We start from the raw sequence: 45748 nt of genomic DNA on the forward strand, positions 1-45748 counted from the left end.
GATCAACCTCCTCCGCGGGGAGCGCTCGGCGACGATGTTCTTCGCGCGGCCGGTGGCGACCGACTCGCTGCCGGACCGCCACGGGCGCCTGTTCGAGGACGACGCGGGGACGACCCGGAACGGCCTCGACCTGGACGCGCTCCGGATGTATCTGCGCTGGCGGGGGGAGACGCTCGCGGACCTGCGCGAGGATCCGGATCGGCTCCGCGACCCCGACGGCGTCGGCGAGACGAACGACCCGACCGACGGCGGGACCCACGTCGGCCCGCGGACGGACGGGGGGACGACGATCGGAGCCGAGGGCGAATCGGTCGCGGCCGACCCGTGGGCCGCCGAGCGCTTCCTCGACGAGATCGACCACGGCGCGTACGGCACCGACCCCGAGACGCTCCGCGGCGGGCTGGCGGTCGTCGCCCGGAAGGACCGCGTGCTGGTGTCGCCGGGGATGCCGTTCGTCGTGCCGATGGCGATCGGGCTGATCGTCTCGCTGACCTTCGGCGACGCGCTGTTCGCGGTGCTCGGCGCGGTCGGGCTGGTATAACCCGCGCCGACGAACGTCTCCGCGAGTTACGCGTCTCGACGCGGTTCCGGACGGTACGGACAGGGCGGCGATCGATGGCGGGGACGGGTGGCGCAGTTCGTCGGCGATGAGAGGTGTTTAAACAACCGGGAGCGACGAGTGTCGCTTATAAACAAGCCCGCCTGTGTTCGAGCTCCGCGCGCGCCGACCCTCAGCTCCCGGCGCGGAGGTCGCCGACCGTGAGCACTCGCGTTCCCACGGGCCGTTTCACGAACTCGCCGACCTCCCGGCCGAGCAGCTCGCTGACACCGCGCTGGGCGGCGACGTCGAGGAGGCGCTGGTCGATCAGCCCGTCGACGACGACCGTGTGCGGGGCGGTCTCGGCGCCTTCGACCGCGTCGAACGCCTCGCCCGCGTCGACCTCCGCGAGGACGCCGCGGTCGTCACTGAGTAGTCGAGCGCGGTCGCTGCCGGCGTCGACGACCTCCTGGACGTGCTCTTCGATCGACCGCGGCTCGTCGTCGACGGGGGCGTCGTCCGCCCCCGCCTCCGCGCTCTCGGTCCCCGTCGCGTCGTCCGGATCCGCGTCATCCGGTCCCGCATCGTCCGGCTCCGCGTCGTCCGACTCCGATTCTGCGGGCCCCGCATCTTCCGACTCCGATTCTGCGGGCCCCGCATCTTCCGGCTCCGCATCCGCGGGCTCCGCGTCATCGAGGTCGGGGTCGAGGGCGCCTTCCGCGGCCGGTTCGGCGCCGGTCGCGCCCTCGCTCTCGGCGCTCCCGTCGGTCTCTTCCCCGTCGATCGCCGCGGCCGCCGGCGCGTCCTCGACCGCCTCCACGAGGCCGCGGTCCGGTGCGCCTCGGGCTCCGCCGGCCACGACGCCGGCATCGGCGGCACCGCCGTCGCCGCCGTCGCTGGCGTCGCCCGCCCGTCCGGTCTCGGTTCCGCTCTCGCCGCCGCCTTCGTCGGGATCGGATGTCTCGCCGCTGAGACCGGCGCCGTCGCCGTCGATGGGAGCGTCTCCCAAGTCGTCCGCGGCCGCCTCGCGGAGGTTCGGCTCGTCGGCGAGGCTGCTGTACGGCACCTTGCCGCGGAGCGCCTCGAAGACGGCGTTGCGGTCGAGGTCCTCGACCGACTCGCCGGGCGGGGCGAACGCGACGTAGTCGACGTCGCCGACCTGCGCGAGCTCGCGGAGGATCAGCTCGCCGCCGCGGTCGCCGTCGAGGAACGCGGTGACGGTCCGCTCGTCGGTGAGATCGGCGACAGCGTCGGGGACGTTCGTCCCCTCAACGGCGACCGCGTTCTTGATTCCGCACTCGAGCAGCGTCAGTACGTCCGCGCGTCCCTCGACCACGATGACGGCGTCGGAGTCGCCGACGCGGGGCCCGGCGGGGAGCCCCTCGTAGTCGACGATCCCCTCGACGCGCGCGGCCTCGCGGACCTCTTCGAGGATGTCGTCGCTCCTGAGGCTGGTCTCCTCGAAGCCGCCGGCGATCAGCTCCTTGGCGCGCTCGACGACCTCGCGGCGCTTCGCCGCCCGCACGTCCTCGATGCTCGTCACCTCGACCGAAGCGTGGCAGGGGCCGATGCGGTCGATCGTCTCCAACGCGGCGGCGAGGATCGCGGTCTCGACCTTGTCGAGGCTCGACGCGACCGTGACCTCGCCGAACGACTGGCCGTTCTCGGACTCGACGGCGACGTCGATCCGGCCGACCCGCGAGGACTCCTGGAGGTCTCGCAGGTCCAACTCGTCGCCGAGGAGCCCCTCGGTCTGGCCGAACACCGCGCCGACGACGTCGCTCCGTTCGACGACGCCGTCGGCCGCGATAGTGGCGTGGATGAGGTATTTTTCGGTGTCTTTCATGATGGGTGAATGGTGATGATCGGCGGCGTTGGCCGCCCGTGTGTGGTTGTGTCCGTCGGCGAAAATAGTTATCGCACGCGCCTGCGGCGCTGGCCATTGAAGAAAAATTTTCTTCGACAACCGATACCGAATCAGACCGATAATATTTAGTCATCGAATTCTAACGTTGTTCCACATGAGTCGATTGCGGAGAGATCTCGTGTGGATTCCGACGTTCGCGGTCCTCGTCGCCTTCGCGGTGCCGTGGCCGCTCTGGGGAGTCGACCGAGTCGTCGCCGGGCTGCCGGTGTGGATCTGGTGGCACGTGGCGTGGCTCGGGCTGTGTACCGTCCTGTTCTCGCTGTTCGTCCGGAGCGGCGCGTGGGAACGGGGAATGGGTCGCGGCCGGGAGTCCGGCCCCGGGTCGGCGCTCGGGGGTGACCGACGGTGACGACCGGGCTGTCGCTCGGGGTCGTCGTCGGCTACCTCCTGTTCGCGCTCGCGGTCGGACTCGTGGCTTACCGCGTCTCCGAGGCCACCGCGGAGGACTACTACCTCGCGAACCGCTCGATCGGGACTGTCGTGCTGCTGTTCACCACGTTCGCCACCCTGCTCTCGGCGTTCACCTTCTTCGGCGGCCCAAACCTCGCGTTCGCCGCCGGTCCCGAGTGGCTGATAGTCATGGGGACGCTCGACGGGGTCCTGTTCGCGGTGCTGTGGTACGCTATCGGGTACAAACAGTGGCTGATCGGCGACCGGCACGGGTACGTCACGCTCGGGGAGATGCTGGGCGACCGGTTCGGCTCCGTGGGCCTGCGCGCGCTCGTCGCCGGTGTGAGCCTCCTCTGGCTGTTCCCGTACGTCATGCTCCAGCAGATGGGCGCCGGCGAGGCGCTGGTCGGGCTCACCGACGGCGTCGTCCCCTACTGGGGCGGCGCGGCGCTGGTCACCGCCTTCATGATCCTCTACGTCGTCCTCGCCGGGATGCGAGGCGTCGCCTGGACAGACACCGTGCAGGGGCTGTTCATGCTCTCCGTCGTCTGGATCGCCGCCGCGTGGGTGGTCTCGGCGGTCGGCGGCGTCGACGCGGCCACCGGCGCGATGCTCGACGCGCGCCCGGACTTCGGGAGCTTCGGCGGCGGGACCTACACGCCCGGCTTCATCATTTCGACAGCGATCACCATCGCGTTCGGCGTGACGATGTTCCCGCAGATCAACCAGCGGTTCTTCGTCGCGAAGTCGGGCGAGACGCTGAAGCGGTCGTTCGTTCTGTGGCCGGTCCTCGTCCTCCTCCTCTTCCTCCCCGCGTTCATGCTCGGCGCCTGGGCGGCCGGGATGCCCGTCGAGGTGCCCGACGGCGCCAACGTGCTCCCCGTCGTCTTGAACGAGTACACGCCGGCGTGGTTCGCGGCGCTCGTGATCGCGGGGGCGATGGCCGCGATGATGTCCTCCTCGGACTCGATGCTGCTCTCCGGGTCGTCGTACTTCACCCGCGACGTGTACCGCCCCGTGGTCAACGCCGACGCCTCCGAGCGCCGCGAGGCGTGGATCGCCCGGATCGGCGTCGCCGTCTTCGCCCTGCTCGCGTTCGTCGCGAGCCTCTTCCGCCCCGGGACGCTGATCGAGGTCGGCGACACGGCCTTCTCCGGGTTCGCGCTGCTCGCGCTCCCCGTGATCTGCGCGCTCTACTGGGACCGGACCACGCGGTCCGGCATGATCGCCGGCGTGCTCGTCCCGCAGGTCGCGTACCTCGCGGTGGTGCTGTCGGCGGTCGTCGGCGCCGTGCCGACCCTACCCCGCACCGTCGCCGGCGGCTGGGACGTGGCGCTCGGGCTGATGGTGCTGTCGGCGCTGCTCACCGTGGGCGTCTCGCTCGTCACCGCGCCGACCGCCGACAGCGACGCCTCGCGGTTCGCGGTCACCGGCGACTGAGCGGGTCGTCACCGGTCAGCTCCGCGTGAAAATCGAGTGGCGATCCCGGGTCAGTCGTCGAGCTCTTCGGTGACCGAGTCCGGCGGCGCCTCCATGTCGCCGGGGGCCGCGTCGCGTCCGCGCTCGCTCCCGCCCGGCCCCTCCGGCAGCGTGTCGAACTCGGGGTCGAACAGCTGGAGCGCGGTGCGGATCGTCTCCCAGTCGTCTTCGCCGGCCGCGTCGCGTAGGGACCGAGTCGGAGCGGCGAGCAGCTGACCGACCAACGCGTCCGCTAAGTCCTCGACGGTCTCGCGCTGCTCGTCCGTCAGCTCTCCCTGCGCTTCGAGCTTCGAGACGGCCCGGTCGACCTCTCGGGCCTTCACACGGTCGGCGCCGGCGTACATCGCCGAGATGGCGTCGTCGGCGCGCTTGCGCTTGTACGCCTCCAGGATGCGGTCGAGCTCCTCGTCGATGATCGCCTCGACGTCCCGCGCCTCCGCCTCGCGGCTCTCACGGGTCCGGCGAGTCACGTCCTCCAAGGCGTCGATGTCGTACAGCGTGACGCCGTCGTGCTCGGCGAGTTCGGGGTCCACGTCTCGCGGCTGCGCGATGTCGATGCAGACGAGCCGGTCGGCGCCCGTCACGTGTTCCGACCGGATCACCGGGTCCGGGCTGCCGGTCGCCGCGATCACGAGGTCGGCGTCCGGGACCACCGTCGCGAGGTCCGCGAGGGGGACCGCCGCCGCGGGCGTGTCGACCTCTCCCGCGACGAACGCCGCGTTCGGCACCGTCCGGTTCGCCACGACGATCTCCGAGATCGCGGTGTCGTCGAGCGACCGGGCCGCGAGCGTCCCCATCTCGCCGGCGCCGACGACGACGGCCGAGCCGTCGGTGAGGTCGATCTCGCTGGCCGCCAGCCGCACCGCGGCCGAGCCGAGCGAGACGACGCCCTCGTTGATCGACGTCTCGTTGCGCGCGCGCTCGCCGACGTGGAGCGCCTTCGTCACCGCGTCCTTCAGCACGGGACCGATGCCGCCCGCGGACTTCGACTCCTCGTACGCCTCGCGGAGCTGGCCGATGATCTGGTCTTCGCCGATCACGAGCGATTCGAGTCCGGAGGCGACCCGCATCAGGTGTTTCAAGCTCTCCTCGTGGTCGAGTCTGCGGACCGCGCCGCCGCGGACCTCGGGCGCGAACGACTCCAGCGCGACCGACCCGTCGACGGTCCGGTCGGTGACGACGTACGCCTCAGAGCGGTTACAGGTCTGGAGCGCGAACGCCTCTTCGACCCCGTCGCGCGCGAGCAGGTCCGAGACGGTGGCGCGGACGCCGTCGCCCCCCGCAGCCTCGATCTCGTCGACCGTCGCGCGGGAGTGGGCGACGCTCACGCCCGAGATAGCGCCCGTCTCTTTCATCTGGTGAGTACCTCCTCGATCACGGAATCCGCCTCTTTCCGACCGTAAGAATCCCCCTTTTGTAAACCCTTCCAAACCCCCTCGGATCGCACGACGCGCCGGATCGCCTCCCGACGCGCCTCGGGCGCGACGCCGCGGTCTTTGAGCTCCGCTCGCAGGGTTCCCGACAGCTCGGCCATCGCGCCGGCGCCGTCGATCTCCGCCTCGATCCGCTCGCGCAGCGCCTTCGCGAGCGCCGGGCTCGCGCCCCCGGTCGAGAGCGCCACCCGGACGGGGTCGTCCTCGACCGTCGCCGGGACGACGACGCTCCGCGCGCCTCGGGCGCCAGACCGGTCCGCGGTCGACACGTCAGTCCGGTTGACGAGCGCGCCGGCGTCGAGCGCGGCCGCCTCGGCGGCCGCGTTGAGGGCCGCGTCGTCCGTGGCGGCGACGACGAGCGCGGGCTCGACCCGGTCGATCCAGTCGCGGACCGCGTCGGCGTCCGGCGCGGCACGGACCAGTTCCACCGATTCGGGGGCCGCCTCGGCGAGGTCGGTCAGCTGGTCGTCGAACGCGGGGCTCGCGACGACGACCCGCGCCTCGTCGGCGAACCGCGACGCCTTCCGCGACCCGACTGCGCCGCCGCCGAACACGAGCACTGTCTCGCCGGTGAAGTCGTGGTAGAGGGGGATCACGGGCGCCTCCGCGCCGCCGGTCCCGTGCCGCGCGCCCCCCGTGTGGTCGAGCTCTGCCGGGTCACGCCGTGTTGCTGTCCGCGCGGTCGGCGATGCGGATTCCCGTCTTCTTCAGGATCCGGGTCGAGAACAGCGTGTCCCAGTCGCTCTCGCCGACCTCCCAGTACTCGTCCATCAGCTCCTTCACCTCGGCGATCCGGCGCTCGCTCTCGACCTCCGTCCGCCCGTGGGTCATCGCGAAGAAGTTGTACTCCCAGACGCCCTCGTGGCGGGGCCGCTCGTAGCAGTGGGTGACGAAGTCGAGCCCCGCGACCGCCGGCCCGACCTCGTCGAGGACCGCTTCGGGCACGTCCCAGACGGTCATCCCGTTCTCCGTGTACCCGAGCGCGTAGTGGTTCGGAATCACGCCGACGCGGCGCACCTTCCCCTCCGCGTCGAAGCGCTTTATCGTCTCGATCACCCAGCCCGTGTCCGCACCGATCGCGGCCGCCACGTCGGCGTACGGCGTCTCCGTGATCGGAAGCCCGCCCTGTATCTCGACGACGAGGTCGCGCTCGTCGGGGGTGAGCGTCGACCGGTCGCTGGGCGAGACCGCGGGCCCCAGATCGGAGAGGTCGACCTCCCCGTCGGGAACCGGACCGTCGACGAGGAACTTCGCGCCGACGTGGAACTCCCGGACCTTCGGGAGGTTGTACGTCTCCTGCCCGGTCGCCGCCTCGATCTCAGCGAGCACCTCGTCGACCCGGTCGCTCCCGTCCTTGTCGGGGTCCGGGTGGTCCGCGACGCTCACCACGAACCACATGTTGAGGTGCGGGTGCTCGCGCTCGTAGTTGTGCGCCACCGCGGTGAACTCGTTGACCGTCTCCGCGATCTCGTCGTATCGGTCCTCGGGCGCGTGCATCGCGACGAGCGACGCCGCTCCGCCGATCTCCTCGGCGTTGACGAGCGCCCCGAACCGGGAGAGCGTCCCGGCCTCGTCGAGTTCGCGCACCCGCTCGCACAGCTCTGACCCGGTCACGTCGACCCCGTGCTCGCGGAGCGCGGCCGCGGCCGGTTCGAAGGGGCGCTCAGCCACCGGGAATCCGCCTTGGAAGGCGTTGATGATCCCGCGGTCGAGCGCCGTTAGATCCGCGTCGACCTCTTGCATACGTCGGGATCGGGCCCGCGCGAGAATAAGCGATCCGACCGGTGTACAGCTGTCTGACACGACAGGTGCGAAGCTGTCTGACACGACCGGGGCTGCGGTACCGGTCGCGTCGACCCGTCGCGGTCAGCCGTCGAGATCGCGGGCGATGTCCGACAGCGACGATCGGGGGCCGCGCGTCGCCTCGTACACCGTCCGATCGCCCGGGACCCGGAGCCCGTACAGCTCGCCGGGAACGACGACGTCGAGGACCACCGCGTCCCCCGGTTCGCGGTCGTTCTCGTCGAGCCACTCGGCGAGGCGGTTCTCGCCGTCGCCCGGCTCGCGCGCGAGCCGTCGGTTGTCGAACGCGCCGCGGATCACGCGCCCCTTGCCGTCGCTTCGCACGGGCGCGTGGTACTCGTCGCGGTCGATCGCGATTCGGATCACGTCGCCCGCGGCCATCGACAGCGACTCGCAGCTCCCGGACTCGACGCGGCGTTCCAGTTCGTCGTCGTTCGGGAGCCGGACGCAGGGGCGGCGAGTGCCGCCGCTCCGGGCGAGCGAGACGCGAACCGAGGCGACACCCTCGTCGTCGGAGGGGACGCGGGGCATCGAAAGGGGGGCTTACTCCTCGTCGCCGCCGTCCTCGCCGAGCGCGGCGGCGACGTCGTCGCCGTCGACGACCGAGGCGTTGATCTGGGCCACGTCGTCGTCGATCTCGCGGCCGCGGACGGTGATGCGCTTGCGCTCGCCCTCGCGGGACGGCTCGAAGCCGACGCCGCCCTCCAAGAGCAGCTCCTTCAGGCGGGTGCCGGAGACGTCCTCGCGCATCGGTCGGCCGGTCTCGTCGGAGCCGCCGGTGATCTCGATCGTGTGCTCGGAGAGCCCGACGGCGTCGCCGCCGATCTCGTCGCCGATCTCGCGACCGAGGAACCGGTTGGCGTCCTGTCCGTCGACCTCTCGCTGGAACGTCTCGCCGGTGTCGGGGTCGGCGATGACGACTTTGAATTCGGCCATGGGCGAACCGAGACCCCCGCGAATAAAAAGCACGTCGAAAGCGCGATCGACCGGGGATCCGCGAACGGACCGCGTCGCAGACGACGCTCGCCGGTCAGCCGTCCCGATCGACCCGATCGATCCGCGGATCGCCGTCGCCCCACGGCCCGTCGACGAACGCGTCCTCCAGCGCCCGAGCGAGCGGTTTCGGGGCTTCAGGGCCGCCCGCAGCCGCGACGCTACCGACCGCGGTCGAGTCGAACGGAACCCCGAGCGCGTCGTACACCGCCGCGGTGGCGTCGGCGATCTCGCGTGCGTCCGCCGGCGTGACGACCAGACAGCCCGCCACGAGCGCGGCGTCCCCGCGGACGCGCTGTGCGATCCCCGCGACTTTCCCGCCGCCGGTAACGCGAACCGAGTGGTCGCCCGGGCAGAACGACCCGGGCGGCTCCCCGCGCGACACGTCGGCGCCGAGGCCGCGCAGGGCTTCGAGGAGCGTCTCCGTCGCCCGCCCGTACCGGTCGGCTATCGACCCGCGCCCTCGCCCGTCGCCGAGCGGGAGGGCGTGGGCGAACGCGAGCGCGTCACCGGGATACGCGACGGCCCGGCCCCCCACGTCGCGCTCGATCGGCTCGAACCCGCGATCGGCGGCGAGCCGCTTCGCTCGCTCGAAGCCCGGCTCGCGGGCGTCGCGACGGCCGAAGGCGACCTGGCGGGGCGGCGTCCACACCCGGAGCCCCGGCGTCCCGTCGCCCGCGTCGGCGAGCAGCCTCGCGGTGTGCTCGCGGTCCGCCGCGGGACGAGCGCTCCGACCTCTGAGCACGCGCATACCGGCGAGACGGAGCGGGCGGACAAGCCCTTTGCGGCGGCCGTCCGACGCGCGTCGTCGCCGCGAACGGCGGCCGACGACCGCGTGACACAAAGGTTTTGACGGCCCTCTGACTGTGTCAGGTAACGATGAGCGACCTCGGCGCGTTGCCCGTGCAGGCGTACCTCGCGGCCTGCTTGCTCGCCGGGGTCATCGGCATCTGGCTCGGATACGTCGCGTGGACCGACCGCGACGAACCGGGCGGTACCGAGGTCGCGCTCTACCTCTTCTGTGGCGGCGGCATTTCCCTGCTGTACGCCGTCAGGGTCGCCAGCGCGAGCGAGCTGGCGATGGTCGTCGCGCTCAACCTCTCGACGCCGCTCCTCGCCGCGGTCCCCGGCGTCTGGATGGCGTTCGTCCTCGCCTTCTCCGGACACGACCGCTGGCGCACGGAGAACCGGACCGTCGCGCTCGCGACGCCCGCCTTCGTCTGGGTGTTGACCGCGTGGTCGAGCGGGACCCACGGGCTCTCCCGCCGCGCGCTGACGGCGGTCGTCGAGGGCCCGTTCGCGCTGCTCTCGTTCGGGCTCGGGGTCGCGGACGCGGCGTTCGTGCTGTACGCCTACGGGCTGTGTATCGCCGGCGTCCTGGTCGTCGTCGACCTGTACCGCCGGACCGGGAACCGCTATCGGCTCCAGACGTTCGTGATCCTGCTCGGGACCCTGTTCCCGTTTCTGGGGGGGATCGTCACCGTCGTCGACGTGGGGAGCTACGCGAACCTCGCGTGGTTCCCGACCGGGCTCGTGGTCCACGGGGTCTTCCTGTACGGGACCGTCTTCTGGCTCGGAACGCTCGACGCGGCCGTCGTCGCCCGCGACACGGCCGTCGAGGTGATGCAGGACCCCGTCATCGTCGCCGGTTCCGACGGCCGGATCCGGGACCTCAACCCCGCGGCGGAGGAGCTGCTCTCGCCGGACGCGGTCGGCTCCTCGCTGTCGGACGTGTTCCCCCGCCTCGAGGTGGGCGTGGAACACCCGATATCGATCGGCGGGCGCCAGTTCGACATTCAAGAGGATCCGATCACGGACCCCCGCGGGACCGACCGGGGACACGTGTTCCTCCTCCGCGACGTGACGGAGCGGGAGCGCCGACAGACCGAACTGGAGCGCCGCGAGGCCGAGTTGGAGCGGCAGAACGAGCGGTTGGAGGACTTCGCCGGCGTCGTCTCTCACGACCTCCGGAACCCGCTGGCCGCGGCGACCGCGGCGGTGGAACTCGCGCGCCACGGCGGGGACAACGAGGACGCGCTCGACCGCGCCGCGAACGCCCACGAGCGGATGGACGACCTGATCGAGGGGCTGCTGTCGCTGGCGACGGCCGGGAAGTCGGTCGACGAGGTCGACCGCCTCTCGCTCGACGGGACCGCCAGACGCGTCTGGTCGCGGCTCGAAACCGCGGAGGCGACGCTGTCGGTCGACGGGCCGGACCCGCCCGCGCTCGCCGACAGAGACCGGCTCGAACAGCTCCTCTCGAACCTGTTCCGGAACGCGATCGAACACGCCGGGGAGGACGTGGCGGTGCGCGTCGAGATCGAGCGCCGCGAGGACGGGATCGCGCTCGCGGTCGCCGACGACGGCCCCGGCGTGCCGCCGGACCAGCGCTCGGCGGTGACCGAGCGCGGCGTCTCCCTCGGCGGCGGGACGGGCCTCGGGCTCGCCATCGTCGGCGACATCGCCGAGGCGCACGGGTGGGCACTCGCCGTCGAGGAGTCGGCGGCCGGCGGCGCGCGCTTCGTCATCTCGGGGATCGAGCCGGCTGACGACCCGTCCGGCGCGTGATCGGTCGCCCGGACACCGACCGCGATAGCCGGCTCCGACGGCCACTTGCCCGTCGAGCCCCACGTGACGATCCGATGGCCGTCACGCTCCCGTCCGCCGTAGTCGACCGGTACCGACGGTTCTCGCGGTTCAACTCGCCGTACCCGGCCCACGACGACGGCCGCGCGATCGACCTCTACCCGGACGGTGAGACGGGGGTCTCGCCGGTCGCCGGCGTCGTCCGCGAGACGCGGAGCGTCGGCTGTCCGGACCGGTCGTACGCGGCCGACGAGGACCACCTGATCGTCGTCGAGCTCGACGACGACTGGTGCCGGCGCGCGGGCGCAGCGCCCGGCACGGTCGCGCGGATCCTTCACGTGGTCCCGGCGGTGTCGGCGGGGGACCGCGTCGCGGTCGGCGACGCGCTCGGCCCACTGACGCGCTCCGGCTTCTTCGGTCGGTGGGTCGATAACCACGTCCATCTCGGCTTCAGACCGCCGGACGCGAACGCGCACCGGGCGAGCGGGTCGCTCCCGGTCGACGTCGACGTACAGGTGGAGCCGGTACGGTGGGACGGGGCCGGCGCGGTCGTCGAGCGCGGCCCGACGCACGTCGTCCTCGACGGGCCGTCGCACCCGGACCCCGGTCGCCGGTTCGCGGCGCTCGCGAGCGACGAGGCGACCCCCCTCGACGGCGGGCTAGCGCACTACGCGGGCGGCGGCGCGTTCGGCGGGGTCGTGGAGGGGACGGCGGTGTCGCTGTGGGGGACCCGCGTGGGGGTCGCGGGGGGGCGGGGGATCGCCTGGGAGCCGGTCGACGTGCTCGCGAACGGCGAGCGCGTGGTGGGGCTGTCGCTGTTCGCGGCGCGGGACGGCGGTCTCGGGGCGAAGGTCGTCTGCCCGGACAGTCGGTTCGAACTCGGCGAGACCGTCTCGCTCGCGCTCGCACCGAGCGACGACCCGATCCGGCTCGGCGTCGGCTGAGACCGGGGGGACCAGCGGCCGGCGGGAGGAGCGGCGAACGAGCGGCGCGGGACCGCCGAGACGGCGTCGAGCGGGTGTTCTCGTTGCGCTCGCCCTCGCCGTCCTCAACATCGCAGCCGTTGTTGCGAGTTCCGAGGGCTACAAACGGGGGGACGCCGACGGTGGAGTATGGACCGGAGCGAGGTCGAGGCGATGGAGCCGCTGCCGAGGGCGGCGGTCGAACTCGTCGAGCGGCGGATCGAGGAGGAGCACGGCTACCTGTCGTGGCTGAACACGTCTGTCGACGTCGTCGAGCGCGGCCGAGTCGCGCTCTCGATCCCGTTCGACGACAAGCTGACGAACAGCGACGGGGGCAGCATCCACGGGGGCGTGGCGGCGACGCTGGCCGACACCGCTGGCGGAATCGTTCAGCGCACCGCCTTCGAGGACCCGTTCTCGGGCGACGTCGCGACCGTGAACCTCAACGCGAACTACCTCCGGCCGGCGACCGGCGACCTCCGCGCGGAGGCGACCGTCGTCAGGTCCGGCGGCTCGATCGGCGTCAGCGACATGACGGTCACCAGCACCACGAACGGCGACACCGCCGAGGTCGTCGTCGGTCAGGGGTCGTTCCGGCTGTTTCGCGAGTAGCCCGGGAGGTCGGCGAGGAGGTCGGGTTTCCCGTCGTCGCCCGCGGCGCCGCCGAGGTCGTCCAGCGCGTCCGCGAGCTCCGCGACCGCGTCGCGTTCGACGCGGTCGGGCGCTGCGCGGACGGAGACCGGCTGGTCGCCGAGCGAGACGAATCCGCACCCGAGCCGCTCCGCCGTCTCCCGGAGCCCGAGCCCGGCGTCGGCGTCGCCCGCGAGCACCGTTCTGACCGGGCTCTCGAACGCGCGGACCGTCAGCTCGTACCCGTCGATCCGGTCGGTGAGCGCGCGGCGCGACTCGTCGCGCTCGGCAGCGAGGTCGGCGAGCGCGTCGTCGAGGCTCCGGCGGAGTCCCGAGTCGGTCGGCCGGTTGACGAGCCGCAGGTCGCCGTCGACGAGGTCGGCGAGCCCCGTCACGCCGTCGGGGTTGCCCTCGGGGACGACCAGCCCCCACTCTCGGGTCCACCCGCCGAGGTCGACGGCGTCGACGTCTCGGCCCGTCGGCCCCGCAACGACGGCCACGTCCGGCACCCCGTCACGGAGCCGGCGAAGCCCTTCGCGGGAGCCCACCGGGAGGTATCGGGGTGAGTCGAGCCGGTCGAGCAGGCGGTTGAGCGCGGGGTCGTCCTCGCCGACGCCGAGGAGAGTCGGGGGGCGCACGTCCGGTGAGAACAGCTGGACCGCGACGCGCTCGCCCCGGTCGAGGTACTCGGTGTCCGGGTCGACCGCGACGACGCCGTCGGCCTCGACGAGGCTCGTCGTCGCACCGGACCCCTTGTCGACCGGGTAGACGAGCGGGCGGTCGCCGTCGTCGAGGTCGAGTAATCCGACCGGCATCAGCCGCATCCGGCCCTCGCCGTAGCGCTCTCCCGCGGCCATCCGCCCCTCGACGGTCGCGGTCGCGGGCTCGGGCTGGCCGGCCGCCCCGCGGATCGCGGGCGCGACGAACGTCCGGAAGATCGTGAGCGCGGAGACGGGGTAGCCCGGGAGGCCGACGTAGGCGGACTCGCCGGCGCGATCGCCCGACTCCTCGCTTCCGCCGCGGTCGAGGCGGCCGACGAGCATCGGCTTGCCGGGCTTGACGGCGACGCCGTGGAGCAGGAGGTCGCCCCGCTCCTCGATCACGCGGTAGATCACGTCGACCGCGCTCGCCGAGGTCGACCCCGAGGAGAGCACGAGGTCGCACTCGTCGGCCGCGCGCCGGAGCAGCCGCTCCATCTCGTCGTAGTCGTCGCCGGCGTGCGGGTAGAGGACGGGCTCGCCGCCAGCCTCCTCGACGCCGGCCGCGATCGTCGTCGAGTTCACGTCGTAGATCTCGCCGCGCGAGGGGTCGAGCGTCTCGCCGGGGCGGACCAGCTCGTCGCCGGTCGAGACGATCCCGACACGCGGCTTTCCCGCGACCGGCACCTCGTCGACGCCGAGCGCCGAGAGCAGGCCGATCTCGCGGGGCGTCAGTCGCGTTCCGGGACCGAGCGCGCGGGCTCCGGCGGCGATGTCCGCGCCGGCGCTCATCACGTGGTCGCCGGGCGCGACGGCGGTCCGGACCGCGATCCGGTCGGGGGCGTCGCCCTCGGCGTCCGGATCTCCGTCATCCGCCCCCCCGCCGACCTCGTCCGTCCGCTCGACCATCACCACGGCGTCGGTGCCGTCCGGCATCACGGCTCCCGTGGAGATCTCGGCGCAGGTCCCGGGCTCGACGGTCACGTCCGGCGCCGCGCCCGCGTGGACCGCTCCGACGAGGTCGAGTTCGGCCGGGTCGACCTCGTCGGCGCCGAAGGTGTCGCGGGCGCGGACCGCGTACCCGTCCATCGAGGCGCGGTCGAACCCCGGCACGTCGATGGCGGCGTCGACCCGCTCCGCGAGGACGCGACCGCGGGCGTCTTCGAGCGGGACCGTCTCCGGCGCCGGCGAGAGGTCGAGCGAGTCGATCGCCGCGCGCGCGGCCTCGGGCGTCGCGAGGTCCCGGAACTCCTTTCGGTCGCTCATGAGCTCGCCTCCCACAGCTCCACGTCGACGACCTCGCCCGCGTCGAGCCCCTCTCGCGGCTCGGGGACGACGACCCAGCCGTCGGCGAGCGCGACGCTCGACAGGATGCCGGAGCCGCTGGCGCGGGTCGGCGTGGCGGTGGGGGGATCCGTCTCCTCGTCGCCGTTGCTCGCCCCGCCGGCGCCTTCGCCGGGCTCCTCCGAGAGCGACACCCGCGCGAACGTCCGCGTCCCGGGCTCGCTCGGCACCTTCCGGGCGAGCCTCGCGCGCCGCGTCGGGAACGGGTCCGCGGTCGTCCCGCCGACGCGCTTCTGGACGGGCCGAAGGAACTGCGCGGCGTTGACGATGCAGGCGACCGGGTAGCCGGGCAGCGAGACGATCGGGGTTCCGTCGGCCGCGCCGAGGCAGACCGGGTGCCCCGGCTTCAGGGCGACGCCGTGGACGAGCACCTCGCCGAGCCCGTCGACGACCTCGGGGATCAGATCGCGTTCGCCGACCGAGGACCCGCCCGTGGTGACGACGGCGTCGGCGTCGAGGTCGCCCTCGATCGCGGCCGCGAGCGCGTCCTCGTCGTCGGTGACCACGTCGCGGTAGCGCGCCTCGCCGCCCCACCGCTCGACCAGCCGCGAGACGGTCAGGCCGTTGGTCTCGATCACCTCGCCGGGGTCGGGGTCGGACTGCACCAGCTCCTCGCCGGTCGGGATCACGGCGACGGTCGGGCGCTCGTAGACGGGGACGGCGTCGAGCCCGACCGACTTCAGGAGGCCGAGGTCGGAGGGGCGGAGGACGTGCCCGGGCTCGAAGAGCCGCTGTCCGTCCGCCACGTCCTCGCCCGCCTCGCCGACGTTCTCTCCCGCCGCGACCGCGTCGAACGACTCGACCTCGCCGGCCCGTCCGCTCTCGCCGCCGACCGTCTCCACCTGTTCGATCATCACGACCGCGTCGGCCCCGTCCGGGACCGCGCTTCCGGTGTGGACCCGCGCGGCCTCGCCGGGCGCGATCGAATCCGCCTCGGTGCCGACGGCGCGGAGCACCGCCGGGGACCGGTCCGACGCGCCGAAGGTGTCCTCGGCGCGGACCGCGTACCCGTCCATCGCCGCGCGGTCGTAGCTCGGGACCGGCGCCGGCGCGTCGATCGGCTCGGCGACGACCCGCCCGTCGGCGTCGGCGAGCGGGACCGACTCGGTCCGCCCGTGGGGCTCGGCGGCGTCGAACAGCGTCGCCAGCGCGTCCGCGACGCGGGTCCGTCGCTTGAAGCCGGCCTCGCGTCTGTCGTGGCTCATGGTCCGTCGTTTCGCGCCCGCGGGCAAAAACCCGTCTCCGAGACGGGGCGGTCAGGTCACCCACGAGAGGACGCGCGCGGCGCGGTGGGCGCCCTGCGAGACGGCGACTCGGGCGGTCGAGACCGCCTCCGCGACCCCTCGGCTCGCGGCGGTCGCGCTCCGCACCGCGCCGGTCCGCGCGTAGTACGCCGACTTGCGGCCGGCCGCGCCGACGTAGTGTTTCGCCGCCATCCGGATCGGCGCGCGGCGGCCGTCCACCCGCGTCGTCCCGTTCCGGATGGCGTCGAGGACGTCGTCGGCCGTGACCGCGGCGACCGACTCGCGGCCCTCGATCTCGACCTCGGTGAACGCGCGCCCGACGTAGTTCAGGCGGTGGGCGTCGCTCGCGGCGACCCCCGGATAGCCGTGTTTGGCCGCGAACCGCCGCGCGCGGCGGTTCCGGTAGCCGGTGAACAGCCACGCGTTGAACACCTCGATCGCGTCGACCTCGGGGGTATCGGCGACTTCGGCAGCCTCGGTGGTCACGTCGGCGTCGGCGCCCGTTGCGGTCGCGTCGACCTCCTCGTCACCCGAATCCGGAACGGGGATGTTCCGCTCGCGGACGCCGTGGCGCGACCGCTGGAAGGGGTGGGGGACGATCGCGACGCCGCCGTGGTCGCGGATCCACGTGACCGTCTCGTCGTAGGGGCGCCGGCGCGGCGGCATGCGCTCGACGCCGACCGCGAGCAGGTGGCCGTGCGCGGTCGACACCTCGACCCCCGGGATGCCGATCAGTCCATACTCGTCGGCGATCTCCGCCGCGCGCTTCGACTCGCCGATCACGTCGTGGTCGGTGACAACCACGGCGTCGAGCCCGATCTCCGCGGCGTGTTCCAGGATGAGCTCCACCGGCTCGTGGCCGTCGTAGCTGTCGTCCGAGTGGACGTGGGGATCGATGCTGACGGTGACGCGGGACACGACTGGGGTAACGGCGGGAGATATATAAACGGGGTCGCCGCGTCAGACGGAACGCGACCGCCGCGACGGACGAAGGGTTAGGTACTCGCGGGCGAACACGGAGGTATGACCGATCCGAGCGCTGGCGGCCCGGGCGGCGGTGACGGGGCGGGCGAGGGCGATCCGGGAGGCGGAACCGGGGTCGACCCGACCGACCGCGAGTACGTCGACCGAGCGATCGACCTCGCCGAGGAGGCCGTCGAGACGGGGAACACGCCGTTCGGCGCGCTGCTCGTCCTCGACGGCGAGGTCGTTCGCGAGGCGCGCAACGAGACGGTGACCGACGACGACCTCGCGGCACACCCGGAGCTGGCGCTCGCGCGGTGGGCCGGCCGGGAGCTCGACGCCGACGAGCGCGCCCGCTGCACGATGTACGCCAGCACCGAGCCGTGCCCGATGTGCGCGACCGGGATCCACTACGCCGGGATCGGCCGGGTCGTCTTCGGCGTCGCGGGCGAGACGCTCGACGCGCTCACCGGCGGTGTGGTGCCGATCCCCTGCGCGGAGGTGATCCGCCGAGCCGACGGCGACACGGCGGTCGAGGGGCCGGTCGCCGAGGCGGCCGCGATGGCGCTCCACGAGTCGGTGTACGGTGAGTCGTAGCGTGAACGAGCGACGGGAGCCGCGTCGGCCGTGACCGGACCGCCACCGATCCTCGCGGTCGGCGCCGCGGCGATCGACGAGTGGTACGCCGTCAGCAACCTCCCCGAGCCGGACGGCGGCGCGTTCGCGAGCGAGGTGACGACCGCGTTCGGCGGCGTCGGCGCCAACGTCTCCGTCGCGCTCGACCGCCTCGGCCGTGAGGTCGGGCTCGTGACCCGCGTCGGCGACGACGAGTACGGCCGGCGGGCCCGCGAGTACCTCGCGGACACCGGTGTCGACGCCGCGCACGTGTCGGTCGCGGACGACGCCTCGACGCGGTCGCTGATCCTCAGCGACCCCGCGGGCGAGCGCGCCATCGTCACCGCTGGCGAGAGCTTCCGGAACCTCCGGCTGGACGAGGCGGACCGCGAGGCGCTCGCCGCGACCGAGGCCGTCTTCGTCACGGGGTACGCCCCCGACGCGGTCTCGCGGGCAGTGCTCGACGTCGCGGCGTCGGCCGCCGACCCGCCCGCGCTCGTGTTCGACCTCTCGGGCTCGGTCGAGGAGCTCGTCGGCCGCGGGACGGAGCCGGAGACGATCCACCGCTTCCTCCACGCCGCGGACCTGTTCGTCGCCGACAACGTGGCGGCCGCGGCCTACTTCGGCGGGGCGGAGGCGGCGAGAGAGCGCGTCGCGGCCGCACAGCGCGCGCAGGACGGCGACCGGTCCGCCCTCACCGGCGACGGGTGGCCCCGCGCGGTCCTCACTCACGGCGCCGAGGGGATGACGGTCGTCGCCGGCGGCGCGGTCACCGAGTTCGACGCGTTCGATGTCGAGGTGGTCGACGCGACGGGCGCCGGCGACTCGTTCGTCGCGGGGCTGATCGACCGGTGGGTCGCCGGGAGGGGCGCCGGCAGCGGCAGCGGTGACAGCGGCGCCGGCAGCAGCGACGAGGGCGACGACGCCGGCAGCAGCGACGAGGGTGACGACGCCGACAGCAGCGACGACGGCGTGGCCGCCGGCGTCCGGTTCGCCGCCGCGGTCGCCGCGATCAACTGCACGTCCCGGTTCGCCCAGCCGGGGGTCCCGAGCCGGGAGGAGGCGGAGGCGTTCCTCGCGGAGCGGGGGCGGTGAGCCGCCCGCCGACCCCGGTCCTCAGCGCCCGCACCGCCGGGTCAGCGGACCTCGTCCGCGCGCTCGACGAGCTCCGCCACCCGGTCGGCGTCGACCGGTGCGGTCGTCTCGCCGCCCTCCTTGAGCGCGGTGCCGACGATCGCGCCGTCGGCGACCGCGAGCACGTCGCTGACCGTGTCGGCCCGCACCCCGCTCCCGACGAGGACCGGCGTGTCGAGCCCGTGGGCGTTGCGGTCGGCGACGACCGCCTCGAGCGCCTCCGTGTCCACCGCCTCGCCCGTGCCGCGTCCCGAGGCGATCACGGCGTCGGCGAGCCCGCGTTCGGCGGTGTCGGCGAACGACTCCGCGGTGTACCCCTCCGCGGAGAGCGGTGCGGAGTGTTTCACGTCCGTGTCGGCGAACACGCCGACGTCGACGCCGAGGCGGTCGCGGAGCCGGAGCGTCTCGTGGGCCCTCCCCTGCACGACGCCCTGGTCCGTGACCCGGGCGCCGGTGTGGACGTTCACGCGGACGTAGTCGGCGTCGACCGCGGCCGCGACCGACAGGGCGGCCTCCGCGTCGTTGCGGAGGACGTTGACCCCGAGCGGGAGGTCGGTCTCGCCCGCGATTTCGATCGCGGCCCGGGTGACGCTCGCGACGACGTGCTTCGGCGCGTCGTCCGGATAAAAGGGGGCGTCCCCGAAGTTCTCGACCATGATCCCGTCGACCCCGCCGCGGTCGAGCGCGCGGGCGTCGGCGGCGGCGCGGTCGAGCGCGTCTCGCATGGCGGCCGCGCCGTCGTCCGGCGCCTTCGGCGCCCCCGGGAGGGGCGGGAGGTGTACCATGCCGATCACGGGCGCGTCAGTGCCGAAGGTGGCCTCGAACTCCATGATACCGACCGCAGACTCCCTCGGCGGATAAGTCTCACCACACGGGAGTCGACGGGCCGCACTGAGGCGTTCGCCTTCCCCCCCATCGTTTAGCCGCTCCGGCACGAACTCGCGTCCGAGCGATGAGCATCGACGTCGACGACCCCGACGGCCGAACCGGTGAGGTGACGCTCGTGTTCTCGCTGGGCGCCGCCCGGCGGCTCGCGGACCCGCAGGCCGCGATCGCCGACGCCCGAGCGTGGAGCCGCCACGTCGGGATCGTCGCCAACGACGCGGACGCCGTCGATCGGCTCGTCCGCGACGCAGGCGTCGAGAACGACTACGCGCTCCGAAACTGGGACAAGTGGGGGACGCTCGGCGACATTTACGAGGAGACGAACGCCCCGCGAGCGGTGTTCGTCGGCACCGGGGCGGGGAACCGACGCGTCGCGACCCACGTCGGCTTCGAGTACCGCTCGATCGAGGAGGCGGCGGAGAAGGCTGGGTGGGCGCTCTCGGAGCCCGACCGCGCCGGCGAGTCGGGGATCGCGGCCCGCCTGTGGCGGGCGGTGACGCGTCGGTTGGGCTGAACGAGGCGGTGGTGACCGACGCGAAACGTGGAGAGAACGGCTGAGGGCGCGCTCGTTAGCGCTCGAGCTCGACGGTCAGGTCGGTCGCGATCCAGGCGTCCGTGTTCCCCTCTTCGGTGAAGACGGTGCGCTCCGGCGAGCAGCGGTTCGCCGCCACCCGCGGTCTCGCGTCCGACGACTCCTCGACCTCGTGTTCGATCCGGTCGCCAACGGTCATTACCGGTCCATCAGTGATGCGATGGGTTATAGGTTTCGGTCAGCCTAAATCCATGGTCGATTCGCGCGTTCCGACGGCGGCGATGCGTGCCGGGGATCGGATCCCCTTAGCCCGTGGCGGGCGTCGCCGGAGACGATGACGGATTCGCTCTTCACTCCCTTCACGCTGCGCGACACCGAGTTCCGTAACCGGGTGATGTTGTCGCCGATGTGCCAGTACTCCGCGGAGGACGGGTTCGCGAACGAGTGGCACAGAGTCCACCTCGGTTCACGGGCCGCCGGCGGGGCGGGGGTCGTGATGACCGAGGCGACCGCCGTCGAACCGCGCGGCCGCATCACCCCGAACTGCCTGGGGATCTGGTCCGACGACCACGCCGAGGCGATCGAGCCGACCGTCGACTTCGTCCGGTCGCAGGGGGCGACGCCGGGGATCCAGCTCGCCCACGCCGGGCGGAAGGCCTCGCACCGGCCGCCCGCCGAGGGCGGCGGTCCCATCCCCGCGGACCGCGAGCGTGGCTGGGAGACGGTCTCCGCGACCGACGCGCCGTACCCGGATCCGGACGCCGCCGCCGAGTTGGCGACGACTCGGAGACTGGACGAAGACGGGATCGACGAGGTGATCGACGCGTTCGCGGCCGCCGCGGAGCGCTCGCGCGACATCGGCTTCGAAGTCGCGGAGGTCCACGCGGCTCACGGCTACCTGCTCCACCAGTTTCTGTCGCCGGTCACCAACGACCGCGACGGCGCGTACGGCGGGAGCTTCGAGAACCGCACTCGCCTCCTGCGCGAGGTCGTCGCGGCCGTCCGCGAGGTCTGGCCCGACGACAAGCCCGTCTTCGTCCGGATCTCCGCGACCGACTGGCTCCTCGACCGCGACTCGTGGGACGTCGACGACTCCGTGCGGCTGGCCCCGCTGCTCGCCGAGGCCGGCGCCGACCTGATCGACGTCTCCGGCGGCGGGATCCACCCGGACCAGCAGCTCCCGGGCGCGGGACCGGGGTATCAGGTCCCCTACGCCGAGGCGATCCGCGAGGAGACCGACGTGCCCGTCGCCGCGGTCGGGGGGATCACGGAGCCGACTCACGCCGACGCGCTCGTCAGAAACGGGCGGGCAGACCTCGTCGCCCTCGGCCGCGAGCTGCTCCGACACCCGTACTGGCCGCTCGAGGCCGCCCACGAGCTCGGCGCCGACGCCGAGTGGCCGGTGCAGTACCGCCGCGGTCAGTTCGACTGAGACGGGGCCGACGGGGACGAGAGCTCCCCGCACGCTCCGGGAAGACTTATTTCGCTCCCGCGAGCCGACGGGGTATGGAGTACCGATCGTTTCCCGACGAGCGCAGCGACGAGTTCGACGCGTTCATGCGGTACGCGTTCTCCCCGGCAGAGGGACCGTACGACCCCGAGGCGGCGGACGACCACGACACGATCGCCGAGACGCGAGGCCTGTTCGACGCCGACGACCCGGTCGCGGTCTGCGCGCACCACTCCTTCGCGCTGCGGATCCGCGGCGACGACCGCGAGGTCGCCGGGCTCTCGGCGGTCGCGTCGCCGCCGGAGCACCGCCGACAGGGGAACGTCGGCCGCATGCTCCGTGAGTCGCTGACGGAGTACCGCGAGCGCGGCGTCCACGTCTCGGCGCTGTGGCCCTTCGAGTACCCATTCTACGCCGACTACGGGTGGGCGACCGCGAGCAGGTATCGCCACCTCGCCGCGCCCCCCGACCAGCTCGGGTTCGTCGACAACCTGATCGCGACCGCGGGCGACGCCGCCGGGAGCTTCCGGCCGCTCGACGAGGGCGATCACGCGGCCGTGAAACCCGTGCTCGCGGCGATGGCCGACCGCTACGACCTGACCATGGACTGGACCGAGGAGTGGTGGCGCGAGCGCGCCCTCCAGGGGTGGAAGACCGACCCGTTCGTCTACGGCTGGGAGCGGGACGGCGAGCTCCGGGGGATCTGCGCGTACAGCTTCGACGACGACCCGGACGACGCGGACGACACCGTGATGCGCGTCACCGACGCCGCGGTCGCGGACGACGAGGCGTGGTTCCAGCTCCTCCGCTTTTTCCGCAACCACGACTCGCAGGTCGCCGAGGTCAGAATCCGCGCGCCGCCGGACGCCCCGCTGCTCGACCTCGTCGAGGACCCCCGCGCCGTCGACTGCGAGGTCCGGACCGGACCGATGGTCCGGCTCGTCGACGTCGCCGCCGCCCTGGAGGCGCTCGATCCCGACCCGGCTGTCGAGGCCGCGTTCTCCCTCTCGGTGTCAGACCCGCTCGTCGACTGGAACGACCGACCCTATCGCGTCGCCGTCGCCGACGGAGCGGTGTCGGTCGAGCCGTGGGAGGACGGCGAGAGCGACGGAACCGGGTCCGACGCCGCGGACGCGGCGGTCGACGTCGGGACGCTCTCACAGCTGTACGTCGGCTACAACTCGGTCGACGAGGCGGTCCGAGCCGGTGGACTCGGCGTCGACTCCGCGACCGCCGACGACCTCCGCGCGCTGTTCCCGCCGCGGACGACGCACTTCCGCGAGGGGTTCTGAGGCGCTCGCTCCGTGAAACGCCCCGCGCCGGCCGGGCTTTTTATCCGCGGACCGCCTACGTCCCGGTATGAGTTCCCGCGACGACAGACGCGACGACGACCTCGAGGAGCGGCTCGACGAGCTCGAAGGCGTGCTGAGCGAGCTCCGCCGCGACCTCCGCGAGACCGAGCGGGACCGCCGCGGGCCCCCGCGACCCCCCCGGCTCTCCGAGCTGGTGCGGTTCACCGAGCAGTACACCATCCCCACGGTGATCGCGCTCCTCGAGACGACCATCAAGTCGCTCGAACTGGTGCAGGGGACGCTCCGGCTCGCCGACCCCGGCCGGACGCTCGACGAGGCGGGCTCGGCGGCCGACCGCCTCGGCGACGTGCGGGACGGCGCGAGCGCCGGGCTGTCGCGGTCGCTCTCGGAGCTTCGGACGGCGCTCTCCGAGGCCGACCTCCCCGAGGAGGCCGCCTCCCGGTCGATCATCGAGGACGCGCGCGACCTCACCGCCGAGATCGAAGCGCGGATCGACGAGGGGCGCCGCGAGGCCGACGCCGCGCGGCGCGGGCGACGCGGTCCGTCTGAGGGGCGGAGCGGCGAGCCCCGCGCAGCGAAGGACGCGACCGACGCCGGTGGCGACCGCGACGACCGCGACGACCGCGGCGTCCGGATCGACGTGACCGACCCGGGCGACGAGGGGGACGGAAACGGGGAATCCGACGACCCCGGACCCGAAGTCGACGTCGAGTCGGAGCTGGAGTCGATCAAGCGCCAGTTCGGCGACGCCGAGGCGGAGGAGGAACCGGTCGATGCCGACGAAGCGGCGACGGACGCCGACGACTCGACCGCCGACGATTCGACCGCCGACGATTCGACCGACTACCGCGATTCGGCCTGACCGCCGCGCCGCCGACTTTTAAAGGAGAACCGCTCGACTCGGACCGTCAAAAATCGACGCCGAGCCGGTCCGCGACCCGCTCGGCCGAGTCGAGGAGGAGCGTCTCGTCGTCGGTGAACACCTCGAGCGCGACCGTGCCGTCGAACCCGCCGAGCTCGGACTCCACGATCCCGTAGTCGACCTCGCCGGCCCCCACGGGGAGGTGGGTGTCGCCGCGGCGGCGCACGTCGTGGCAGTGGAGGTGGGAGACCCGGCCGCCGTGGCTCCGGAGGAATCGCTTGATCGCCTTGTTGTCGCCCTCCATGTACGCGTGCCCCACGTCGAAGCAGATCGGCGTGTCCGTCTCCCGCGCGAGGTCGCCGAGGACGGAGAGTTGGAGCCCCGCGTGTTGGTGGCCGACGTTCTCGACGACGACCTCGACGCCCGCCTCGCGGCCGGCGTCGGCGACTCGCCGGAGCTGGTCGGCGGCCGTCTCCCGGAACCCGATGTCGTCGCGGTCGGCGGAGGTGGCGTGGAGGACGGCCTTCTCCGCGCCGAGGTCGCCGGCGGCATTTAAAAGCCGGCGCTGGTAGTCGACGATCGCGTCGTTGACCTCGGGGACATAACTGGCCAGTCGCTGGCTGTACGGCAGGTGGACGACCAGGTCGCGCCCGGCGAGCGCGTCGCTCAGGCGACCGCGGTCTATTTCGCCCGGCACGAGCGTCGGCTCGCCGACGCCGAGTTCGCAGAAGTCGAACCGCGACGGCGACGCCGCGAGCCGGTCGAGGTCGTCGCCGACGGTGAGACCGATGTCCATATCGGCGGTGGGAACGGCGCCGTGTTAGTTATCTCTATTTATTTCGCTGACCGGTCGCAACATGATACGTCGGGCGTCGCGTTCGCCGCAGGCAGTCCGGCGGCGGGTTCGGCGGTCCGCTCGCGGCCGGAAGCCGAGTCGGAATCGCGTTCGAACCGGTCGCCGATCTGTTCCGGCCGTCCGTCTCGCGAGAGCCGGTCAGCGCCGCCGGATTCGGGAGGGCGGGCGTCCGACGACCAGCCACTACGGTCCCGACTGTTGTTGCCGGAGGTCGTCGCTCGGGTACACGCGATAGGTGCGACCCTGGCGTTCCCGATACAGCAGCCCCCGCTCTTCGAGCGAGCTCACGGTCTGGCTCACTTTGCTCTTCGAGAACTCCGACCGGTCCCGGAGTTCGATCTGCGTGACTCCGGGCGAGCTCAAGACGGGCTCGAGGACGCGCCGCTCGTCGTCCGGCAAGAGGTCGAGAACGCGCGCCTTCGGGTCCGACTCGGGATTGATAGCTCCGCCTTGCGAGCCTTCGCCCGTCGCCGACGCCGACATCTCCGTCGGCGCCTGAGCCGGGGCGTCGCGCTCTGTCCCGTCGATCTGATCTGCACCCTCGCGTTCAGTCGCGTCGATCTGCTCCGCCCTATCGCGTTCGGTCGCGCCGGTCCCGCTCGGATCGGTGAGCTCCCCCCGAACCAAGACGTAGACCCCGCCGATAGCGCCCGCGACGAACAGCGTTCCAACCGCGTACCAGAGCGGGTCCGGTCCGTGCATCCACCCCATAGACATCTCCATGACCGACCCCATCGACTGCTCGAAGGCGCGGCGCTGTCGATAGGCCCGCCAGGTGAGCGCCCCGCCGGTCAAGAGGACGAACCCGAGGAGCACACCGACGACGGCGTCCGCTCGACGTCGGTTCATACGACGGCCCCCGGTCGCGAGGTCTGTCTGCTCATACCGTCGCTTTGTCGGCGAGAAGTGTGACGATTGCGGATCGCGACCGCGCCGGCGAGATCCCCCCGTCCCCGAGGGCGCCCGTCGGAGTCGTCAGTGGTCATGGCCGTGACCGTGGCTCGGCATCTGCGGGCGCTGATCGGCGAACTCCGTCGGGTCCGCTTCGAACGTCCGCTCGCAGGCCGTCGAGCAGAAGTAGTACGTCGTCCCCTCGTGGGACGCGCTCGGTCCGTCGTCGTCGGTCCGCATCCCGCACACCGGATCGCGATACCGCCCGGGCGCGCCGAGTCCGCGTCGATAGACGTACGCGAGGAACCCGGTGAGCGCGAAGGCGACCAGGTTGAGGTAGAACGTGTAGTTGAGCTCGAAGTACGTCTGTTCGGTCGCGGTCTCGCCGCCGGCTAGGTCGGGGACGATTCCGAGGGCGTCGAACAGCAGCTCCATGAGGAAGCCGGTGAACGCCATCGTGACGAAGAAGACGCCGAGGATGTACAGCATGACCGTCCAGCCGTAGTACTTCCGGTAGACGTTCAGGACCGGAATCGTGATGAGGTCGGCGTAGACGAACGCGATGACGCCGGCGAAACTGATCCCGCCGCCCCACAGCGCGACCGCGAACGGGACGTTACCCATACTGCCGACGAAGCTGAGGACGGCGATGGCGACACCCATAACCGCGTGCTCGGCCGTCACGAGCAGCCCGTCGCCCTGGACGAACAGCGTGTTCCACACCCACTGTGGAACGAAGACGATGACGAACCCGGAGATGAGAAACCCCGCGACGACGTCCGTCCAGATCATCGACCACTCCTTGCGGTACTGATTGGCGATCTTATACCAGCCCCCCCACGACCGCAACTCCTCGCGCCACCCGCCGCCGCCGGACGTCTGCTGGAGATACGTCTCCAGACAGCCCGCCGAGCAGAACTGCAGCGTCTCACCGCCGTCGGTCGTGAGCGAGTGCTCCTCCGTGCCTTCCATCCCGCAGGTGGGGTCCTCCGTGACCCCCGACTCGCGGTCGCGCTCGTTGACCGTCTCCCGGACCTCGTCGAAGAGGCTCTCGGGGAGCGTGAGGCGGACGATGACGGCCATGACGGCGATGAGGACGAGGCCGCCGAGCAGCTCCGCGAGCAGGAACTCCCACCCCAGCAGAATCAGGATCATTAGCCCGAGCTCGACGATGAGGTTCGTCGACGCGAACATGAACGCGAGGAAGTTCACCACGTGCGCGCCCTTTTTAAAAAGCCCCTTGCCGATGGCGACAGCGCCAAAACTGCAGCCGCTGCTCGCCGCTCCGAACGCGGTCGCCTTCGCGAGGCCGCTCAGGTCGCCGTCTCCCAGCACTCGCGCCATTCGCTCCTTGGAGACGTAGACCTGGACCAGACTCGTGATCGTGAGCCCCATGATGATCGCCCACGCCGCCGTCCAGAGGAACCCGACACCGATGCGGAGCGACTCGAGGACGCCGTCGAGTATCGACGCCTGCATGTCTGTATCATCGTCAGAATCATCTATTGCAGTTTCCCTTAGAAAACCGCTCCTCGCACGGCGAGAGAACTATACGAACAACGGCTATTCGACGAATATTCTTTGGATACAAAGCTCACGAGGGTATTGGACCGCCACGACGCACCCGACCGGCCGTCGCGGCGTCCGCGGCCCTCCCGCCTCAGTCGTCGAGCGGGTTCTCGACGTCGATCTCGCCGGAATCGATCTCGGCCTCAACCTCGCGGACCGCGGTGACCATGTTCTCGGTCTTGCCGTACGCGATGTCGCGCGGGAGCAGCTTCAGCCCGCAGTCGGGCGAGATGGTGAGCTTCTCCGGCGGGACGACGCGGAGACCCTGCCGGATGTTCTCCTTGATCTCCTCGACCGGCTCGACCTCGGCGGTGTGGGCGTCGACGACGCCGAGCGCGAGGTCGGGCTCGAACTCGGGGTCCGTGAACGTCGGGATCTGCTCGAAATCGCCGTTACACAGCTCCACGTCGAACTCGTCGATCGGGTAGTCGTTGATCTCGGGGTAGATCCGGGAGTAGTCGCCGTAACAGACATGGAGGCCGATGCGGACCTCCTCGTCGATGCCCGAGACGATGCGCTCGAGGGCCTCGCCGACGATGGCGTGGTCCTCCGGCGTCGTCGCCAGCGCGGGCTCGTCGATCTGGATGTAGCGCGCGCCCGCCTCGACCAGCTTCTCGACCTCCTCGTTGACGAGGTCCGCGAGGTCGTAGACGAGCTCCTCGGTGGAGGGGTACGCCTCGTTGAACGCCCAGAACCCCAGCGTGTACGGCCCCGTGATCGGGACCTTGACGGGGCGCTCGGCGACGTTCGAGGTGAACTCGAACTCGTCGACGAGCCACGGCTCGTCGTACTCGACCTCCTCGACGACCGACGGCTTGTCGAAGTAGTTGTGTCCCCACACCTTCACGGGGCCGTTGAACTCGTAGCCGTCGATGCGGTCGGCGAAGAACTCGACCATCTCGTTGCGGCGCATCTCGCCGTCGACGACCGTGTCGAGCCCGGCGCGCTCGTGCTCGTGGGTGATCAGCCGACAGGCGTCGTCGTGGGCCTCTTCGAGGTCCGACGCGTCGAACTTCGAGTCCGGGTCGTCGACGAGCTCGTCCGCCCGGTTCAGCCACTTCGGCTTCGGGTACGAGCCGACGACGGTCGTCAGCAGGAACGCGTCGTTCGGGTGGTCGTTCGGGCGGAACTGTTCGCGGTTGGCAGACGGGTTTCGGACCATTACTCGAGCACCTCCGCGGCGGCGGCCAGCGTGTTCAGCTTCGCGCGGTACTTGTTGCTCGGCAGGTAGAACAGCTCGGTGTTCGGCGTCAGGTAGGTCCGGTCGAACCCCTCGGCGGGGATCTGCGACTCGAACCATTCGACGCGCTCCGCGACCGTCTCCGGCTCCTCGACGAGCGTGTTCTGCCCGTCGACGAGGCCGAGCGCGAGCGAGTCGGTGGAACCGAACTCCTGGACGTTATAAACCGTGTCGTCGCGGTCGCCGGCGACGAGGTCGAGCCCGAGCGCGTCCGCGCCCGCCTCGTCGACGAGGTGCGCGTACAGCTTCTCGTCGAGCGCGCCGTAGGAGGTCTGAACGACCACGTCGGCGTCGGTCGCGTCGGCGACCGTCGCGATCGCGTCGGTCGCGGCGGACTCCTCGCCCTCGGCGGGCGGGTTCGTCACCAGCGACGGCTCGAGGAGGAACAGCGTCTCGTGGGCGGGGAACGCCTCGACCTCGCCGGCGAGGAACTCGGCGATCGCGGCCTGGAACGCCGCCTCGTCGCCGTAGTGCTCGTCCGTCGCCAGCTCCGCGAGCGAGTACGGGCCCGGGAGCGTCGCCGCGAGGGGGGCCTCGCCGCCGATCAGGTCGGTCGCCGCCTCCAGTTCGCGGGCCACGTCGCCGGAGAAGCCGAGGTCGTCGACGACCCGCGGGTCGCGGTAGAAGTTGTTGTTGTCGTAGTACCGCACGATACCGCCCGTCTCGACGCTGTCGTGGACCGTCAGCGGATGCGCGATCATGTCGTCCCAGCGACCCTGCCCCTCGACGACGCGGTCGAGGCCGGCGTCCAGCTGGTCGTCGACGTACTCGGCGCGCACCTCGGCGTACTCCTCGACGATCGCCTCGCTCTCGTCGCCGCTCAAGAGGTCACCCTTCTGGTGTCCCTTGAGGTCGGAGAGCGTCTCCTTCGCCCAGTCCGGGAGCGGGTACAGCCCCGGCGTGGCCGCGACTCGTTCAGTCATCACCGTTGGTTCGATATGCCGGCGTATAATATTTGCTAATACGTTTCATGTCTTGAGGTAATAAATGGTGGTCGCCGTCACCGACGAGCGGGGGGCGTCACTCCCGCCGCAGCGCCAACACCGTGAGCGTCTCGAAGGGGAACGACTCCTCGACCACCGGTTCGGCCGCGAACCCGGCGTCGTCCGCGAGGGCGAGCACCTCGTCGTACCCCGTCAGCGACGACACCAGCAGCAGGACGACGCCGCCGGGCGCGAGCACGCGCCCGACGTCGTCGAGGAACGGCTCGATGAGTTCCCGGCCCGACTCGCCGCCCGAGAGCGCGTGTTCCATCCAGTCGCCCCACTCGTTGTCCGGGTCCGTCGGGAGGTACGGCGGGTTGAAACACACCGCGTCGAACGCGTCCGCCCGAAACGGGGCGAGGAGGTCGGCGACGACCCCCTCGACGCCGCGGTCGGCGACCTGCCGCGCCGCGTGGGGGTTGAGGTCGCTGCCGACCACGTCGAGCCCGCGCTCCTCGGCGATCCGCTGAGCGACCCAGCCCGAGCCCGTGCCGACCTCCAACACCCGGCCGTGCGCCTCTTCGAGCGCCGCCTCCGCGAGCAGCCCGGAGTCCTCGGCCGGCTGGTACACGACGGCCTCGTCGAGGCCGCGCCGCTCCGCGAGCCCCGAGTCGGTGTCGGGGTCGGAGCCGTCTCCGGTCATCGGTCGGACTCCCCCGATCCCTCGGCGCCGCCGTCCCCGCTTTCGGCGTCGGTGCCGCCGTCGCCGTTCCGGGCTCCGCCGTCGCCGTCCCCGCTCTCGGCGGTCGACCCCCCGCTGTCACCGCCCGATCGCGACCCGCCGCGCGTCGCCGCGCGCCCCTCGACCGACGCGTCCAACTGCGGGCCGGCGGCGTTCGGGTCCCGCGCAGAGAGCGTCTGCTGCGGGAAGGGGATCACGATCCCCTCGTCTTCGAGCGCCGCCTTGACCGCGTTCATCGCGGCGGTCTGCGTCCGCCAGCGCTTGCGCATGCTCGGGTTGCGGATCCAGTAGCGGAGCCCGAGGACGACCGCCGAGTCGTCGAACCGCTTTGTCACGGCGTCCGGTTCCGGCATCTCGGCGACGTCCTCGACCTCGGCGGCGGTCTCCTCGATCACCGCCGCGGCGCGCTCGATGTCGGTGTCGTAGTCGACGGCGACCTCGACTTCGATCCGGTAGCGGTTCCGCCGCGACCGGTCGATTATCGAGCCCGACCGGACCGTGTCGTTCGGGAGCGTGATCACCTCGCCGTCGAACGACCGGAGGCGGGTGCTCATGATCGAGATCTCCGTGACCGTCCCCTCGTGGTCGCCCACCTCGACCCAGTCGCCCACCTCGAACGGGCGGGAGAACATCAGCACGAAGCCGGCGAGGATCGCGCCGAGGGTCTGGCGGGCCGCCATCCCGACCACGATCCCCAAGAAGCCGGCCCCGACGAGGAGCCCCCCGACGTTGTCGGTGAACAGCCCCACGACGACGAGCAGCGCGGCCGTGTACACCGACAGCTGCGTGAGCCGGAGGATGACCTCCTGCTGGTGGTCGGTGATCGACGCGCTCTCGTTCGCGACCTCGCGGATGACGCCGCCGAGGAAGTCCGTGACCGCGTACGCGACCGCGAGGAGCACCACCGCGAGCACGACGTTCGAGAGCTGGTCGGCGATCGCGGCCGACCGGACGGCTTCGAGGAGCGCCCCGCTCCGGTCCCACACCGCGATCAGCCCGATCGCGCCGGCCGCCGTCACGGTCGCGACGCTCGCCGACAACAGCAGCCGACGCGTGGAGGAGAGCTCGGCGTCCCGCTGCTTCAGTCGCCGAGTGAGGTGCCGCGCGGCAAGCACGACCGCGACGATCAGCGCCGACACCGCGATCCGTTCTGGGTTCCCCGAGACGACGCTCTGTACGTCGGTCGTGAGGTCGGAGCCGGCGCCGGTCATCCGCGGTCACACCTCCGCCGGCGAGCCGCGTTCGCGGGCCAGCTCGGCCAGCGCCGCGAACGCCGACGGGTCGAGGTCGCCGGGCCGGCGACGAAGCAGGTCCTCGTCGGCGGCGTCGACGACGGCCTCCGGGTCGTCCAGCCCGGAGATGTGGCCGGTGTTCCGTATCGCGTTCCGGACCGTCTTGCGCCGCTGGGTGAACAGCGCTTTGACGAACCGGAGGAAGAAGGCCTCGTCGCCGACTTCGTACTCCGGGTCGCGGGGCGTACACAGGACGACGGCGCTCTCGACGGCCGGCTGGGGGTCGAACGCCTCTTTCGGAACGCGCTCGACGATCTCGACGGCGGCGTAGTGCTGGGCGGACACGGAGAGCCGGCCGTACTCCGACTCGCCGGCCGACGCGACCATGCGCTCGGCGAACTCGACCTGGAACATCAACACGAGCGGCTTCCCCTCGGGGAGCAGCCGGAAGGCGATCTCCGAGGAGACGCCGTAGGGGAGGTTCGCGACGCAGGCGGTGAACGGGGGGAGATCGACGTCGAGGGCGTCGCCCTCGATCACGTCGAGGAGTCCGTCGTCGACCGCGGTCGCGAACTCCTCGCGGAGGAAGTCGGCGAAGACGCCGTCGCGCTCGATCACCGAGAGGCGGCCCGGCGCGGTATCGGCGTCAGCGGGTGCGGCATCGGCGTCAACGGGTGCGGCATCGGCGTCAACGGGCGCGGCATCGGCGTCGGAGCCGCGACGGGCCGCCACCGCCAGTAGCCGGTCGGTGAGCGCGCCGGCGCCCCCACCGATCTCCAAGAGGTGGCTCGCGTCGGCGTCGTCGGGGAGGTACGCGGGGATCCGGTCGAGCACGCGGTCGTCGACGAGGAAGTGCTGGTCGCGGTCGGGGTTCGCGCGCTCCCCGGCCCGCCGGGCGAGCGCGTCGGGGTCGCGGCCCCCGTACGCCGCGCCAGCGCCCGTCGATGAATCGGTCATGGCCGCGTTACTCCGCCGTTCCGGGTAAAAGTCCCGTTTCGGGGCGTCGGGCCCAGTTCCGGCTTCGAGCCGGACCTCGCCCCGCCTCACTCCTCGTAGCCGACGAACCGTCGGTACTTGAGGTCCTCGTCGCGGATCTCCTCGACGATCCGCTCCACGATCACCTCCCGCGGGCGGTGGAGCCCGGAGACGCGCTCGGTGACCTCCTCGAAGCTCTCGAACGGGCCGCGCTTCCGCTCGTCGAGCACCTTGTTCCGGAGCTGCTTGCCGATCCCGGGCAGGAGGTTGAGCTGGTGGAGCCGCAGGGTTATCGGGCCGGCCTCGTTGTAGAAGTCGACGAACCGCCGCTCGTCGCCCTCGACGACGGCCTCGACCGCGTACTCGATCTCGGCGGCCGCGTTCCGGGTCAGGTCGTCGAACGACACCTCGCGGTACCGACCGACGGCCGGTCCGTCGAGCCCGATCCGGTCGCTCACGGAGACGTCGGCCTCGTCGTCGAGCATGAGCTCGTACAGCCGGAACGCGTCCGTCCCGAGGCCGTACGCGACCGGCGACTTCCGGTACTGCGGGCGGTCGTCGTCGGGCCGTCCGTTGGGCATCACGTCCAGGAGGACGACAACGGGACCGTCGGCCGCGTCCGGCTCCGCTCCCGCGCCGGGGTCGTCCTCCGCGCCGGGGTCGTCCTCCGCGTCGGGCGCCTCGGTTTCGGGATCGCTCATACCTGTTTAAGAGGTCCGCGCGGTGAAAAAACCGCTGGCGCACAGTCGGAGGCGGCCGCTCCCGTTCGGTTCGTCCCCGTCGAGTCGACCTCGCGGGGTCGACCTCGCCGGGACGTTCCCGCTCGGCGACGACCGGCGAAAGCCAAAAGCCGGTCTGCCCCCGATGAACGGTATGAACGAGCCCGGTACCGAGGGCGTGCTGTTGGACCAAGAGACGCTCCACGATCGGCTCGACGACGCGCCCGAGTGGCTTCGAGAGCACTACCGCACCTTCCGCGAGTCGATGCTCGGCGAGCGCGACGGCTCCCCGTTCCCCTGCTACTTCGGCATCGAGGTCGAGCGGGAGGGGGACCTGCTGTACGCCGCCTGCGAGTCGACCACCGATCCCGCGGCCCTGCTCCGGTTCCGCGACGTGCTCGTCGAGTACCTCGACACGTACGCGGACCACGCCGACCGCACCCCGCTGGCCGTCTTCTTCCGACCGCCAGAGGGCGACGCCGGCGAGGCGCACTACCACGAGCGGCTGTGGCACGTCCTGGAGTTCCTCCACGTCCACGACCCCGAGCCGTGGCCCGACGACATCCCGACCGACCCCGACACCCCGCGCTGGGAGTTCTGCTTCGGCGGCGAGGCGCTGTTCCCGACCTCGCGGGCGCCCTTCTACGACGAGCGGAAGAGCCGGTACTCGCCGGTCGGCCTCGAGATCACCTTCCAGCCGCGGGCCGTCTTCGACGGGCTCACCGCCGACACCGAGGCGGGCGAGCGCGCTCGGGAGACGATCCGCGAGCGCATGGGCGAGTACGACGGCGTCTGTCCCCACGCCGACCTCGGCGACTGGGGCGTGGAGGGCGACCGCGAGTGGAAACAGTACCTGTTCCACGAAGACGACGACGCGAGCCCGGACGCCTGTCCCCTCGACCCGACTCGAGAGCACCCGAAGGCGCCCGAGGCGCTGTTGGCGCCCGGCGCGTGGCGTCGGCTCACCGAGTCGGCCGCGCCCGACGGCGACGCCGGATCCGTGACCGCGGGACTCGGCGATGACTGAGCCGTCCCGGCCGGCGGACGACGCCCTCGCGCTCCCCGACGACGCCGTCCTCCTCCTGATCGACTTCCAGGTCGGGTTCGACGAGCCGGGGTGGGGCGAGCGCAACAACCCCGACGCGGAGTCGGTCGCGGCCGCGCTCCTCGGCCGGTGGCGAGCGGCCGACCGGCCGGTCGCGCACGTCCGACACGCCTCGACCGAGCCCGACTCCCCGCTGCGCCCCGACGGCCCGGGGTTCGAGTGGAAGCCGGAGACGGCGCCCGCGGCGGGCGAGGCGACCTTCGAGAAGTCGGTCAACGGCGCCTTCCTCGACTCCGGACTCGACGAGTGGCTCCGCGAGGCGGGCCGCGAGGCGCTCGTCGTCTGCGGGCTCACCACCGACCACTGCGTCTCCACGACGGTCCGGATGGCGGAGAACCGCGGGTACGACGTCTGGCTCGTCGCCGACGCCACCGCGACTCACGCCCGGACGGCCCACGACGGCGACCGGATCGACCCGGAGACCTCTCACCGGGTCGCGCTCGCGCACCTCGACGGCGAGTTCGCGACCGTCGTCGAGAGCGACGAGCTCGAGTGACGGGGGCGGCGGAGCCGGTCCGAGGCGCCTCTCTTCTCAGTCGTCCGCCGGATCAGCGCTCCCGGTCTCGCCCGCGCGCTCGGCGGCGTTCGCGAACATCCCCTGTCGGGTCGTGTACGCGAAGTACGCGCCGAGCCCGAGGAACCCGACGACGTTCGAGACCGCCACGGCCCAGAAGACGGCCTCCACCCCCCAGCCGAGTCCGGGGGCGACCGCGACGCCGAACGCCCCGAACGTCGCGGTGGCGGGCACCGCGGCGACCGCGATGGGGAAGCGGACCGCCCAGTACTTGACCAGGTCGGCGACGAACGACGTCCGGGTGCGAGAGGCCCCGTTGAAGCCGGCCAGCAGGGTGTACGTCCCGCCGAGCGCCCAGTAGGTGACCGCGAGGATCCGGAGGTACAACACCGACAGCGACCGACCGGCCGCGGTGAGGTCGGGCGCGAGGAGGTCGGTGATCGCCCCGGCGAACAGGAGCTGGACGGCGCCGAGCGCGAGGAAGCCCACGACGACCAGCCCGGTCCCGACCACCGTCGTCCGCCGGGCTCTGCGCGGGGCGTCCGCGCCGAGGTTCTGCCCGATCATCGACTGGGCCGCCTGCTGCATTCCGAGCGCGGGAACGATCGCGAGCGTCGAGACGCGCGCGCCGACCGTGTACGCCGCGACCCCGGCCGCGCCGCCGGCGATCGCCACGAGCCCGACGACGAGCACGCGGACCAGCTCGCTCACCCCGCGCTGGCCGCCGAGCGGGAGCCCGACCGCCACGACCTCGCGCACGGTTCCGGGGTCGACGGCGAGCGCGTCGCGAGTGAGGCGGAACGTGTCCCGGCCGACTCCCGCCGCGTACGCGAGCACGTGGATCAGCCCGGCGACGCCCGCGAGCACCGTCCCGAGGGCCGCGCCCGCGACGCCGAGCGCCGGGACCGGTCCGACGCCGAAGATGAGCACGGGCGCCGCGACGAGGTTGACGAGGACGCTGCCGACGCTCACGTGGAGGACGGCGCGCGTGTCGCCGTAGGCGGTGAAGCAGTTCTCCACCGTGTCGCCGACCGCGCCGAGCGGGAGGACGGCGACGATGATCGCGAGATAGGTCGCCGTGGTGCCGGCCAAGGCGGGGTCCGCCCCGAGGGCCCCCACCAGCTCGTCGGCGTAGAGGACGACGGGGATCGCGACCGCCGCGGTCCCCCCCAGCGCGACGAGCGCGCCGTTGACCGCGACGCGCCGCGCCCCCGCGTCGTCCTCGCCGCCCGCGCGCTGGGCGACGAGGATCTGCGTCCCGACGGCGGCGACGACCACCACCGCCCCCAAAAGCGACTGCACCGGGAGGCTGAGCCCGACCGCGGCGACCGCGTCCTCGCTCACCCGTCCGAGCCAGAACGTGTCGACGAGCGCGTTCGCGACGTACACGAGGTTCTGCGCGACGAGCGGGGCCGCGAGCAGCAGGAGCACCCGTCCCACCGGCCCGTCGGTGATCGCCTCGCGGTCGACGTCGAACATCGAATAGTTCCGTATCGGAATGATATAATAAAATTCTATTGATGTTAGATACCATACGGCTCGCCGGGCGGGTCGTCGGTCCGATCCTCACGTTTTTGCACTCGGCCGCCGTGGTTCCGGTATGCAACGCGGCCGTCGGAAGCCGGACTGGCTGAAGTCCCGTCCCCCGTCCGGGTCCCGGTTCACGGAGATCAAGGAGCGCCTCCGCGAGCGCGACCTCCACACCGTCTGCGAGGAGGCCAACTGCCCCAACATGGGCGAGTGCTGGTCCGGCCGCGAGGGCCCCGGCACCGCGACGTTCATGCTCATGGGCGACCGCTGCTCGCGCGGCTGTAACTTCTGTGACGTGGAGACGGGCGGGATGGAGGCGCTCGACCCGGACGAGCCCGCGAACGTCGCGGACGCCGTCGCCGAGATCGGGCTCGATTACGTCGTCTTGACCTCCGTCGACCGCGACGACCTCGCCGACGGCGGGTCGGCGCACTTCGCCGAGACGATCCGCGAGATCAAGCGCCGCGACCCGGAGATCCTCGTCGAGACGCTGATCCCCGACTTCCAGGGCGACCCCGAGGCGATCGACCGGATAATCGAGGCGGGACCCGACGTGATCGCCCACAACGTCGAGACGGTCGAGCGGCTCCAGTGGCCGGTGCGGGACCGGCGGGCGAACTACGAGCAGTCGCTCGCGGTGCTCGACCGGGTTGACCGCGAGTCGGACGTCCACACCAAGACGAGCCTCATGCTGGGCGTGGGCGAGTACGACCACGAGGTGTACCGGACCCTCGGCGACCTCCGCGAGGTGGGCGTCGACGTGGTCACCTTCGGCCAGTACCTCCAGCCGTCGCGCTCGCACCTCGACGTGTTCGAGTACGTCCACCCCGACGCCTTCGAGACGTGGCGCGCGGTCGCGGAGGAGGAGTTCGACTTCCTCTACTGCGCCTCGGGACCGATGGTCCGATCGTCGTATAAGGCCGGTGAACTGTTCGTCGAGGCGCTGCTGCGCGAGGGCCGGTCGCCCGCCGACGCCCGTCGACACGCGCGGGCCGCGGGCGGCGACTGAGCCGGATCGAAACGGCGGATCGGAACCGCTCTAGGGTCCGACAGCTGTCAGGCGTTTTCGAGGTCTCGACTTTTGTCGAAACAGCGAGTTATTTACCTCTCGCCGACTCACCCTGCGTCAGTGAGACGCACACATGGGAACAACTGAATCGTCGATCGTCGACTCGGCGCGGGCCCGGCCGGGGCTTCTCCTCGTCGTCCTCCTCGGCGGCCTCCTGCTCGTCGACCTCGCAGCGAAGCTCGCCGGGCTCTCTCTCGGTCCGCTCGGCGGGTCGGTCTCGGTCGATCGGCTCGGCTCGAACCTCTGGAACGGGGTCATCATCGGACTCGTCGTCGGGCTCGCCGGAATCGGGCTCTCGATGACGTACAGCATCCTCTCGTTCGCGAACTTCTCGCACGGCGACCTGCTCAGCACCGGCGCGTTCACCGGCTGGGGCGTCGCGTTCCTGATCGCCGGGTTCGGCGACATCCCGGTCCGGACGCTGTTGTCCGTCCGCGACGCCGGGAGCGCGAGCGCGGGCGACATCGGGGCGCACATCGTCTCCACGCCGATCGCGATCCTCGTCGGCCTGCTCGCGGCGTTCGCGATCACCGCCGTCGTGGCGCTGGCGCTCGACCGCGCGTTCTACAAGCCGATGCGAGACCGGGACGGGATCTCGATCCTCATCGCGTCGATCGGCGCCGCGCTGATCGTCCGGTACGTGATCCAGTTCGTCTACGGCTCCGACCGGCGCGGCGTCACGGCGAGCGTCGACGCCTCGAATCTGGCGTTCGGCCCGCTCGGGCTCTCCGTCAACGCCCATGAGTTGACTATCGTCGTCGCCGCGGCCGGACTCATGCTCGCGATGCACTTCATGCTCCAGCGCACGAAGCTCGGCACCGCGATGCGGGCGATGGCCGACAACAAGGACCTCGCGCTCGTCACCGGCATCCCGGCCGAGCGCGTCGTCACCGCGACGTGGATCATCGGCGGCGGACTGGCGGGCGCCTCCGGGTATCTCTACGTGTTGCTCCGGGGGACGATCCAGTTCGACTTCGGCTGGCTGCTGTTGCTCCTGATCTTCGCGGCCGTGATCCTCGGCGGGATCGGCTCGGTGTACGGCGCGATCGCCGGCGGGCTCGTCATCGGGATCGTCTTCACCACCTCGACTATCTGGATCCCCTCCGACTTCAACGAGGCCGCCGCCTTCGCGGTGATGATCACCATGCTCCTCCTGCGGCCGGAGGGACTCTTCGGAGGTGTTTCGACCGCATGAGCGACGACTCAGCGCGTCCCTCCGAGACGGAGGCGCCGGAGAGCGCAACGGCCGCCGTGATCGACGCCGCGCGCCGCAGCGACCTCGGGCTTATCCTCGGGACGCTGCTCGCGGTCTACCTCGTCGCGGCGCTGCTCACGTTCACCGACGGCCTCAACAGCGTCGTCGGGCTGATGCGGACGCTGACGTTCCTCGGACTCGTGTACGCGCTCGCCGCGCTCGCGCTGAACCTCCAGTGGGGCTACGCCGGGCTGTTCAACATCGGCGTGGCCGGGTTCATGGCGCTGGGCGTCTACACGATGGGGATCGTCGTTCGGTCTCCCGATCCGGCGTTCGGCCCGCCCGGATTCGGGCTCCCGCTCCCGGTCGGCATCCTCGCCGGCATGCTGGTGGCCGCGGTCGTCGGCCTGCTCGCCGCGCTCCCGGCGCTCCGGCTCAAGGCCGACTACCTCGCGATCGTCACCCTCGGCATCTCGGAGATCATCCGGCTGTTTCTCCAGTCGAGCGCGTTCGACACGTACCTCCGGGACACGCTCGGCGTCGGTACGGGCGGCGGCAGCGGCATGGGGATGCCGCGGAACCCGGTCCGCGAGCTGTTCCTCGTCGACGGGCAGGCCAACACGCCGACGGCCCTCGGGGACTTCGCCTTCGGGACCTTCGGGGAGAGCGGGCTCGGAATCTCCAACACGATCCTCATCGACTGGGCGTACATCGCCGTGCTCGCCGGCGTCGTGATCGCCTTCTTCGTCCTGCTCGAACGGCTCGGCCGGTCGCCGTTCGGTCGGACGCTCAAGGCGATCCGCGAAGACGAGCTCGTCGCCGACTCGCTCGGGAAGAACGTCGACCTGATCAAGATCAAGGTGTTCGTCATCGGCTGCGCGCTGATGGGGCTCGCCGGGATCCTCTGGTTCGGCAGCCAGGGCAACGTCTCGCCGACGCCGCAGTTCATGCCCGTCCTGACGTTCTACGTCTTCATCGCCGTCATCATCGGCGGGTCCGGGTCGAACGCGGGCGCGGTCCTCGGCGGCATCGTCTTCGCGACGGTGCTGTTCGAGGGGCCGCGCCGCGTCGGGGCGTCGCTGCGCGACGTCATCGACGCCGAGACGCCGCCGTCGTTCGCCGACGCGGTCGCCACGCTCGACCCGACCGCGTTCCTCGCGTTCGCGACCGACAACATCGCGCCGCTGCAGTTCGTCTTCCTCGGACTCATCCTGGTGTTCATCATGCACCGACGGCCCGACGGCATCCTCGGCGACCGGATCGAGACGGCCGCGGCCGTCGACCTCTCGGAGCGCCCCAGCGGGGGTGAGACCGATGAGTAGCGACATTCCGGACGCGTCCGACGTCGCCGAGGCGGCGGACTCGGCCGACGCGATCACCGACGAGCCCGAGGCGAACGACAGCGCCGTCGAGGAGGCGGCCAAGCACGTCCCGTCCGGGGCGCCGCCGCTCCGGGTCGAGGGGCTCGTCAAGCGCTTCGGCGGCGTCACCGCCGTCGACGGCGCCTCCTTCGAGGTCGAGGAAGGGTCGCTGACGGGGCTGATCGGTCCCAACGGCGCCGGCAAGTCGACCACGTTCAACTGCATCACCGGCGTCCACGAGCCGGCGGCCGGGTCCGTCTACTTCAAGGGCGAGGACGTCACCGGGCTCGAACCGTTCCGGATGGCGCGGAAGGGGCTCGTGCGGACCTTCCAGATCGCCCGCGAGTTGGAGGAGATGACCGTCTTGGAGAACCTGATGCTCGCGCCGAAGGGGCAGATCGGCGAGTCAGCGATCCGAGCGGTCACGCCCGGGCTCCGGGGCGAGGTCGTCGAACAGGAGGAGGCGATCCGCGAGCGCGCGTGGGAGACGCTCGACTTCTTCGAGATCGACCACCTCGCGACCGAACACGCCGGGAACCTCTCCGGAGGGCAGCGGAAGCTCCTCGAGATGGCCCGCGCGCTCATGACCGACCCGGAGGTGGTGTTGCTCGACGAACCGCTCGCGGGGGTCAACCCCACCCTAGAGGAGAAGCTCCTCGACCGGATCCACCAGCTGCGCGGGGACGGCTACACGTTCCTCCTCGTCGAACACGACATGGACGTCATCATGAACAACTGCGAACACGTCATCGTCATGCACCAGGGCAGCGTTCTCGCCGAGGGGACCGGCGACGAGATACGGAACAACGAGCAGGTCATCGAGGCGTACCTGGGTGAGGACATATGAGCGCCGAAGAGGCCGACTCGACCGACGACGCCGACGGGGAAGCCGTCGGCGTAGAGGAGTCCGCCGAACCCGTCGACGCGGCCGGATCCGCCGACTCCGACGACATGCCCGCCGACTCCGACGACACGCCCGCCGCCGCCAACGCGGGAACGAGGCACACGCTCGACGGCGACGCGATCCTCAGGCTGCGCGGCCTCGACGCCGGCTACGGCGACCTCCAGATCCTCTCGGACGTCGACCTCGACGTCGCCGACGGGGAGTACGTCACCATCGTCGGTCCGAACGGGGCCGGCAAGTCGACGGTGATGAAGACCGTCTTCGGGCTCACGACGTACATGGACGGGACCGTCGAGTTCGAGGGCGAGTCGATCCACGGGCTCGCGCCCGAGCAGATCATCCGCGAGGGGATCGGGTTCGTCCCGCAGAACGACAACGTGTTCCCGGGACTGAGCGTGCGCGAGAACCTCGAGATGGGCGCGTACATCCTCGACAGCGTCCCAGAGGACCAGATCGAGGAGATCTACGACCGCTTCCCGATCCTCCGGGAACGAGCGGGACAGAAGGCGGGGACGCTCTCCGGCGGCCAGCGGCAGATGGTCGCGATGGGGCGGGCGCTCATGCTCGACCCCGACCTCCTGTTGCTCGACGAGCCCTCCGCGGGGCTCGCGCCCGACCTCGTCGCCGACATGTTCGACCGTATCGACCGGATCAACGACTCGGGGACGGCGGTGCTCATGGTCGAGCAGAACGCCAAGGAGGCGCTGCGGCGCTGCGACCGCGGCTACGTCCTCGTCAACGGCGAGAACCGCTACACCGACCGCGGGGAGGTGCTCCTCGGCGACGAGGACGTGCGGAAGGACTTCCTCGGCGGCTAATTGGGTCCCCGGTCCCGGTGGTATCGCTCCCCTTCAGAGGCGGTTCCGAAACGGTGGATCGCTGACCCGTATCTCTCGATCGAGTGCGGGAGTGGGTGTCTTAATTCGGTTGATCGGGTATTTATAAGCGATCGAGTGGCGTCGCTGTCGACCGTTTATGAGTGGTTGGCACCGCTGCGGTGACGACCTCCAAAGCCCCAGCCGCACCGCACAGCCTCACGCCTCCCCAGCCTCGTCGGTCACCCTCCGCGTTGCTCCGGGTGACCGACTCCCTCGCGCGTGCACCTCGCGCCCTTCGGGCGCTCGGCGGCACGCGCCACCACACGTCATTTATAAGCGATCGTCGCCGTCGCTCACGGTCGTTTAAATACTCGCTCGGCGCCTCCGATCTGCAACACTCACTCCCGGCGTCGCGCAGAAAAAATCGGAAAACGGACCGATCCGAACCGCCTACTCGCCTACTGGTTCAGGACGCTCGACCACTGGCTGGTGTACGTCGCCTGCGCCGGCTCGAAGGAGACGCGCTCCGTGATCGTGCCGTCGCTCTCCTCGAAGGCCGCCACGTACTGCTCCTCGAGCGACTGGCCGTAGGCGTCGTTGAGGTACAGCGTCCCCGAGGACTCGGCGCCGACCGTGTCGCCCCTCGCGAGCTCGGCCATCGCCGGGCCCTGCAGGAGGTCGGAGGGCGCGGTCCGGAAGATGTAGCCGTTGTCGTCGAGGTCGGTCACGTCCGGGCTGGTCGAGGACGGCGAGATGCCGACGACGCCGTTCGGGATGAACACCTGGTCGGCCACTTGGAGGTTCACGTTCGAGGCGGCCGGGCCGACGACGGCGCCGTAGCCGGCGTCGACGAGCGAGTTCGCCCCGGAGATACCCGCCTGCGGGTCGGTCTGCGTGTCCTCGACGCGGGTGTCGACCGTGACGCTCAGGCCGGCGTCGTTGACCTGGGTCGCCGCGAGCAGCGCGCCGTCGCGGATCGGACCGCCGAGCGGACCGAGGTCACCGGTTTCGGGCATCAGCACCCCGACCTTCGCCTCGAACTCGTCGACGCCGACGGGGTCGGCCGACGGCGCGTCCAGGTCCTCGTCCGAGAGCTCGTTGCCGAACTCCAAGGTGTCGAGCGTGACGATATCGCCGTCCTGGAAGTCCTGCACGTCGTACGCCGCGGTGGCGATGTCGCCGTTGACGTCGAAGTTGACGCTCGACGACGCCCCGACGTAGTGGACGGGGTCGCCGGCGGCGACCGCCTCGACCGCGTCCGGGAGGGTCTCCGGCCCGAACTCGTCCCCGCCGGGGTTCGCGACAGTCCGGACCCGGTCGCGGATGGCCTCTCCCTCGTTCTCGCCCGCGGCGGTCGCCGCGAGGATCTCGACCGCCATCGCGTCGTACGCCTGCGCCGTGAACACGCCCGGTGCGGTGTCGTACTCCTCCTCGTACAAGCTGGTGAAGAAGTCCGCGCCCGGGCCGCCCGCGGACGGCGCGGTCCCGATGACGTTGTTCATATCGCTGTCGACCTCGCCGGGGAGGTCGGAGTCGATCAGCCCGTCGGGCACGACGATGTCGAGGTCGGGCACATCGTCGGCGAAGTCGGAGTAGAAGTCGCGGAACAGCTGGATGCCGGACTCCGGGAAGCCGACGACCATCACCGCGTCGGGCGCGCCTTCCCCGTCGCTCCCGTCGTCTCCGTCGGACCCGTCGCTCCCGTCGTCTCCGTCGCTCCCGTCGTCTCCGTCGCCGCTCTCGGTCGAGCAGCCGGCGAGTGCCGCAATGCCGGCAACTCCGGCGCCTTTGAGTACGTCGCGTCGCTGTATCCTTCGCGTCATTCTGTTACGCAATACCATACGTGAGTTTATAAGTGTATCCACGCCCACAAATACCACAGCGGATCGGTCGCGACCGTCATCGGGGAGTCTACCCCGTTCGAGACGCTGGCTGCCGGCGTCTGCGCCGAACGCCGATCGGCGCGAAACCGCGGTTCGTTATAGATATCAATCACTTCTCTCTGCCGATCGCGTCGGGATCCGCCCGGCGCTGACGGAGGACGTAGCGCGGCCGAGTCAGTACCCCTGTGCGTTTCCGTCCTTTCGCGGCTCGGTCGCCGCCGAAAGGACGCCGTCTCGGGAGCGCGCGATCTGAGCGCCGCCGAACATGGCCGGCGGGAGGGTCAACACGTCGTGGCCCTTCCGGGCCAGCTTCGCGGCGGTCCCCCCGTCGGCGTGGGGTTCGAGCGCTAGCTCGCCGCTCTCGCGGTAGCGCCACCGCGGCTCGTCGAGCGCGCGCTGGAGGGGCATCCCGTAGTCGACGAGGTTCGAGACCACCTGCACGTGCCCCTGCGGCTGCATGTACCCGCCCATCACGCCGAAGGCCGCCCAGTCGTCCTCGTCGAACCGGACGAGCCCGGGGATCAGGGTGTGGAACGGTCGCTTGCCCGGTTCGAGGCGGTTCGGGTGCTCCGGGTCGAGCGAGAACGACGCGCCGCGGTTCTGGAGGGCGATCCCCGTCTCGCCCGCGACGAGGCCGGAGCCGAACCCGGCGAACCGCGAGTTGATGTAGGAGACGACGTTGCCCTCCTCGTCCGCGACCGTCAGCAGGACGGTGTCGGCGTCCTCCGCGTTGGCCTCTGGGACGCCGAAGCTCACGTCGTGGTTGGCCCTCTCGCCGACCTCGGCCGCCCGCCGCTCCGCCCAGTCCGCGGACGCGAGCGGCGGGACCTCCTCGTAGGCCGGGTCGGTGATGTAGCGGTGGCCGTCGTGGAAGGCGACTTTCAGCGCCTCCGCGAAGTAGTGGACGCGCTCGGGGGAGTCGTAGTCGTACTCCCCGGCGCCGACCTCCGCCGCGACGTTGAGCGCCTCCAGCGCGATGAGCCCCTGGTTGTTCGGCGGGAGTTCGTACACCTCGGCGCCGTTGTACGTCGTCGAGACCGGCTCCGGCCACTCCACCTCGAAGCCCGCGAGGTCGTCGACGGTCATGAACCCGCCCGCCGCCTGCACCTCTTCGGCGATTGCCTCGGCGATCTCGCCCTCGTAGACGGCGTCGGCACCCCGCTCGGCGATCAGCGTCATCGACTCGCCGAGCCGCGGGAGCGTCACGCGCTGTCCGACCCCGGGCGACTCGCCGCCGAAGAGGTACGCCTCGCGGGCGTGGTCGCTCTCGAACAGCTCCTCGCCGTGGGTCCACGAGTCCGCGATCACCTCGCTGACCGGATACCCCTCGGTTGCGTACCGGATCGCCGGCCGCAGGAGCCGGTCGAGGCCAAACTCGCCGAACCGCTCGGCGGTCGCCTCCCACCCGCGTGCGGTCCCCGGGACCGTCACCGTCTGCGCCCCGGTCATCGGCATCTCGACCTCGCTCGGGTCGTCACCCTCGGCATCGTCGTCAGCCGCGAGCGCCTCCCGGGCGTTCTCAACCGTGGCGTCGGCGGGCGCGCCGCCGCAGGCCCGCATGGCGCCGACCTCGCCGTCGGCGGTGCGGTACAGCGCGAACACGTCGCCGCCCAGCCCCGTCGAGGTGGGCTCGACGACGTTGAGGGCGGCGGCGGTCGCCACCGCGGCGTCGAACGCGTTCCCGCCGTCGCGCAACACCTCGATCCCCGCTTGGCTCGCGAGCGGCTGGCTCGTAGCGACTACGCCGCGCTGTCCGTACACCGTCGACCGCCGGGAGCCGAACCGGTCCACGTCTGGGTCCATACCCGATCGTCCACCGGAATCCGGTTAAACGTCCCCCCGGACAGTTCCGGCCGCTTTGGAGTCCGCGGAGTTTGACGCGTTCGGCCGGCGAGCGAAGCGCGGTTACTAGCGGCTTATCGCCTTTGAGGCTGCATAACTAATGGCCCGCTCTCGGCATCACACCCATGGACCCCACGACCACAGCGGCCGTTACCCACCAGTACCTGTCCGAGGTCGCCGCCCCGGTCCCGCTACAGTTCTCGGGCGACTTCCTCGAGCTGGCGGTGCTGTTCTTCGTCATCGCCGTCGTGGCGGCCGTCCTCGGTGCACGCGGGATCGCCGGGGTCTCGATGACCGTCGCGAAGTGGCTCGTCATCATCTTCCTCGCGCTGGCCGTGATCTCGATCATCCTCTGAGCGGCCGACGGGCGGATCGGACGCCGTCGTTCGCCGAACGCGAAGGGTTGGCCTCGGCACTCATAGGGCTCGTCATCGCTGGTGCCGAGGCAGCTCGGAGCGGTGCATCGTCATCGGCCGGTCGCTCGTAGTCGGCTCGTCGCCTAAAAGGGCCGGGTCCGGACCGCGGTCGCGTTAAGTTAGAGGATGAGGCGGACGAGTTCTGAGTGTCTATGGCAGAATTCGACCGCCTCAACGATGGTA

General features: G+C 71.3%; 44 protein-coding genes (1 of these 44 cut by a window edge). 20 read left to right on the forward strand and 24 right to left on the reverse strand.

Annotated elements, in window-relative coordinates:
* Positions 1-541: the 3' portion of an A24 family peptidase gene (locus tag C468_RS06235; RefSeq protein ID WP_008848036.1), read on the forward strand. It extends 440 nt beyond the left edge of the window; only the last 541 of its 981 coding nucleotides appear in the window; its start codon lies off the left edge, out of view; its stop codon occupies positions 539-541.
* 190 nt (positions 542-731) lie between these two features.
* On the opposite strand, the gene dnaG is transcribed toward C468_RS06235, so the two are convergent.
* The gene (dnaG, locus tag C468_RS06240) at positions 732-2384 is read right to left on the reverse strand and encodes a DNA primase DnaG (RefSeq protein WP_008848037.1); all 1653 of its coding nucleotides are present in this window, start codon (positions 2382-2384) and stop codon (positions 732-734) included.
* A 175-nt stretch (positions 2385-2559) separates the two neighbouring features.
* Between dnaG and C468_RS06245 the strand changes: the two genes are divergently transcribed.
* Entirely contained in the window at positions 2560-2814 is a 255-nt protein-coding gene (locus tag C468_RS06245; RefSeq protein ID WP_049912105.1) for a DUF3311 domain-containing protein, read from the forward strand.
* Positions 2811-4295, forward strand: coding sequence for a sodium:solute symporter family protein (locus C468_RS06250; protein WP_008848039.1), 1485 nt, complete (start codon positions 2811-2813; stop codon positions 4293-4295). The genes C468_RS06245 and C468_RS06250 overlap by 4 nt, the downstream gene beginning before the upstream one ends.
* A 50-nt stretch (positions 4296-4345) precedes the next feature.
* Here the strand turns inward: C468_RS06250 and hemA are convergent, their stop codons facing one another.
* From hemA to C468_RS06280, 6 genes are all read right to left on the reverse strand, one after another.
* Positions 4346-5689: a glutamyl-tRNA reductase gene (hemA, locus tag C468_RS06255; protein ID WP_008848040.1), complete on the reverse strand. Its 1344-nt coding sequence runs from the start codon at positions 5687-5689 to the stop codon at positions 4346-4348.
* Positions 5686-6363 (reverse strand): precorrin-2 dehydrogenase/sirohydrochlorin ferrochelatase family protein, encoded by a 678-nt coding sequence (locus C468_RS06260; protein WP_008848041.1) that lies wholly within the window; start codon positions 6361-6363, stop codon positions 5686-5688. Before C468_RS06260 ends, hemA begins: the two co-directional genes overlap by 4 nt.
* A 61-nt stretch (positions 6364-6424) precedes the next feature.
* Positions 6425-7510 (reverse strand): siroheme decarboxylase subunit beta, encoded by a 1086-nt coding sequence (ahbB, locus tag C468_RS06265; protein ID WP_008848042.1) that lies wholly within the window; start codon positions 7508-7510, stop codon positions 6425-6427.
* 123 nt (positions 7511-7633) lie between these two features.
* Complete coding sequence (locus C468_RS06270) at positions 7634-8101, reverse strand: DUF7112 family protein (RefSeq protein WP_008848043.1); 468 nt, start codon at positions 8099-8101, stop codon at positions 7634-7636.
* Between the two features lie 12 nt (positions 8102-8113).
* Positions 8114-8506: a 30S ribosomal protein S6e gene (locus tag C468_RS06275; RefSeq protein WP_008848044.1), complete on the reverse strand. Its 393-nt coding sequence runs from the start codon at positions 8504-8506 to the stop codon at positions 8114-8116.
* 94 nt (positions 8507-8600) lie between these two features.
* Positions 8601-9314: a lipoate--protein ligase family protein gene (locus C468_RS06280; RefSeq protein ID WP_008848045.1), complete on the reverse strand. Its 714-nt coding sequence runs from the start codon at positions 9312-9314 to the stop codon at positions 8601-8603.
* A gap of 128 nt (positions 9315-9442) precedes the next feature.
* Between C468_RS06280 and C468_RS06285 the strand changes: the two genes are divergently transcribed.
* The 3 genes from C468_RS06285 (at position 9443) to C468_RS06295 (ending at position 12723) form a co-directional block, all read left to right on the forward strand.
* Complete coding sequence (locus C468_RS06285; protein WP_008848046.1) at positions 9443-11131, forward strand: sensor histidine kinase; 1689 nt, start codon at positions 9443-9445, stop codon at positions 11129-11131.
* Positions 11132-11205: 74 nt separating this feature from the next.
* Positions 11206-12093 carry a hypothetical protein gene (locus C468_RS06290; RefSeq protein WP_008848047.1) on the forward strand — a complete coding sequence of 296 codons (888 nt, stop codon included), beginning with the start codon at positions 11206-11208 and terminating at the stop codon, positions 12091-12093.
* 168 nt (positions 12094-12261) lie between these two features.
* Positions 12262-12723, forward strand: coding sequence for a PaaI family thioesterase (locus tag C468_RS06295; protein WP_008848048.1), 462 nt, complete (start codon positions 12262-12264; stop codon positions 12721-12723).
* Here the strand turns inward: C468_RS06295 and C468_RS06300 are convergent.
* From C468_RS06300 to C468_RS06310, 3 genes are read right to left on the reverse strand one after another with little or no spacing between them, the layout of a single operon-like run.
* The gene (locus C468_RS06300; protein ID WP_049912106.1) at positions 12693-14705 is read right to left on the reverse strand and encodes a molybdopterin biosynthesis protein; all 2013 of its coding nucleotides are present in this window, start codon (positions 14703-14705) and stop codon (positions 12693-12695) included. The two genes, C468_RS06295 and C468_RS06300, sit on opposite strands and share 31 nt — an antisense overlap.
* Complete coding sequence (locus tag C468_RS06305; RefSeq protein WP_008848050.1) at positions 14702-15988, reverse strand: molybdopterin molybdotransferase MoeA; 1287 nt, start codon at positions 15986-15988, stop codon at positions 14702-14704. The genes C468_RS06300 and C468_RS06305 overlap by 4 nt, the downstream gene beginning before the upstream one ends.
* 51 nt (positions 15989-16039) lie before the next feature.
* Complete coding sequence (locus tag C468_RS06310) at positions 16040-16945, reverse strand: CehA/McbA family metallohydrolase (RefSeq protein ID WP_008848051.1); 906 nt, start codon at positions 16943-16945, stop codon at positions 16040-16042.
* Positions 16946-17050: 105 nt separating this feature from the next.
* Here C468_RS06310 and C468_RS06315 point away from each other — a divergent pair, with 105 nt between their 5' ends.
* Entirely contained in the window at positions 17051-17587 is a 537-nt protein-coding gene (locus C468_RS06315) for a nucleoside deaminase (protein ID WP_008848052.1), read from the forward strand.
* 30 nt (positions 17588-17617) lie between these two features.
* A complete protein-coding gene (locus C468_RS06320; protein ID WP_008848053.1) occupies positions 17618-18700 on the forward strand; it encodes a carbohydrate kinase family protein in 1083 nt (360 codons plus the stop codon).
* Between the two features lie 41 nt (positions 18701-18741).
* On the opposite strand, the gene C468_RS06325 is transcribed toward C468_RS06320, so the two are convergent.
* On the reverse strand, positions 18742-19569 hold the full coding sequence (locus C468_RS06325) for a BtpA/SgcQ family protein (RefSeq protein WP_008848054.1): 828 nt from the start codon (positions 19567-19569) through the stop codon (positions 18742-18744).
* Between the two features lie 122 nt (positions 19570-19691).
* Here C468_RS06325 and C468_RS06330 point away from each other — a divergent pair, with 122 nt between their 5' ends.
* Positions 19692-20138, forward strand: a complete 447-nt coding sequence (locus C468_RS06330) for a DUF7124 domain-containing protein (RefSeq protein WP_008848055.1) — start codon at positions 19692-19694, stop codon at positions 20136-20138.
* 55 nt (positions 20139-20193) lie between these two features.
* On the opposite strand, the gene C468_RS18555 is transcribed toward C468_RS06330, so the two are convergent.
* The gene (locus C468_RS18555) at positions 20194-20355 is read right to left on the reverse strand and encodes a hypothetical protein (protein WP_008848056.1); all 162 of its coding nucleotides are present in this window, start codon (positions 20353-20355) and stop codon (positions 20194-20196) included.
* Between the two features lie 135 nt (positions 20356-20490).
* Between C468_RS18555 and C468_RS06335 the strand changes: the two genes are divergently transcribed.
* From C468_RS06335 to C468_RS06345, 3 genes are all read left to right on the forward strand, one after another.
* Positions 20491-21588, forward strand: coding sequence for an NADH:flavin oxidoreductase/NADH oxidase (locus C468_RS06335; protein ID WP_008848057.1), 1098 nt, complete (start codon positions 20491-20493; stop codon positions 21586-21588).
* Between the two features lie 74 nt (positions 21589-21662).
* Positions 21663-22898: a GNAT family N-acetyltransferase gene (locus C468_RS06340; protein ID WP_008848058.1), complete on the forward strand. Its 1236-nt coding sequence runs from the start codon at positions 21663-21665 to the stop codon at positions 22896-22898.
* Positions 22899-22965: 67 nt separating this feature from the next.
* Positions 22966-23781, forward strand: coding sequence for a DUF7547 family protein (locus C468_RS06345; RefSeq protein WP_008848059.1), 816 nt, complete (start codon positions 22966-22968; stop codon positions 23779-23781).
* 46 nt (positions 23782-23827) lie between these two features.
* Here C468_RS06345 and C468_RS06350 read toward each other — a convergent pair whose 3' ends face one another.
* The 9 genes from C468_RS06350 to C468_RS06390 form a co-directional block, all read right to left on the reverse strand.
* A complete protein-coding gene (locus tag C468_RS06350; RefSeq protein WP_008848060.1) occupies positions 23828-24577 on the reverse strand; it encodes a sugar phosphate isomerase/epimerase family protein in 750 nt (249 codons plus the stop codon).
* A gap of 243 nt (positions 24578-24820) precedes the next feature.
* Positions 24821-25486 (reverse strand): helix-turn-helix transcriptional regulator, encoded by a 666-nt coding sequence (locus C468_RS06355; protein WP_008848061.1) that lies wholly within the window; start codon positions 25484-25486, stop codon positions 24821-24823.
* 126 nt (positions 25487-25612) lie between these two features.
* Positions 25613-27007: a permease gene (locus C468_RS06360; RefSeq protein WP_008848062.1), complete on the reverse strand. Its 1395-nt coding sequence runs from the start codon at positions 27005-27007 to the stop codon at positions 25613-25615.
* Between the two features lie 181 nt (positions 27008-27188).
* Complete coding sequence (locus C468_RS06365) at positions 27189-28259, reverse strand: methionine synthase (RefSeq protein ID WP_008848063.1); 1071 nt, start codon at positions 28257-28259, stop codon at positions 27189-27191.
* Positions 28259-29260: a hypothetical protein gene (locus C468_RS06370; protein ID WP_008848064.1), complete on the reverse strand. Its 1002-nt coding sequence runs from the start codon at positions 29258-29260 to the stop codon at positions 28259-28261. The genes C468_RS06365 and C468_RS06370 overlap by 1 nt, the downstream gene beginning before the upstream one ends.
* 97 nt (positions 29261-29357) lie before the next feature.
* Positions 29358-29963: a HemK2/MTQ2 family protein methyltransferase gene (locus C468_RS06375; protein ID WP_008848065.1), complete on the reverse strand. Its 606-nt coding sequence runs from the start codon at positions 29961-29963 to the stop codon at positions 29358-29360.
* Positions 29960-31213: a mechanosensitive ion channel family protein gene (locus C468_RS06380; RefSeq protein WP_008848066.1), complete on the reverse strand. Its 1254-nt coding sequence runs from the start codon at positions 31211-31213 to the stop codon at positions 29960-29962. Before C468_RS06380 ends, C468_RS06375 begins: the two co-directional genes overlap by 4 nt.
* Positions 31214-31219: 6 nt before the next feature.
* The gene (locus tag C468_RS06385; RefSeq protein WP_008848067.1) at positions 31220-32191 is read right to left on the reverse strand and encodes a 16S ribosomal RNA methyltransferase A; all 972 of its coding nucleotides are present in this window, start codon (positions 32189-32191) and stop codon (positions 31220-31222) included.
* Positions 32192-32277: 86 nt separating this feature from the next.
* Positions 32278-32910 (reverse strand): DUF655 domain-containing protein, encoded by a 633-nt coding sequence (locus C468_RS06390; protein WP_008848068.1) that lies wholly within the window; start codon positions 32908-32910, stop codon positions 32278-32280.
* 172 nt (positions 32911-33082) lie between these two features.
* Between C468_RS06390 and C468_RS06395 the strand changes: the two genes are divergently transcribed.
* Positions 33083-33955, forward strand: coding sequence for a YqcI/YcgG family protein (locus C468_RS06395; RefSeq protein WP_049912113.1), 873 nt, complete (start codon positions 33083-33085; stop codon positions 33953-33955).
* Entirely contained in the window at positions 33948-34529 is a 582-nt protein-coding gene (locus tag C468_RS06400; protein WP_008848070.1) for a cysteine hydrolase family protein, read from the forward strand. Before C468_RS06395 ends, C468_RS06400 begins: the two co-directional genes overlap by 8 nt.
* A gap of 36 nt (positions 34530-34565) precedes the next feature.
* Here C468_RS06400 and C468_RS06405 read toward each other — a convergent pair whose 3' ends face one another.
* Entirely contained in the window at positions 34566-36026 is a 1461-nt protein-coding gene (locus C468_RS06405) for an MATE family efflux transporter (RefSeq protein ID WP_008848071.1), read from the reverse strand.
* Positions 36027-36147: 121 nt separating this feature from the next.
* Between C468_RS06405 and lipA the strand changes: the two genes are divergently transcribed.
* The 5 genes from lipA to C468_RS06430 all read left to right on the forward strand — a co-directional run bounded on the left by lipA (position 36148) and on the right by C468_RS06430 (position 41424).
* Complete coding sequence (gene lipA / locus C468_RS06410; RefSeq protein ID WP_008848072.1) at positions 36148-37086, forward strand: lipoyl synthase; 939 nt, start codon at positions 36148-36150, stop codon at positions 37084-37086.
* A 133-nt stretch (positions 37087-37219) separates the two neighbouring features.
* A complete protein-coding gene (locus C468_RS06415) occupies positions 37220-38341 on the forward strand; it encodes a branched-chain amino acid ABC transporter permease (protein WP_008848073.1) in 1122 nt (373 codons plus the stop codon).
* The gene (locus tag C468_RS06420; protein ID WP_008848074.1) at positions 38338-39663 is read left to right on the forward strand and encodes a branched-chain amino acid ABC transporter permease; all 1326 of its coding nucleotides are present in this window, start codon (positions 38338-38340) and stop codon (positions 39661-39663) included. Before C468_RS06415 ends, C468_RS06420 begins: the two co-directional genes overlap by 4 nt.
* Entirely contained in the window at positions 39656-40549 is an 894-nt protein-coding gene (locus C468_RS06425) for an ABC transporter ATP-binding protein (protein WP_008848075.1), read from the forward strand. Before C468_RS06420 ends, C468_RS06425 begins: the two co-directional genes overlap by 8 nt.
* Positions 40546-41424, forward strand: a complete 879-nt coding sequence (locus C468_RS06430) for an ABC transporter ATP-binding protein (RefSeq protein WP_008848076.1) — start codon at positions 40546-40548, stop codon at positions 41422-41424. Before C468_RS06425 ends, C468_RS06430 begins: the two co-directional genes overlap by 4 nt.
* 458 nt (positions 41425-41882) lie before the next feature.
* On the opposite strand, the gene C468_RS06435 is transcribed toward C468_RS06430, so the two are convergent.
* The gene (locus C468_RS06435; protein ID WP_008848077.1) at positions 41883-43247 is read right to left on the reverse strand and encodes an ABC transporter substrate-binding protein; all 1365 of its coding nucleotides are present in this window, start codon (positions 43245-43247) and stop codon (positions 41883-41885) included.
* A 234-nt stretch (positions 43248-43481) separates the two neighbouring features.
* Positions 43482-45110 (reverse strand): gamma-glutamyltransferase, encoded by a 1629-nt coding sequence (gene ggt / locus C468_RS06440; protein ID WP_008848078.1) that lies wholly within the window; start codon positions 45108-45110, stop codon positions 43482-43484.
* 164 nt (positions 45111-45274) lie between these two features.
* Between ggt and C468_RS06445 the strand changes: the two genes are divergently transcribed.
* On the forward strand, positions 45275-45505 hold the full coding sequence (locus C468_RS06445; RefSeq protein ID WP_008848079.1) for a DUF1328 domain-containing protein: 231 nt from the start codon (positions 45275-45277) through the stop codon (positions 45503-45505).
* Positions 45506-45748: the final 243 nt, after the last annotated feature.

The sequence above is a fragment of the Halorubrum kocurii JCM 14978 genome (assembly GCF_000337355.1).
Lineage (GTDB): Archaea > Halobacteriota > Halobacteria > Halobacteriales > Haloferacaceae > Halorubrum > Halorubrum kocurii.

Bases quoted from the DNA above. Each gene is read 5' to 3' on its own strand.
- dnaG (WP_008848037.1), bottom strand. From the start codon at position 2,384: ATGAAAGACACCGAAAAATACCTCATCCACGCCACTATCGCGGCCGAC.
- C468_RS06245 (WP_049912105.1), top strand. From the start codon at position 2,560: ATGAGTCGATTGCGGAGAGATCTCGTGTGGATTCCGACGTTCGCGGTC.
- hemA (WP_008848040.1), bottom strand. From the start codon at position 5,689: ATGAAAGAGACGGGCGCTATCTCGGGCGTGAGCGTCGCCCACTCCCGC.
- ahbB (WP_008848042.1), bottom strand. From the start codon at position 7,510: ATGCAAGAGGTCGACGCGGATCTAACGGCGCTCGACCGCGGGATCATC.
- C468_RS06270 (WP_008848043.1), bottom strand. From the start codon at position 8,101: ATGCCCCGCGTCCCCTCCGACGACGAGGGTGTCGCCTCGGTTCGCGTC.
- C468_RS06275 (WP_008848044.1), bottom strand. From the start codon at position 8,506: ATGGCCGAATTCAAAGTCGTCATCGCCGACCCCGACACCGGCGAGACG.
- C468_RS06280 (WP_008848045.1), bottom strand. From the start codon at position 9,314: ATGCGCGTGCTCAGAGGTCGGAGCGCTCGTCCCGCGGCGGACCGCGAG.
- C468_RS06285 (WP_008848046.1), top strand. From the start codon at position 9,443: ATGAGCGACCTCGGCGCGTTGCCCGTGCAGGCGTACCTCGCGGCCTGC.
- C468_RS06290 (WP_008848047.1), top strand. From the start codon at position 11,206: ATGGCCGTCACGCTCCCGTCCGCCGTAGTCGACCGGTACCGACGGTTC.
- C468_RS06295 (WP_008848048.1), top strand. From the start codon at position 12,262: ATGGACCGGAGCGAGGTCGAGGCGATGGAGCCGCTGCCGAGGGCGGCG.
- C468_RS06300 (WP_049912106.1), bottom strand. From the start codon at position 14,705: ATGAGCGACCGAAAGGAGTTCCGGGACCTCGCGACGCCCGAGGCCGCG.
- C468_RS06305 (WP_008848050.1), bottom strand. From the start codon at position 15,988: ATGAGCCACGACAGACGCGAGGCCGGCTTCAAGCGACGGACCCGCGTC.
- C468_RS06315 (WP_008848052.1), top strand. From the start codon at position 17,051: ATGACCGATCCGAGCGCTGGCGGCCCGGGCGGCGGTGACGGGGCGGGC.
- C468_RS06325 (WP_008848054.1), bottom strand. From the start codon at position 19,569: ATGGAGTTCGAGGCCACCTTCGGCACTGACGCGCCCGTGATCGGCATG.
- C468_RS06330 (WP_008848055.1), top strand. From the start codon at position 19,692: ATGAGCATCGACGTCGACGACCCCGACGGCCGAACCGGTGAGGTGACG.
- C468_RS18555 (WP_008848056.1), bottom strand. From the start codon at position 20,355: ATGACCGTTGGCGACCGGATCGAACACGAGGTCGAGGAGTCGTCGGAC.
- C468_RS06335 (WP_008848057.1), top strand. From the start codon at position 20,491: ATGACGGATTCGCTCTTCACTCCCTTCACGCTGCGCGACACCGAGTTC.
- C468_RS06340 (WP_008848058.1), top strand. From the start codon at position 21,663: ATGGAGTACCGATCGTTTCCCGACGAGCGCAGCGACGAGTTCGACGCG.
- C468_RS06345 (WP_008848059.1), top strand. From the start codon at position 22,966: ATGAGTTCCCGCGACGACAGACGCGACGACGACCTCGAGGAGCGGCTC.
- C468_RS06350 (WP_008848060.1), bottom strand. From the start codon at position 24,577: ATGGACATCGGTCTCACCGTCGGCGACGACCTCGACCGGCTCGCGGCG.
- C468_RS06355 (WP_008848061.1), bottom strand. From the start codon at position 25,486: ATGAACCGACGTCGAGCGGACGCCGTCGTCGGTGTGCTCCTCGGGTTC.
- C468_RS06360 (WP_008848062.1), bottom strand. From the start codon at position 27,007: ATGCAGGCGTCGATACTCGACGGCGTCCTCGAGTCGCTCCGCATCGGT.
- C468_RS06365 (WP_008848063.1), bottom strand. From the start codon at position 28,259: ATGGTCCGAAACCCGTCTGCCAACCGCGAACAGTTCCGCCCGAACGAC.
- C468_RS06370 (WP_008848064.1), bottom strand. From the start codon at position 29,260: ATGACTGAACGAGTCGCGGCCACGCCGGGGCTGTACCCGCTCCCGGAC.
- C468_RS06375 (WP_008848065.1), bottom strand. From the start codon at position 29,963: ATGACCGGAGACGGCTCCGACCCCGACACCGACTCGGGGCTCGCGGAG.
- C468_RS06380 (WP_008848066.1), bottom strand. From the start codon at position 31,213: ATGACCGGCGCCGGCTCCGACCTCACGACCGACGTACAGAGCGTCGTC.
- C468_RS06385 (WP_008848067.1), bottom strand. From the start codon at position 32,191: ATGACCGATTCATCGACGGGCGCTGGCGCGGCGTACGGGGGCCGCGAC.
- C468_RS06390 (WP_008848068.1), bottom strand. From the start codon at position 32,910: ATGAGCGATCCCGAAACCGAGGCGCCCGACGCGGAGGACGACCCCGGC.
- C468_RS06395 (WP_049912113.1), top strand. From the start codon at position 33,083: ATGAACGAGCCCGGTACCGAGGGCGTGCTGTTGGACCAAGAGACGCTC.
- C468_RS06400 (WP_008848070.1), top strand. From the start codon at position 33,948: ATGACTGAGCCGTCCCGGCCGGCGGACGACGCCCTCGCGCTCCCCGAC.
- C468_RS06405 (WP_008848071.1), bottom strand. From the start codon at position 36,026: ATGTTCGACGTCGACCGCGAGGCGATCACCGACGGGCCGGTGGGACGG.
- lipA (WP_008848072.1), top strand. From the start codon at position 36,148: ATGCAACGCGGCCGTCGGAAGCCGGACTGGCTGAAGTCCCGTCCCCCG.
- C468_RS06415 (WP_008848073.1), top strand. From the start codon at position 37,220: ATGGGAACAACTGAATCGTCGATCGTCGACTCGGCGCGGGCCCGGCCG.
- C468_RS06420 (WP_008848074.1), top strand. From the start codon at position 38,338: ATGAGCGACGACTCAGCGCGTCCCTCCGAGACGGAGGCGCCGGAGAGC.
- C468_RS06425 (WP_008848075.1), top strand. From the start codon at position 39,656: ATGAGTAGCGACATTCCGGACGCGTCCGACGTCGCCGAGGCGGCGGAC.
- C468_RS06430 (WP_008848076.1), top strand. From the start codon at position 40,546: ATGAGCGCCGAAGAGGCCGACTCGACCGACGACGCCGACGGGGAAGCC.
- C468_RS06435 (WP_008848077.1), bottom strand. From the start codon at position 43,247: ATGACGCGAAGGATACAGCGACGCGACGTACTCAAAGGCGCCGGAGTT.
- ggt (WP_008848078.1), bottom strand. From the start codon at position 45,110: ATGGACCCAGACGTGGACCGGTTCGGCTCCCGGCGGTCGACGGTGTAC.
- C468_RS06445 (WP_008848079.1), top strand. From the start codon at position 45,275: ATGGACCCCACGACCACAGCGGCCGTTACCCACCAGTACCTGTCCGAG.